Source organism: Clostridium sp. (assembly GCF_050717515.1).
GTDB lineage: Bacteria > Bacillota > Clostridia > Clostridiales > Clostridiaceae > Clostridium_AD.
Genome location: NZ_JBOITL010000034.1, coordinates 1 through 57,671, shown reverse-complemented (window position 1 = coordinate 57,671; position 57,671 = coordinate 1). Strand labels below are relative to the sequence as shown.

Below are 57,671 nucleotides of genomic sequence, written 5' to 3'. Positions count from 1 at the left end.
TAATTTTTCTTTATTTTCTTTATAGCCCTTGAAATAGTTGACTTAACCGTATTTTCAGCTACATTTACTGTTGCCGCAATTTCTCTAAATTTGAGACCACCATAAAATCTTAAATAAAGCATTTTTTTTGTTTCTTCTGGTAATCCATCAATTATTTTTTTCACTCCATTAAACTCATCTTTGATAACAATATCTTCATATCCAAAATCTTCATCCCCTCTATCTAAAAAACTTTCGATAGGGATTACTTTACTGTTTTTTCTATAAAAATCTATGATAGTATTATGAGCTATACGAAAAACCCAATTTTTGCTTGCTTCTACCTCAGTAATTTTATCTTCATTTTCAAATATTTTAGTAAATACTGTAGCGATTATATCTTCCGCGTTCCATTTATTTTTTACAGAAACAAAAATATATCTGTACACACAATCATAATACATATCATAAAGCTGTTCGAACTTACTTTGCATTAAGAAGTACCCCCATTTAATTTGTTAATTTTAATACCACTAGTTATTAAAAAAACATATCGATTAATATACGTGGCTATTTATATTTAGTTGCATATTTTACAAGTTTTTATGTAAATTATTTAGAAATATATAGAAATATTATAACATAATTTGAATAATACTAATGTTATTTCCAAAATAGAATATTTGATTTTGAAAATCAGAAGTAAAATCCACACTAAATATAAATTTTTATATTTAGTGTGGATTTTACTTTCGATATATTTAATTAACTACAAAATCTATGTTTACCAATTACTTTTATAAGCGTCCGTGACCAAATCCACTTATTAGTACTTGTTGCAGGATTAAAATAGAATACTGCTCCCCCAGAGGGATCCCATCCATTTATTGCATCCCTTGCAGCCCTTATAGAGCTTTCTTCAATTTTTGCATTTATTTGTCCGTCTACTATAGCTGTGAATGCCCCTGGTTGATAAATCACTCCTGCTATGGTAGATGGAAATCTTGCATCTCTTGTTCTGTTTAAAATTGTTGCTCCAACAGCCACTTGCCCTTCATAAGGTTCACCTCTAGCCTCACCATTTATAAGTCTAGCCATTAAATCCACATCCTTATTATTTGTTACATTTTGGCTGGAAGCTGTTTCGCTGGAAGCTTCTTTACTAGGATTTATGCCCATAGCTGCAAGTGTTTGTTTCCCTGCCACTCCATCTGCATTTAATCCATTGCTACTTTGGAACGCCTTAACAGAAAGATATGTATTATATCCATATATTCCATCAACACTATCATTATGATATCCCCATTGTTTTAGTTTAGTTTGAATTTGTTTAACTTGCTCACCACGCGCACCATATTTGTAAACCTGTGCCATAACTTTCATACTAGAAATATTAAAATAAGCTTCACTTGCAAAATATGCAATTAAAATAGTCATGACCACAGCGCTGCATCTTTTGAGTAAATGTTTATTAATCTTCAAAATATTCCTCCTTAGATTGAGTCGCATTTTAATAACTATCAAGTCAGTATGCTATTTATTTTCATGCGCCTAATATATACTCTTTATTAACAACATTAGTTTGTGCTAAATTCCAAAAAAAATACACTGTGCTACTAAAAGCGCAGTGTATTTTTATATAATTTTTTTGAGCTTTCTTTTCCATCTAGGAGACAATAGTTCTTCAATTATATCATTCATAATTACTATTCCACATAACTTTTCGTCTAAATCCACTACAGGTAGCGAAATTAAATCATATTTCAATGCCACTTCAATAGCATCCTCAATATCTTGACAATCTTTTATTTTAATAACTTTATCATCCATAATGTCTTTCAATTTTTGAACTGGAGCTGAGAGGACTAAATTCCTAAGTGAAATAAAACCTTGCAGTTTTTCATTTTCATCTACTATATAAATATAATGTATTACTTCATCTTCTGGCTTAAGTTCCCTTAAAATTTCTATAGTTTCACTTGCAGTAATATTTACATTAAAAGATATAAAGTCTTTATTCATTATACTCCCCACAACTTCATCTGGGTACTCCATAAGATTTCTAATTTCTTCTTCATCTTCTTTATTAAAGTTCATAAGGATTTTTTCTGCGTCAACTTCCTTCATTTCATCTAAAATATCGGCAATTTCATCATTAGGCATTTCATCTAAAATCTCTTGTGCCCGTAAGTTATTTATAGTACTTAAAATATCCGCTTGAATCTCTGGTTGTAGTGCTTCTAAAGTATCTGCGGCTAAATCTTTATCTAAACTCTCAAAAATCTTATTTCGCGCCTCAGTATCTAGCCCCTCTAAAATGTCAGCAAGGTCTGCTGGATGGAGCTTAGTTAATTTTCCGTAGGGCTCCGTTAGTTTTAGACTATCTGCCACCATCTCTAAAGATTGAACACTTTCCCAGGTTATACTATTCTCTCTAGGCTTTTTACCCAATATATCATATAAAAATCTAATTATTCCATCTAATTTGTATTTTCTTGTAGCTGCAATAATACCCGATTCTACAGCTACAACTCTTATTTCTCCGCCAATCTTATTCATGGTTAGATCATTAACCTTAACCACTTTCTTTCCGTTAACATCAACTATTTGTTTGTTCAATAAATGTTTAGATAAAAGGTAAGAGAATTTCCTTGGAATTATGTCTTTAACTCCCCTTGCTCTTAATATTAGCCCTTTATCCTCTTTACATATATCAATATTTCTAAACTCATAATTAAAAATTTCTCTTCCTTTTTTGATTTTATATCCTATAACCCTTGGATATCCCTGCTGCGTAGTAACATAAATATCAAACAGCTTCCCAATATTATCCTCAAATTCATCATACACATTTTGATTGAGTACTTTGCTTAAAAAAAACTCAGAAACTTTTTCCATGAATATTCCTCCTTTTTTGCAGAGAAATATTAAAACATAATTAATAACCCATTGATTTTTAATCACTATTAAAACTATATTAATTTCTAATACAAGAATTTCTCTGCATATTAATATTAAATTTTAGAATTAATTTTGACCTTCTAATCCGAGGGCCATTTTCCATTTAGTTTCACCACCTATAAAATTTATACTATTATTAAATCATCTTCTTCGAAGTTGCAATATTAACTATTTATGAAATTTCATTAAATATTAATTTAAGTACAAAAAAATACTCTATCACTATAATTATATTATAAATACTTCAAAATGCAACTATAAAAGATAAATTCAATTGAATTTATCTTTTATCTTTTATCTTTTATACTCTATTAAATAGTCCTAGTAAGTTATCTATCATAACTTCTGATTATTACTTCAAAATTCACATAATATTTTTGTTTTTTTATTTTGTAATAACACTTTAATATTTATAAGTTATTATAGTTCATATTTTTGACTTGTTATGTTAATATTATTATGTATATAAAAATAAATAACAAGTCAAAAATGAACTTATTTATTACAATGTGCCTTAAATACAGTTAACAGAAGAAAAAGAACATTAAGTTCAACGAACTTTAGTTCAAACTAATCTGTTTGGAGGATTATATGAAAGTAAACAAACAATTTTTACCTATTAGTATGGCTGATTTAAAAGAAAGAAATATCTCTCAATTAGATTTTATAATAATTACAGGGGATGCATATATTGATCATCCCTCCTTTGGAACTGCTATAATTGGAAGAACCTTAGAACGTGAGGGTTTTACTGTAGGTATTATAGCCCAACCTAATTGGGACAATGTAGATGATTTTAGAAAACTTGGAAGGCCTAAATACGGGTTTCTTGTGAATTCTGGTAATATAGATTCTATGGTTAATCATTATACTACTTCAAAGAAAAAAAGGCGTACAGATCTTTATTCTCCAGGTGGAGAAATGGGCCATAGACCCGATAGAGCTGTAATTGTGTATTGTAATAGAGCTCGAGAAGCCTTTAAAAATGTTCCAATTATTATTGGTGGTATAGAAGCAAGTCTTAGGCGATTTGCCCATTATGATTATTGGGATAATAAGGTAAGGCGTAGCCTACTAATTGATGCTAAAGCAGATTTACTAATCTATGGTATGGGAGAAAAAACTGTAGTTGAAATAGCTAATCTTTTTAGGTATGGCATGACTATAGATAAAATGACTTCTATAAGAGGGACAGTGTATGCTACAAAAGAAATTGAAAGCCTTAAAGATTTTATAGAAGTACCTTCCTTTGAAGATGTATCAGCAGATAAAAAGGATTATGCAGAAAGCTACAAATTACAGTCATTGGAACAGGATGATATAAGAGGAAAGACTGTAGTACAAAAACATAATGATAGATTTGTCGTGCAAAACCCTCCTCAAATTTCACTAACTCAAAATGAAATGGATATAACTTATGATCTGCCATACACCAGAACCTATCACCCTATATATGAGGCTAAAGGTGGTATTCCTGCAATAACTGAAGTTGAGTTTTCTATAACAAGTCATAGAGGTTGTTTTGGTAGTTGTTCATTTTGCGCATTAACCTTTCATCAAGGTAGGGTTATACAAAATAGAAGCCAAAAATCCATTATAGAGGAAGCAAAGCTTTTAACAACCTTAAAGAATTTCAAAGGATACATTCACGATATTGGCGGTCCAACAGCAAATTTTAGACATAGAGCCTGCAAAATCCAAGAAAAAGTAGGTGTCTGTAAAGATAGACAATGCATGTATCCAACACCTTGTAAGAACCTTATTATTGACCACACTGAATATTTGGATTTATTAAGAAAGGTTAGAGTACTTCCAAATATAAAGAAAGTTTTTATTCGTTCTGGAATAAGATACGATTATTTGATTTTTGATAAAAACACTAATTTTTTTGAAGAACTGTGCCAGCATCATATTAGCGGACAATTAAAAGTAGCACCTGAGCATATTAGCGATAAGGTACTAGATCAAATGGGCAAATCCAAAAGGGAAGTCTATGATCGTTTTGTAAAAAAATATTTCGAAATAGATAAGAAATTAGATAAAAATCAATTTTTGGTTCCCTATCTTATGTCAAGCCACCCTGGATCAGACCTTACGGAATCAATTAAATTATCAGAATATATAAAAGAAATGGGATACACTCCAGAACAGGTTCAAGACTTTTATCCAACACCAGGTAGTTTATCTACTACAATATATTACACTGGAATTAATCCTTTCACCAAAGAGAAGGTTTATGTTCCAAATGAGCAAAAGGAAAAAAACATGCAAAGAGCTTTGCTTCAATTTAAAAATCCAGACAACTATAACCTGGTAAAAGAGGCTCTAGTAAAAGCTCATAGAGAAGATTTAATTGGCTTTGATAAAAAATCCTTGATACCACCAAGACCCTTAAAGATAAGTGGTAACACTAAATTTTCAAGAAGCAAAAATTATAAAAAATAAAAAAAAAGCATGTATGACTAGGTATTCACTCCAGCCATATATGCTTTTTTCACACAACAATAAGCTTTACCTTTTAAACTTTATTAAACCATAATCTAGGGTTACTATCCAAGCAATATCTCCTAGAAGTATCATTGGAAAATTTGAGTTTATGGAGGTTATAAGCACCGATAACAAAGTAATACTAGAAGCTATTGTTATTAACACAGCCCCTAGCTTGTTTGCATAAATTTTATTATATAACTTTATACCTTTGATGAATAAAATTGAATTTATTATAAGTAGAACAATGTAACAATAAGCTTCTAGTTGTAATTCTATAGTATATCCACAGTTATTAGATATATCAATGTTTGCAGGGGATTTATATACAACTAGGATATAGGCTATACACAGCATAACACACATAAATAAAATCTTTTTAAGTTTTATTTTATTATTCCTCGAAAAAATAAAAACTGAAAGTATACCGCATATAGGTATGCATAATAAGTTTGCATATACCAAAGGTTTTAATAAATACAAATAGCTTTGATTTTTAATAGTAAAAAGAATTAGTAGAGCTATGTATCTAAATGTCATTAAACTCATAGTTATAACACTTACTATCTTGATTTTTTTAGGTGCATAAACCAAACTAGAAATTATACCTCCGTATAATAAAAGAACCATTACTAACAGCAGTAAAAAATATATACTCATTCATATACTCTCCCTAAAATTGCTACTGTTAATATTTATTAATTTTTCTTTGAAAATATGCCAAGGTACATCAAAATAAATAACAAGTGGTATACTTTCCTTATGAAATGTGGTTAACTATATTTTAGCTCCTAATATGGATATACCACCTTTTTCACATTCTATAAGAAGTGGAAAATCCGGCCCTCTTTCTCCATCTATATCTGTAACAATGTCTTCGAAGCATTCTATTTCTAATTTATCAGTCTTAAAGTAAATAATACCATCTACATTTTCTAAATGCTCATTTCGAAGCATTTTAATAAAAATATTTAAAATATTTTTTATAATTCCAGCCTTTATTATAATTACATCCAAAAGTCCATCATCTACTTTAGCCTTATAAGCTAATTTTAAATTTCCTGCTGTTTGTCCATTAAATACTAACATTAAGTACATATCCCCATCAAAAGAAACATCCTTGGAAGTAACCTTTATTTTCAATTTTCTAAAATTAGGCAACTGCTCTAAGCCCTTTACATAGTATGCCAGTTTTCCTATGGTGTTTTTTAAATTCACATCCATCTTTTGTGATATATCTGTAAATAGTCCTGTGCTTGCTACATTTAGAAAATATTTATGATTTATCTTTCCTATATCTATCTTTTTTACTTTGCTTGTTAATATTTGATTACAAGCCTCTTCAACATCTTGAGGCATTCCTAAATAATTAGCAAAATCATTTGCAGTGCCTGAAGGAAGAATTGCTATAGGCAAATCAATCTTTCTTTTTTTCATCTCATTAACTACATTATCGACAGTTCCATCTCCACCTGCTATTAAAACATATCTGTAACTTTCATTTATATCAGAAAAAGCACTAGATATAGGATTTTCATAGCATATTCTATGTGGCACTATTATGTGATCATATTTTTGATGAATCATTATTACTCTATCTAAATCTGAGGCTATGGTATTCTCACCAGAAAATGGATTATAAATAAATTTTACCTTATGCATTGCATTCTCTCCTATTTGACCTTAATTTTAACAATTTATTTAATTATTATAACTCTTTAAATAAAAATCCACAAGATTCACATTTCCTGTGGACCTTTATTTGGTATTGTTAAATATTAGGTGTGCAAGGAATAGAAATTTCACTTAATGCCCCTGACGCCTCTTGCCTAAGATTTGGCTCTACTGCTAAATCTCCTAGGGATACCATTCCAACTAATTCATTGCTACTTACTATTGGTAATCTCCTTATTTGCCTTTCACTCATAATCCTAGCTGCATCATCCACATTTAAATTTTCATCTCCTACCACTGGGTTTGTTGTCATAATTTCTCTAACTTTTTGCATTTTTAAATCTTTACCTTCTGCAACACATCTAATTATTATATCCCTATCCGTTACAATTCCAACTATTTTATCATTTGTACTTACTGGAATGGATCCTATATTATGTTCCTTCATAAGTCCTGCTGCATGCTCTACTGTATCATCTACGGATAAACTTATAACGTCTTTCGTCATTATTTCAGAAATTTTCATTTTATAATCCTCCTTATTGAATTTCTAAGGTATATAATATTTATTATTCTTTTTATTTTAACCATAAAGAAAAATTAATATTAATATATTTTATTATATATAATAGTTTTTTTATGTATATAATACTTTCCATAAAATATATGTTTTGCATACTTAAATATTGTTAATAAATGATGTATAATTAAAAAGATGGTTTTTATAAAAGATATATTAACATACAATCTAAATTTATAGTCCAATTTTATTATTTTAGGAGTGATGCACAGTGAAGAAAAGTTCTATCCCAAATATTCTAACCTTTGGGAATTTGATTTTTGGTTTATTATCCTTACTTACGACTTTTCAAGCTAATTACATGTTATCTGTGATTTTCATACTACTCGCTGCCCTTATGGATAGATATGATGGCCAAGTAGCACGTTTATTAAAAGTATCTAGCGAACTAGGAAAAGAATTAGATTCATTAGCAGATCTAGTATCTTTTGGCGTTGCGCCTTCAATGCTTATATTTAATTTATATAATTTCATATCCCTTGGCTATTTGGCTTATATCTGCTTTTTAGTTTTCCCTGTAGCTGGTGCATATAGGCTAGCACGATATAACAGTTCTACATTTGATAATGTCTATACAGGAATTCCTATTACCATGGCTGGAATGCTTGTAGCACTCTACGCATTATTAACTTTAAACGCTCCTGATAATCTCCCACTTACTATCATAATAATGTTTACCCTATCTTATCTTATGATAAGTAAATTTAAAATAAAAAAAGTGTGAGAAATTTCTCACACTTTTTTAGTTGATTTACCCTAATCTTTTAACTTTAAATCCTCAGCAATCTCTGTTTCTATATACTCTATTTGAAGTTTGCATTTCATAACTTCTGTTTTCATTTTGCAGTAAGACATATAACTAAAACTAGCTTCATCCAATACCTTTATTGCTTCATCTATAATGTCTCCCAAATCGTCTGCTCTTTTAAGCGCATCCTTAACCTCGCTTTTTTTAGACAATGCAATTTTATTTAATTCATCTGCTCCACCTATTAATACCCTATAAGAACTGACTAGTTTAGTTAAGATTTCTGCTAAATTATTTATATCATTGTAGTAATTTTGAATTACTCTTCTATGTGCCAAATAATCACCTTTTAGTTTTGATATTCATTAATTATATTATTGTAAAAATTAAATTATGCACATACCCATGAAAATAAATAACAAATAAAAGATGCCACAGGTATTTATTTGAATTCCCTATACAATATAATAATATGCTAAAGTAATTATCATATAGGAAGTAATTAAAATACTACCTTCTAACCAATAGGTTTTTCCATCTTGAAACACTAAAAAGGACATTCCTACTGCGATGCCACACATTATTATGTGAAAAACCGGAAATAAAAGTGTCATATTAAGACCCATAAAGCAAGAAAATATGACAAGCACAGGGGTAACAAAAAGCGAAATTTGGATGCTGGACCCTATAGCCGTTTCTAAGCTCATATCTACTTTGTTTTTCATTGCACTCATTATAGTAGATACATTTTCACCTATATTACCCAAAAACGGAATTAGGATAATGCCTATAAACTCTTGGGATATATTATAGTGTTTTATAAAATCTCTAATATTATAAATTAGCTTATCACTTACAAAATAGAGTAATACAGATATACATATTAAAGTTATTGCACTTTCAATAACTTTCTTATTTACAGTAATTTTTTTCTTTTTTATAGTAATTTTTTCATCTTCATTATGCTCACTAACTACAAATAGATTGTTATGGGTATATAAGGAAAATACTAGTCCTAGAATATAAATGCCTATGAGTAAAAAAGCAACTTTCACACTTATGGATATAAGAACCGAATCCATAACTACAGAGTATCTATTTAATGTTGCTATAACAACCATAGAAGACATGGCTAGTAGTAGCATATTGAAATTCGTTCGTGCTATTATACTATTAAATTTCTGCTCCTTAAACTTAAAGCCTCCAAATACTACTGCAATTCCAAGACCTAAAAGCATATTATTTATAATTGAACCAATTAAAGAGGCTTGAACCAAAGGTACCATACCATACTTTATTGACCATATCCCCATCATAAGCTCTGGGACATTACCCACTGTAGCTGCTAGAAGGCCTCCTTTTTTTTGTCCTATATAATCTGATATTCTAGTAGTTTGATCTCCAAGTAAAATAGCGAGTGGGACTATGGCTAATGAATATATTATTGTATTTACTAAACTTGATGAAGTGCTTATAAACATTAAGACAATTACAATAAATACAACAATATAGGTTTTTTTCATTCAAAACACCAAGCTTTCATTATTTTGTACTTTCATTTACGTAAGCGTCGTCAGCCTCTCCAAAAATATCTTCATCTATATTTCTGTATGTGTTATGCACTTCATTTTCTTCATTGTTAAAGCGATATCCATACTCATCATTGTATCCCGCGCGGTATTCATCGCTATAACCTTCGCGGTACTCATCCTCGTCTATTGATATTACAGGTATTACTGGTACTAAATAGTAGGTGGGGTAATAAATTATCATATTCGCTCCTCCTATTTGTAGTCTTCGCAGTATATTTTAAAGTAAGCTCTTGGGAACTTACATAGAGGGCAAAAAGGTGGTGCTTCTTTTCCTATATGAATATATCCACAATTCATACACTGCCATTTTACTTCGTTGTTTCGTTTAAACATCATACCTGCCACAAGATTTTCATATATTTTCATAAATCTCATTTCATGACTTTCTTCTACTTCCTGCAATTCTTTATAAAAATCTGCAATTTCTATAAAGCCTTCTTCTCTGGCCTCTTTTTCAAACTGTTTATATAATTTGCTGGTTTCAAACGCTTCTCCTTTTGCAGCATCCATCAAGTTTTCTGCTGTATTTTTATTCATCTTAAGAAACCTATTAAAAACTTCTCTTGCATGAGCCTTTTCATTGTTTGCAGTAGCTTCGAAAATAGAGGCTACATACTCATACCCCTCCTTCTCCGCTTTTTCAGCATAAAATGTATATTTATTTCTAGCTCTTGACTCTCCTGCAAAAGTTTTAAGAAGATTTCTTTCTGTTTTGCTACCATTTAATTGCATTTCTACTCCTCCATTTAATTAATTATCTTCTTTATTATTCTATTCATTACATTTTTAAAGGTTCCTTGAAAAAAGAGGGACATCCATTTAGGATATCCCTCTTTCAATTTCCATTATTTTTTTTATTTCCCTAATATTTCTTTTGAAAGTCTAAGGCCTGTAGGTGTAGTTGCAAGACCACCCATAGCAGTCTCTCTAAGTTCACAAGGCAATTGCTTGCCTACCTTATACATAGCAATTACTGTATCATCAAAAGGTATTCTGCTAGTTACACCACTCATAACCAAATCTGCAGTGGTTAAGGCACTTACCGCTCCGGCTATATTTCGTTTAGCACAAGGCACCTCAACCAGGCCTGCAACAGGGTCGCAAACTAGTCCCAATATGTTTTTTATCACAATAGCAGCTGCATCCATTGCCATGTCAGGAGTACCACCCATCATTTCCACTACGGCCGCTGCTCCCATAGCCGCAGCCGCTCCACATTCAGCCTGACATCCACCTTCTGCCCCTGATAATGTAGCATTTTTAGCTATTATAATTCCTATGCCTGAAGCAGTAAATAAGGCATTAATTAAATCATCTTCAGTCTTATTTAACTTCTCTCCAGCTGTAATAATCACTGCTGGAAGTATTCCACAAGATCCTGCTGTAGGTGCCGCAACTATTTTACCCATAGCTGCATTCACTTCTGAGCAAGATAGAGCTCTAGCCATTGCTTTTACCATAAATTCGCCTGTCAATGTGTTCTTAGAACTGGCATACCTATTTAGTTTTATTGCATCCCCACCTATTAAACCACTTATTGACCTAGTTTCATTTGTAAGTCCATATTCTGCAGCTTCCCTCATTATATTTAGATTTTTTCTCATCTTTTCAATAATTTCCAGGCGTGAAACTCCACTGTCCTCTTCTTCACACCTTATTGTATATTCCCAAATTGGTATATTCTTTTGCTTGCATATATTAAAAAGTTCTATTCCTTTGTTTACAAACACAATTATTGCCTCCTTGCAGTTTCTTTGGTAGATAACAATTATTATTACTGTTTTATTGGTGATATTTCTCTTATATTGTAAATATATCCCAAGTCTTTGATTTTATCTAGTACATTTTTAGGCACTATAGTATCTGTTTCAAATACCATAGCTGCTTTTAGCCCTCTGCTATTTCTATACACATTCATAAAAGCTATGTTAACATTTTCATTAAATAATATGGTGCTTACTTTTGAAATCATCCCTGGAATATCTTTATGACTAATTATAATTGTTGGATAATTACCTGTAAATTCAACTGGTTCACCATCAACTTCAAAGATTAAAATATTTCCTCCTCCTACAGATGAACCAATGATTTCAACTTTTCTCTTACTTTTTTTTGTTATAATAAACTTTACTGTATTAGGATGAACATCTCCCAAATCCCCCTCAATAAACTCTACGCCAAGCCCTTGTTCACTAGCTATGCTAAGGGAGTCTTTAAGTCTATCATCCCAGGGATCCATTCCTAAAATTCCTGCCACTAATGCTCTATCCGATCCGTGACCTTTGTAAGTTTTAGCAAACGAACCATGTAAAACAAATTTTACAGATGCAATATTTTTTCCTGCAATTATAGACGCAATTTTAGCAAGCCTTGCCGCACCAGCTGTATGAGAACTTGATGGACCTACCATAATTGGACCTAATATATCAAAAACACTATAGTTTTTCATGTTATCCTCCTTGTCCGTCTCTGCACAATACAAAATAATCATAATTATTTTGTCACACATTAACATATCTTATTCTTTTGTTACTCTATAGTAAATATATAGTGAATTTTATAAACTCTTAGTTACTATTATCAACTGTTTAGCATCCTAGATAACGCCACTTCAGTGTTTACTAAAATATAAGATGAACGATAAGTATGAAATTTCTCCGAAGTGACTTGCAAACGAGACGATAAAACTATTGAAATTGCATTTAGAAATTCTTCTTTTGCAAATATAAAATTCTCGTGAGACTGCACAGGAAGTGCAGTCTAGTGAACCCGAGGCAGGACGCCGAGTGTGAGCGTCAGAGAATTTTATATTTGCAAAAGATTAGAATTTGTTAATGGAATTTCAAGTTTTAAGTTCGTTTGCAAGGCACTCAGGAGAAATTTCATACTTTTTCTGTCTTAATATTGATAAAAACAACTTCCACCGGTGAACTCTCTGATTATTGAATTATCTGGTACTAACTCTTTGTCTACATCTACAAAAAAATTTAAAAAGCTTCTTAATCTGCTTGCTTCATAATATACTGGACTTCCCTCTCCAATTTTATTAAGCTCAGATAATGCAATTTTTTTAAGTACACAAAGCTCGTAGACTACATTAGAGTTAAACATTGCATCTGCTTGTTCTTGAAAAACAAAAATATTTTTTTCCTCTCCACGTTTTACAGAAGGCCACATTTTTAGTGTATCTTCAACGCCGTACCCTCTAGATAAATAATCTCTAACTATTCTTCTTGTCATTCTTACATCTGTTGTAGAAATTCTGTTGTGGTCGTCCAAATTAAGTTGTGTTAGTGGACTTATATATATTTTAAATTTACTATCCGTAGCTATGGAAGCAGTTAAAATTTCATTTAATCCATGTATTCCTTCTACAATCAAAACTCCATTTTCAGGCATTTTAATCTTATTCCCGTGCCACTCCCTTTTTCCTGTCTTAAAATTAAAACTTGGTATATCGGCCTCAGAGCCTTCTAGTAATAATTTTAAATCTTCGTTGAAGAGCTCTAAATCTAAAGCATATATAGATTCAAAATCATATTCACCATTTTCATCCCTTGGAGTGACTTCTCTATCAATAAAATAATCATCTAAAGAAATAAATATTGGTATTAAGCCATTTACTCTTAATTGAATACCTAACCTCTTTGAAAAAGTGGTTTTCCCTGAAGAGGATGGTCCTGCTATAAGCACTAATTTTACCTTTGCTCTTTGATGAATCATATCCGCAATGTAAGCTATTTGCTTTTCATGAAGAGCCTCTGCTACTCTAATTAAATTAACAATACCACCATTTGCTACTTCATCATTTAATGCACCAACACTTCCAACACCTAATATTTCTCCACATTGCTCAGCTTCATAAAATATTTTAGCTAGTTTTTCATGTTTTTGAAATTTAGGAATTCTATCTGGAGCATCAGACGTGGGATACCTTAATATAAACCCTGGCTCATAATATATTAAATCAAATGTTTTTAATACTCCTGTTGAATAAGCCATTGGTCCATAAAAATAGTCATATCTCCCATCCAATTCATAAAGCTTTACTTCTTCTGAGTTAACGTATTTTAAAAGCTTAACTTTATCTTGCATATTATATGACTTAAAAATTTCTATTGCTTTGGCTTTTGAAAGTGTTATCTTTCTTATAGGAATATCCAATTTTATTATTTCTCTCATTTTGTTTTTTATATCATATATATCATCAACGTCTAGTGCAATAGTCTTATGGATTTCTCCAAATAACCCTTTGCTTAATGAATGCTCGATAGAAATTTTAGCTGTAGGAAACAATTCGAAAACTGCCTTTATTAATACGAACTGAAGGGTTCTAACATATGTCATCATTCCAATTTTACTTTTAATATCCACGGTGTCAAAATTACCATCCTGCGTTATAGTTTCTCCTAGCTCATAAAGTTTATTATTAACCTTACCTAAAACTACTGGTATGTCATTTAATAAACTATTATCTTTAATAATATCATTTAATATAGTTCCCTGCTTTACTAAAACATGTCTACCATCTTTAAGGCCTATATTGAAACTTTCCATACAATCATCCCCTATTTTTTAGTGGCTACTACTATTATACTTTAGTTTTCAAAAAATGTATCATGTACCCCTTATAATTTTTGTATTTAAACAGAAAATATACTCATATAGGATGAGGTGATATTACGTTTATTTTAATAATTAGAACTTGTTTGTTATACTTTGCAGTAATTTTTATTATGAGGATGATGGGTAAAAAACAAATAGGTGAGCTCGAGCCTTTTGAACTGGTTATTGCATTAATGATTTCTGAACTTGCTACTTTTCCCATGCAAGATATAAGAATTCCAATTTTACATGCCATTATACCAATAATTACTTTGCTATTTCTTCAAGTTGCTACTTCTTTTATTGAACTCAAAAGTGAGAAAGCTAGAAAAATTTTAACAGGCACTCCAAGTATACTTATAAAAAACGGAAAAATTGATATCGCTGAGCTTAGATATCAACGATTTAATATTAATGATTTATTAGAAGAGCTTAGATTAAAAGGATATTTTAATTTATCCGATATTCAATATGCTATTTTAGAGACTAGTGGCGAGCTTTCCATATTGCCAAAAACTGAAAAGTCCAATGTAACTAAGGAGGATTTGAATCTAACCGTAACTCAAGAATCTTTGCCTATACCTTTAATTATGGATGGCAATATAAATTACAAAAATTTAAAAATTTTATCCAAAGACGAAATTTGGTTAAATAGTATACTAAATGAAAATAATATTTTATCTGCAAAAAATGTTTTCATAGGAATATTAGATTCTAAAAATAAGTTCTATTATCAACTTAAGGAAGGGGCAGATATGAATAAATGAAGAATGTTTATATAGCCTTTATCATATTTATTCTAATGATTATAGGAATATTTATATCTACAAATATTATAAATCGTAGTTGCCATCATCTTCAAAATTTGAATTGTACCCTAGAAAGTTATATACTTAAAGAGAATTATAAAGATGCACATAGTCTATCCCTAGATTATATAGCTCAGTGGAAAAGGGATTCTAAATTTTTAACCATTTATATACATCATGAGGACTTAGATCATGTAGACAATGAAGTTTTAAAATTAACTCAGTATATAAAAACTCGCGATAAGTCAGAAGCCTTAGCCACTGTGCATATTATGAAATATCTTATAGACCATATAATATCTCATGAAAAAGTTTCTATAAGCAATATTTTTTAATTATTTTCATTTGTTGAAATCATTTATAATAAAAGGGTAGAAAATAGTCCGTTTATAGCTTATAATTATAGTATACAATAAAAAGTCCCACAGGGACAATATATGTCCCTGTTACAAAATCTGAAAGGTGGAATTAATATGGCTTTAGTTACTACTACTAAAATGTTTGAAAAGGCTTTAGAAGGAAATTACGCAATTGGTGCTTTCAACATCAATAATATGGAAATAATTCAAGGAGTTGTCGATGCTTGTGCAACTCATAAGTCAGCTGTTATACTTCAAGTATCAGGCGGAGCAATGAAATATGCTAGACCTACTTACCTTAGAAAAATGGTAGAGGCAGCTGTAGAAGACACTGGTCTTGATATTGCACTTCACTTAGATCACGGTTCAGATTTAGCACAATGTAAACTTGCTATAGCTTCTGGATTTACTTCTGTAATGTATGATGGTTCTCATCTTGATTATGAAGAAAATGTAAGAACAACTAAAGAAGTAGTTGATTTTGCTCATTCTAAAGGTGTTGTAGTTGAAGCTGAGCTTGGTAAACTTGCTGGAGTTGAAGATGCTGTTTCAGTATCAGCTGCTGATGCAACTTATACTGATCCAGAACAAGCAGTGGATTATGTAACAAGAACTGGTATTGATTCTTTAGCTGTAGCTATAGGAACAAGCCATGGTGCTTACAAATTCAAAGGCGAAGCTAAACTTGATTTTGAAAGATTAACTTTAATCACAAAAAAATTAGAAGAAGCAGGCCTTCATAATTTCCCAATAGTTCTTCATGGTGCATCTGCTGTGGATCAAGATTATGTTACTATGATCAATGAATTTGGCGGAGAAATGAAAGGTGCAAAAGGAATCCCACTAGAAATGCTTAGAAAAGCGGCTTCTATGGCTGTTTGTAAAATAAACATGGATACTGATTTAAGACTTGCTATGACAGGTTCAATAAGAAAAGTTTTAACTAAAAATCTTGGCGAAATAGATCCAAGAAAATATCTTGGAGAAGCAAGAACTAACATAACTAAATTAGTTGAAGGTAAAATCACTAATGTTTTAGGTTCTGCTAATTCATCTAAATAATTTAAAACTAAGAGACCCACAGTATTTATACTGTGGGTCTTTTAGTTTTAATTTTTTATTAGTCAATAAATATTCTGTTCCCAAATATTTTCATCGTTGGTTGTAGGTGTGTGCCTATGAGTGATTATATCGGAAACTATAATGTTTTCATGCGCAAAAAAAGTATATATTACGTATAATGCATTTGAATAAGCTTTAGAACTACTTATTATATTTTGAATTAAGCTGCGTTAAGAAAAACATATGTTTGAGCGCTAGCGAGTTTATATTTTTTAGCAGCACAATTTAAAATAAAATTAGCAGTTCTTAGCGAAATGAAATGCATTAGTCGTATTGCAATACGCGTAATATATACTTTTTTATCTATTTTTGGACATAATTACTTACATGTTTAATAACCATATTAATTGTTCCATCACCATTTCTTTGTATTTCAAATCGACTATTATCATGATAGGTTTCCTCATCTACATATAAATCTATATCCTTATCAATTTTAAGTCTTACTCTTTTTAGTTTTTTATCTATCCATTCTTTATCCAGACTAATATTTTCTGAGATACCTCGCTCTGTAATAAACTCAACAAATTTTTCCTTAGTATCCTGGTTTTCAGAAAACATTTCTTCAGATAATTCTCTAACATCAATATTATCTTCTTCTTTAAGTTTTCTTTTTATAGTACTTCTAACAGCTTCTGCTTTATCTGCGTTTTCTGGGAAGGTATTTTGGGTAAATTTTTCAGCTGCCTTGACAAAATTTTTAGTGATGTCTCTTTTGTTATCAAATGTTGTGCAACCTAAATAATTTTCTATAAAGTAGTTCGAACTGTTTTCTTCATTTTCTTTACTCTTGCTTTTTTTATCAATAACCATTAAATCAAAATTATTTTCTTTCCTAATAGGCTTTAAAAAAGCACATTTTTGTATTCTTTGAGAGAAGCCAGGAAGACCAGTAAACTGTGGTACTATATCAATGCCTAACTTGTTATCCACAAACTCTATAGTGTGAACATAATTCTTAATATAATCCATTTTGAATATACCAAGGATTGGTCCAAATTCTGTAGTAAAAGATACTACTATTAAATCACAGGAGGGAATGCTCCCCTTAGATCTCATCAAAATAAACATCTGTCTTGCTAGTTCCTTAGATACAACCAGTAGGTTATTTTCACCATTTAAATATTCCTGAGATAACTCTTTTACTATATTTCGCTCAGAATTAAAGACCCCATATTTTAAATCTTCATCTTTTAAACACTTCTGAATATGTTTCAATAAAAAATTATATTTTTCTTCATCTAAATCTAAGGCATATTCATTCAATATAGGTTCATCTGCATTGTTATCTAAAACATGAATAATAGCCTCATTTATATTAACTTCTTTTATGTATTCCAAAAAAACACCACCTTGTTATTTATCTAAGGCACATTAGAATAAATATGAAGTTATTTATTCTAATGTGCCTAATTATTATACTATTTATATTTACTTATAACAAAGTAATATATTGCTATATACTTTGTTATAAATATATCTTTATTGCTTCTAGTTATGTCATTGTACTGATATTAGCAATTTTAATCAATTATTAATGTTAGTTTATTTAAATTATGATATAATCACAATTAGTGAGCACGCAAACAATTATAATTGTTATCTGCCCCAAAGAAAGGCTAGGAGAATAATATGAAAGAAATAGAAACTAGAATTATAGATATTGATGTAGAAGAAATTCGCAGAAAATTATTGAATATAAATGCCCCAAAAGTAAAACAAGAAAATCAAATAAATAATATTTATGATTTTTCGGATAAAAGGCTAATTAAGAGCAAAGGCTATGCAAGAATACGCACCATCCACGATGAGTTAACAAATTCTACTCTGCACTATATCACCACAAAAAAACTTATAAGCCAGGAAAAATATAAGATCATGGATGAGCACGAGTCAGAGATTAAAGACGAAGCTGCAGCTATTGGAATTTTTGAAGCCTTAGGTCTTGAGCTTATACAATCCATTAAAAAATATAGGGAAAGCTATAAGTATAAAAATACGCTTATAGAAATAGACATAAATGAGAAGGAATTCTGTCCTTTTCCTTATATAGAAATTGAAAGTTCAGATGAAGATGAACTTTGCGAAGTCGTAACCTTGCTAGGTTATAGCCTCTCGGACACTACCTCTGAAACTATTTATGAAATACTAAAATCAAAAAAAATAGTAGTAAAGGAGCTATAATGTTTGGATATGTAACTCCATGTAAAATGGAAATGAAAATAAAAGACTATGAAAAATTTAAAGCTTATTATTGTGGTCTATGTAGCTCCATTAAAAGTAACTATGGGCAGCTTCCAAGGCTTACTTTAAATTATGATATGACTTTTTTAGCAGTTCTTCTAGATTCACTTGATGATAATAAATGCAACTTCACTAAATTTAGTTGTGCAATTCATCCACTAAAAAAAAGCATTATGATTAACAATAATATGGCCTTAAATTATGCAGCTTTTTGTAATACTACTTTGGCATATTATAAATTAATGGATGATGTTCAAGATAATAAAACAATGAAAAGCAAAGTTTTTTCAAAGTTTTTAAAGAAATATTTGTCAAATGTTCCAATGGAATATAATGATGTAATGAAGTATACTAAGGAAAAGCTTTTATTACTAAATACTTTAGAAACAAATCCTGTGAATATATCCATAGATGAACATCTATCCATAGATAAGTTATCTCATGTTTTTGCTGATCTTACAGGCTTTATAATATCTTTTTATTATAAAGATGCATCCTTTAAGGAGGATTTATATTGGCTTGGCTATAATTTAGGTAAATGGATATACATTATAGATGCTTATGATGATTTAGAAAAAGATATAAAAAGCAATTCTTTCAATGCTATAAGTTCATTGCTTAATAATGATAATTTGGATTATAAAAGTTTTTCCACATTGGTTAAGCCAAGAATTGATTATATATTGACTACTTGTGCCCAGCAATGTTTAAAATTTTTAAATTCATTGCCATTAATCAAAAATGAGGATATATTATATAATATATTAGAACTGGGACTCATGGAAAAAATGCATAAGGTTTTTAATGAAAAATTAGATATTGATCATTTAAAAGGAGTGGAATATAAAAATGGCAAATCCCTATGAAATACTTGGTGTACGAGAAGGCTCGTCAAAAGAAGATATTAAAAAAGCTTATAGAGAGCAGGCAAAAAAATATCACCCTGACCAGTATGGTGATAATCCCTTAAAAGATTTAGCAGAAGAAAAAATGCAGGAACTAAATGAAGCTTATGATTCACTTATGAAAAACACTAGTTCTTCTAATAGCTACCAGTCTTCAAATACTTATAATTCTTCTTCAAATAATGACTACACTAATGGAGACATATATCAATCTATTAGAATGGATTTAAATAGTGGAAACCTTTCTTCAGCTGAGCAGAAATTGGGTTCCATGGATACAAAAACTGCTGAATGGAATTATTTAATGGGAATGGTTCATTTGAAAAAAAGTTGGCATGATAGTGCCTATAATTTCATTAGTAAAGCCTGTTCCCTTGCGCCTAATAATGTTGAATATAGACGAAGCTTTAATGAAATAAACACTAGAAACACAAATTACAGAGGTAACTATTATGGCAAGCGAAACAAAGATTCTGATATGGGTAATATGTGCATTAACTTATGGTGTGCAGATAGTATTTGTGAATGTTTAGGCGGAGATCTTATTTCCTGTTGCTAAGCATATTAATTTAGGAGATGGTTTTTATGAAATCTAATAATATTGCTAAGGGTGGTATATTCGCAGCACTTAGTCTGATATTACTATATCTTTCTTCTGTTTTTCCTACAAATAGATTGTTTATATTAGGTATAGCTTCTTGCATTATACCTCTTTCCATTTTACTTACTGGAGTAAAAAACACGGTTATAGTATATAGTGCTGTTTGTTTGCTTAGTTTATTTATTATACCTTCAAAGCTTATAAGCATTTCCTATATAATGATCTTTGGCTCCTATGGTTTTGTGAAGTATTTTGTAGAAAAATTAAGGAGTATTCCTCTAGAGTTTGTACTTAAGTTATTATATTTTAATATAAGCTCTGCTATAATTATATTTATATATAAATTACTATTATTTAAAATTCCTAATATAAATATATATTTACTAATACTCTTTATGGAGTTTGGCTTCCTAGTATATGACTATGCACTTACCATTTTTATCGCCTACGCAAATAAAAATCTTATTAAAAAATTTAGTTAAATCATCACCTGCGGTGCTGCAATATTAACGACTTCAGAAGAAGATTTATTCAATGTGTCCAATCCATGTTCTTGACAGAAAATTCTATTTAAATTATAATAGATAATAATCCTTTAATAAACAAAGTATAATATGATAAATTGCTTAGATTAGGAGTAGTAATATTTGTAGCATTTTAAGAGAGCTGTTGCTTTGGTGCGAAACAGTAATGGTATAATACGAACTTGCCTATGATCTTACTTTAAAGTAAGAGCTTACTTGTTAAAACAAGTACGGTTAAAACCGTTATATTCGTAAGTGAGGTGTAATGCCTAATTAGAGTGGTACCGCGGAATTTTACTTTCGTCTCTTTGTTGAGATGAAGGTTTTTTTTATTTTCTAGCAAAATCTAAAGGAGGAATATTAATGGCAAAATACAATACTACCATCGATGAAAAATGGCAACAAAAATGGGAACAAACTGATCTATACAAATTTGATGAGAATAAACCTGGTAAGAAGCTATATGTGCTTGAAATGTTCTCTTACCCATCTGGGAGCCAATTACATGCTGGGCATTGGTTCAACTATGCACCTGTAGATACTTGGGCTAGAATGAAGAAAATGCAGGGTTATAATGTATTTCAACCAATGGGCTTTGATGCTTTTGGATTACCCGCTGAAAACTATGCAATAAAAACAGGTGTACATCCAAAAGATTCTACAGAGCAAAACATTGTAACTATGGAAAGACAACTAAAGGCTATGGGAGCAATGTTTAATTGGGACCATGAAGTTGTAACTTGCCATCCTGATTATTATAAATGGACTCAATGGTTATTCTTAAAACTTTTTGAAAAAGGCCTTGCTTACAGAAAAAAAGCACCTGTAAATTGGTGCCCTAGCTGTAATACAGTACTCGCAAATGAACAAGTGTTAGATGGCGCATGCGAGCGATGTGGAACTGAGGTTACTAAAAAGAATTTAACCCAATGGTTTTTAAAAATCACTGACTATGCTGATGAACTATTAGAAAAACTTGATACCTTGGATTGGCCTGAGAAAACTAAATCAATGCAAAAGCATTGGATTGGAAAATCTACTGGTGCTGAGGTTACATTTAAAGTAGCAGATTCGGATATAGACTTTAGTGTATTCACTACTAGAGTAGACACTCTATATGGTGTTACCTATGTGGTATTTGCCCCTGAAAATGAACTTGTTGATATTCTCACTAAAGATGAATATAAAGACGCTGTGGTGACTTATAGAGATGATGCTAATAAACAGTCTGATATAGAAAGACAATCTATTACAAGAGAAAAAACTGGTGTATTTACCGGTTCATATGCTATTAATCCTATTAACGGAAGAAAAATTCCTATTTGGGTTGCTGATTATGTTTTAAATACCTATGGAACTGGCGCAGTAATGGCTGTTCCCGCTCATGATGATAGAGATTTTGCCTTTGCTACTAAATACAATTTACCTATCGAAAGAGTAATCGCTAGTGCTAAAAGCATAATTTCTGGTGCAGAAACCCAAATAGCTTCAGCGGAAAATCTTCCTTATACTGAACATGGAAAAATGGTAAATAGTGAAGAATTTAACGGTTTATCTACTATAGATGGAAAAATTGCTGTAGTAAAAAAATTAGAAGCTCAAAACTTAGGAACAGGCAAAGTAAACTTTAGACTTCGTGATTGGTTAGTTTCAAGACAAAGATATTGGGGCGCTCCTATTCCAATAATTCACTGCGACACCTGTGGCGCTGTGCCAGTACCAGAGAATCAGCTCCCTGTAGAGCTACCTTATGACGTAGAATTTGCACCAGATGGAGAATCACCTCTGGCTAAATGTTCAGATTTTATTAATGTACCTTGCCCTGTTTGTGGTAGTCCTGCGCATCGTGAGGCTGATACCTTGGATACCTTCGTTTGTTCTTCTTTCTACTATTTAAGATATGTAGATAACAAAAATAATGAAAGTGCTTTTGATACAGACTTAATAAACAAAATGCTTCCTGTAGACAAATATGTAGGCGGACCCGAACATGCATGTATGCACTTACTATATGCAAGATTTATCACCAAGGCTCTTCGTGATATGGGATATTTAAACTTTGATGAACCCTTCTTATCTCTTACTCACCAAGGTTTGATTTTAGGAGCAGACGGATTAAAAATGAGCAAATCCAAAGGAAACACTATTTCACCGGACCAGTATATAAAAGAGTTTGGCTCAGATGTGTTTAGAATGTACCTAATGTTTGGCTTTGGTTATACTGATGGTGGTGCTTGGAGTGATGATGGCATAAAGGCTATTGGAAGATTCGTTGATAGAATTGAGCGAGCTATAGACACTGGAATTTCTGAAATGTTAAAAGAAAGTAATAACGATGCCCCTATCCATAATGCAGAAAAAGAATTAAACTACTGGAGACATTTTGCAATAAAGGGAGTTACTGAAGACGCTGAAAAGCTTCAATTTAATACGGCTATTGCAAGACTTATGGAACTTACAAATGCGCTATCAAAATATGTTAATGAAGAAACCGTAAATAGCAATTTCTTAAAGGATGTGCTTGTGGATTATCTTTTGCTTTTAGCCCCATTTGCTCCTCACTTTTCAGAAGAAAAGTGGGAAACCTTAGGTATGGATTATTCTATATTTAATCAAAGCTGGCCTAAATTTGATGAAGAAGCTCTAATCAAAGATGAAATAGAGATAGCTATTCAAGTAAATGGCAAAATTAAATCCAGAATAATTATAGCGCAAGATTTAGATGAAGAAGCTATAAAAAAAGCCGCTCTTGAGGATGAAACACTAATTGCTTCCTTAGAAGGTAAAACTGTAAGGAAGATAATTATAATAAAAGGAAGATTAGTTAATATAGTAGCTTCTTAGTAAAGGCTGCATAGGTTTTTAAATTAATTTTTATTCAAAAATGAGAGTAGAGTGTCTTTATTTAGACACTCTACTCTCATTTATTTTCAACTATTAAATCATCTTCTGCGAAGCTGCAATATTAACGACTTCCTTCTGAAATGTCGTTAAACTCCATATACATCTAAGGTTTTTTGAGTTGATTTAAGAAGACTACTAAGCTCAAAGACTTCTCCTTCTTCCAGCAGCTTATTTAATTGTTCTCTATACCTAGTTGCATCCATTAATTTTCCAAGGGAAGAAATCATAAGAATGTTATTCATTATATCCGATACCAAATTAGATTTAACCTCAAAGAGTTTTTGTGCATCTTTAATCTCGTCTTTAATTTCTAGCATCTGCTCATCTAACTGAAAAGCAGCATCTGCAGCATTTTTAAGTTTTTCTCTTATATACTCTGGTATATCATGCTTATATTTATAATTTAGAGAATGCTCTACTGTAGCCCAAAAATTCATTGCCAAGGTTCTAATTTGAAATTCCGCTAGTATTTCGGTTTGACCATCAGATAAGTTCACAGGATACTTTATAATCATATGATAGCTTCTATATCCACTCTCTTTTACATTGGCAACATAATCTTTTTCGTAAACTATTTTCATATCAAGTCTTTCACGAATTAAATTTACCACCTTATCAATGTCATCAACGAATTGACACATTACTCTTATTCCCGCAATATCCTCCATTTCAAATTCAATTCTATCTAGAGGTATACAGAATTTATTAGCTTTTTCAAGAATACTAGATATTTCTTTAACCCTACCTGTAACAAACTCCACAGGTGAATAATCATTTTTACGCCTATATTCTCGCCTAATGCTTTTGAATTTTACTTTTAACTCTTCTACCGCCTGTTCATAAGGGATTAAGAATTTTTTCCACTCTCTTATTGCCATATACTCAGTCCTTTACATAAAATTTCATGTTTACAATTAAATCATCATCTGCGATGCTGCAATATTAACATATAGAAATTTTTGGATGGTGTCTTATATTAATATTATATTTTTATTAATTTTCTGTTATAATTAATTTACTACTAAATTAGCATAAAAGCAATTATTTGAGGAAAATATACCAAATTTATAACTAATAATACTACATAATTTTTATTTTGGGGTGATGGAATGGATAAAAAAATATTTTCTGGTCTAGAAAATATGGGCTTTGATAATATTGAAGATATTAAAATCTATAATAAAGGGACTGAAACCGTGAAAGAGAAAAAAGAAGAGAACACGGAAAAGTCTCTTCTATATTGTAAAGAGATTACCTGCCCAGTATGTAATCATGTGTTTAAAGCTAGGGCAGTAAAATCCTCAGCTTACAGAATGATAAAAAAAGATAGTGATTTTTTTATTAGGTATTCACTAATTAATCCTTATTTCTATGATGTTTGGGTTTGTAATTCTTGCGGGTATTCAGCTATGAAAGCAGATTTCTACACTATAAGAAGTATAGACATAGAAAAAGTTCAAAAGTCTATATCGCCTAAGTGGAAGGGGAGAATGTATCCTGAAATTTATGATGTACATGTTGCTATCGAAAGATACAAGCTATCGCTTTTAAATTATATAATAACCAATTCAAAATCAAGTAAGAAGGCAATCAATTGTATCAAACTAGCCTGGATGCACAGGCTACTCAAAACTGAAGCGGCCCAGGAGATGGAATTAATATTTTTAAAACAAGCACTAGAAGGGCTTAGTGACGCATATTACTCAGAGGCATTCCCCATATACGGTATGGATAAATATAGTGCTATGTATCTTATTGGAGAACTAAATAGGCGTATTGGTAATACAGAAAATTCACTAGTTTGGTTTAGTAATGTTATAACAACTCCTAATGTAAAGCAAAGTTTGAAAGAACTTGCGCGAGATATGAAGGACCTTATAAAAGAAGAAGAAGCTACATTATTAGCTGCTACTGATAATCTAAATGAAGCTTCTACAGAGAACTTTGAGCCAATAGAAAACAATAAGAAATCAGGTTTTTTTTCTAAAATGTTTAAATAATAATTTAAATACTTAAAAACAAATAACAAGTCAATATGCTATAATCTTTGACTTGTTATTTGTTTTTAAATTACTATGATTATTAGATTTATTATCCACATAAAAAAATTCAACAGTCATACTTATCCACAAAAACTTAACTTTTCGTGCTATTCTAATATTTTTAAAGGATCAAAGTCCAAATAATCACAAGAAGTTACTATATATTCTACACCCTCTATATTTCCCTCATATAACCTATTTAAAGATGGTCCATGTAAATGTCCATATATTACCTTTGCCACATTATATTCTTTTACTATACTTATAAGTTTAGTTTCTTCGAACTTATCATTAGTCGGTGGATAATGAAGCATTACAATAAACTTACTGTATCCATTTTTCACCGCTTCATCTAATGATATTCGAAGCCTTATTAACTCTCTATTATATATTTTCTGGTCATGCTCTGTAAATCTTGTAGATCCCGGACAATTCCATCCCCGGGTACCGCATATAGCAAAATCTTTATAGTTAAAAAAATTATTTTGAATAAAATTCATATCTTCATAAAGAGAATTAAGCTTTGTAATGCTACTCCACCAATAGTCATGATTTCCTTTAATAAGTATTTTTTTACCTGGGAGTTTATGAATCCACTCCAAATCCTCAAAACCCTCTGAAATATTCATTGACCATGAAATATCCCCTGCAATTAATACAGTATCCTCAGTAGAAACTTTACTAAGCCAGTTTTCTTTTATTTTTTCATGATGTTTTTCCCATTTATCTCCAAATATATCCATGGGTTTATCTGAATTTAAAGCTAAATGAAGATCAGATATTGCCCACAACGCCATAATATACCTCCTTTTTAATCTTTTTTCATTAATGAATCAATATCCATTACATAAGCAATAACCTTTGCTATTGCATCATATAATTCGAAGGGTATTTCTGATCCTATATCCACATTTAAAAGTAAATTAGCCAATTCCTCGTTTTGCACTATGGCCACCTTACTCTCTTCAGCCTTCACCAAAATTTTATCTGCAATATAACCCATTCCAGCTGCTGTTACTATAGGCACATCATATCCTTGTTCATATTTTATAGCAGCAGCTTTTTTTACTTTTTTCATTTTAACACCCCTCATTAGTGTTCGATAGTTATATTTTAAATTATATTAAATATAATACTCCAGCCTATTAACTATTGTTTTTTAATGCTCTATTATATTATACCTTTATATTGAGGGTATTAAAACTTCTATCATCAAAAAATTCTCCACAACTTACTAGTGTAAATTCTTTAGCTTTGTTATTAACCTCAATATTAACTCTATAATTTAGATTAGATAAATCCTTTATTAATTTTTCTTTGCCTAATTTTAAAACTTTAACCCAGAATTTATCACATTTAATATCAATATCCATATTATTATTATTAATTTTAATATATGCATCTACAGTTCCCATATTTATTGTTTTGACACTAGTGGCAATTTTAACATTCTTACTGTCAATCTTTTTACCTTTTTTCCTATCATCTTTAATAATTAATTTAAATTGATATTCATCATCTTTAACGTTTATAGGCAAATCCAAATAGTAATATTGTTCTGAAATAGAATTAAACATTTTTAAATCATTAATTTTTTCATGAAATAAACTCATAACCTTTTCATAGGTCTCTGGCTTTAAGTTAATCTTATTTTCAATAATGTCTTTAACTATATTTTTAATCTCTTCAGTTTTCAATTTAATTTGTTCTTTAATGAGAAATTCTGTAGTTATCTTTTCGATGTCTTTTTCTACATTATTTATAATTCCCTTTTCAACCTCTGAAATATTCAATTCTTTTTTTATCATATTTATTATTTCATTAAGTGAATTGTTTTTTTCATATCCATTTGTTTTAGTATTGATAGCACTTTTACTACTTAGTTCCACTTCGCTGGTTTTATCCTTTTGTAATGTATCTGTATTTAAAGGCACTTCTTTATTGGGAACCATATTCTCTAGTTTCACACTACTAGGCTCGGTCTTTGTTATGTTCAATTTCACCTCTAAATTTTCTATTAATTTAATATAGCTATCTGGACTTAAAGATATTTGCTCTGCCTTGAAAATTTTATCAACCATTGCTTTTATTGTGCCACTATTAAACTTAATATTTTCAAGTTTTATATTTTTATCTATTCCAAGTCCTATATTAAGATCTAATTTTTTATCTAGCTCTGAAGTTTTACCAATCTTTTTATCTTCATTTACTCCCGAGCCTGTATTAAATTCTAAATTTTTATCTAGTCCTAAAGTTTTATCTAGTCCTAAAGTTTTAATAGTAGAATTTAATACTCTATAATTAACATTTAAATCCTTTAACTCTTTATTTATTAAATTAACTAATTCTTTTAAGTTATTATTAGGTCTAACGTTATCTAAATTTTGAGTTTTATCTACTATTTTTCCATTACTATTTGATAGCTCCACCGGCTTTGTTTCTTTACTATTATTTTTAAATTCCAATTTTGTAAGCCCTTCACTACTTTCATCTAAATCCATAAAACTATTTAGGCTTACACTTACTTCGGAATCCTGTATATTCTTTAACGCATTTTTATTTGTATCACTATTTAAAAAATAGTTGTTAATGTCTTTTAAATTATTATATATCGCTGACTCTCCTTTAAATAGTTTTATAAAGCTATTCAAATTTCCTTTAGTAAGTTCTATATTATTTTCTTTAAATAATAAAATCTCGTCAATATCTAAATTCTTTAATGCCTCAAAAAAGTTTTTTAAAATTTTAATTGTTTCATTTCCCTTTTCACTGTGGGGGTCAATATTTCTACTTTCAAGATACCTAGCAATAAAAATTTCTTCTTTATTAGGATTTAAGGATATCTTTTCCCTAAAATCAACTAAATTTTTTATATCAATTATATTATCTTTAGTTAACGACATATCATGTTTTATCATTTTAGAAAAAAGCAATGCATCTGCTTTTTCAGTTCCTGGTGTATCCACCTTAATGAATGCTTCTAAGCCTTCATTATCAATAGTTTTACCTTCTTTATCTTCATATATTAATTTTATTTTAAGCTTATCATTTTCAAAACCTTCTACTTGAAATTTAAGCACTTTACCTTCTGGAGCCTGCTGCAGTGGCTTATCAAGCTTTGCGGAAAATTGCCATCCATCTAATAATTTTAAATTAACTTCTCCCTTTTCCTGATCTGTGCTTACTATTCTTGCATTAAAGGTTTCCCCAGCTTCAAAAGATATTTTACTAAAAGCTTTCTTGGCTTGTGGATTCTGTTGTATTGCAATATTGCTAATTATAGACATAAGCCACCTCCCATTTTTTGGCATAATAACATTGTCAAAAGTTATCAATACTTAATTATCGTATGAAACATTTTTTTTTAAAGGGGACAGTTAATAATTATCTATGTATTTGTACACTTGTACACTTTTTAAGCAATGTTTCGAATAATTCAAATAGTTGTTAACTGTCCCCGGTCTTTCGATGAGTGAATCTCCGCAGAAAAAAATAACAAAGCCAAAATATTAACTTCAGCTTTGTTATTTAAAAATTTAATTATTCTATGATTAAAGAGTAATATTTTTTCTTTCCTTTTTTTATAAGTATACTACCATCTTTAAAATCAGAGTCTATTAGTGTTGCATTTTTATCTTCAATTTTTCTGAGGTTAATAGTTAATCCACCCTGCTCAATAAGCCTTCTAGCTTCAGCTTTTGATGGTACCACTTTAGTGTACACTAATATATCCATGAGTCCCCCATTCTTCATATCTAAGGGTATAGATACTGTAGGAACGTTGCTCATATTAGTTCCACCACCAAATAGTGCTTCTGCTGCGGTCTGAGCCTTGATAGCTTCTTCTTCTCCATGAATAAGTTTTGTGACCTCAAAAGCTAAAACTTTTTTAGCTTCATTGATCTTTTCATCTTTTAAAGCACTTAATCGTCTAACTTCATCCATTGGTATAAATGTAAGTAAGGATAAGCATTGCTCTACATCCGAGTCTTCTATATTTCTCCAGTATTGATAAAAATCATAAGGAGATGTTTTATTTGCATCAAGCCATAGTGCACCATTTTCCGTTTTACCCATCTTCTTACCTTCACTATTAGTAAGTAATGCACAGGTCATTCCATATGAAGCTTTACTTTCTTTTCTTCTTATTAGTTCCATACCAGCAATTATGTTAGACCATTGATCATCTCCGCCAAGTTGCATAGTACATCCATATTTTTCATTTAACACTAAAAAATCATATCCTTGCATAAGCATATAGTTAAACTCAAAAAATGATAAGCCTTTTTCTAATCTCTGTTTAAAGCACTCAGCAGTTAACATCCTGTTTACTGAAAAATGTACTCCTATATCTCTTATAAAGTCTACATAGTTTAAGTCCAAAAGCCAGTTTGCATTATTTTCTAGTATAGCTTTGCCATCACTAAAGTCTATAAGTTTTGAAAGTTGCAATTTAATACAAGATATATTATAATCAATTTCTTCTTTTGTAAGCATTTTTCTCATATCTGTTTTTCCCGACGGATCACCTATCATTGCAGTTCCACCACCAACTAAGGCTATGGGCCGATGACCTGCCCTTTGCATATGTGCCATAAACATCATAGCAATAAAATGGCCAATATGCAGACTATCAGCTGTTGGGTCAAATCCTATATAAAAGGTTACCTTCTCCGTATCTAGTATTTTCTTAATTTCATCCTCATGAGTAAGTTGTTTGATGTATCCTCGCTGGCATAGTGTATCATATACATTTGACATTAATTATTCCTCCTTATTTTTATCTTGTATTATTTTTGGGAAATAAAAAAACGCCCCTGTGAAAGGGACGAAATAATTCCGTGGTACCACCCAAATTGATTTAACAATCCGCTCATTCCTTATAACGTAAGGTCAACCCGTCTTAGCTTAATCTAAAAATAACTTTATTTCAGCTTAAAGCTCCAGAATGTATTTCACTATATTCATTAACTAGTTCACACCTACCACTAGCTCTCTTAATAATTCCTATAGGTACTTTTTTCCTTCACAGCCTCTTAAATATAAACTTTCATGCTATCAATTGTATAGGTGTATTTAAAGTATATCAAGTTTGTTAATTGACCATTTAATCTATTTACATTTGTTTATTCGCCATATGCGCCGATTTTCGCCTATTTACTCTATTTGTAATAAATGCAGGATTAAATCATCTCCTGGGTCGCTTCAATGTTTATGCTATATACTCCTTTAAAAATTCTGGTGGAGTTTTGCATTCACACCCAACATTTACATAAAATTCCACATTATATTTTTTAGCTAAAGAATCCATTTTAGAAAACAATTGTGCCGTATGCTCCAATTTATCATCAACAATATTAAATACACCATCAACAAAAATGGTATCAATATCGTAATCTTTTGAAAGCATACCGCACAAAAAACCATAAAAATCATTATTACTTTTTAGATTAAACTCATTTGTAGCTACAAATCTCATTTTGCTGTTTAATTGTAGTACTGCTTTAGTATCATCATCAATATACACTATGTTCCCCTTAACTTCATGGACCTTCTCGTTGGCTAATTTAATCAAAGCTTTAGTTTTACCTGAACCTTTTCTACCGCAAAATACATGAATCATGTTAACCGCCTCCTATTTTATCTAACATAACCAGATAATTATTAAACAGGTCTACACTGTACGCAATATAGTTACATTCATTATATATTATTCAGAATATTTTTGCAATATTATACTTATTAAATAAAATTTTTAATTCCTGGAAAAATAACCTTAAAACTATTATCATCTTTTGAATCCACAAATATTACTTTACCATATTTTATAAAAGATTTCTTCATTCTTGCAAAGCCTTTTCCAGATTTTATGAATCTTTTTCTATCATCTAAGGCTATTAACTTATCGTATATCCACATATTTCTTTTTGAATAATTATGAGTATTAATTTTAGTTGAATGTAATAAATTACCAGGACTAATTACGTTAACGCTATTATAGTTTATTGCTATTTCTATTTCCTTATAAAACATAGTGTAATCCCTATAAAGTATTGCATTTTTTACAGCTTCATGTACAGAAGCTATAGGATAATTTAAAGGGAATATTTTTTTAAACAATTCTTCTACCTTATCTAACATATCGAGTAGATTTCCTTGCACAATAATAACCTCATCAAGGTTATTATTTACCTTGTTTACTATCTTAATCATATTATGAGGTAGATAAATACTATTGATTCCAGAAAATACCAATAAGCCTCCCAGTGTCACTACTCTTTTGTTATAATCTCTTTCAATAAAGGTTATTCCTGTATTGTCCATAAATCCTAATATGTTTTGGTCATTTACTACAATTCCCTTGTTTAAAAAGTATTTATTGATTATATCAAAATCCAAACTATTAATATCACTATTTATAATAGGCATAGTTTCAATATTTAGACCTAGATTTTCTTGTAAACAGGAGATCAATTCATCTTTTCTCATGGTATCTGTTGTGGAACCACGTCTAATGTAAAATGCGCCATTTTCCCTTAATTGATAAGGCTTCTGACCACCATCATATATAGTTATAATTGCCAAATTTTTACTTTCATATATCACAAAATCTATGGAAATCGGAATAGGTGGTTCACATCTTGAACTAATAATTTGTTGAAACTGCTCTTCTTTAAAATCGTCAATATTTATACCTATAACTCGTTTTGTCTTATCTTCCACTCCAATAACAATATATCCTCTTCCTCCACGGGAATTTGCTATAGCACATATATCTTTAGCTAATTCTTTTTTACCACTTTCTATTAATATATCTATTTTCAACTTAAAGTCTAGTTTTGTATCTTCATCCCTCTTTAGCAATATCTTAATTTTTCTGGTATCCATATATTTCACTCCAAGCGCGCTATAATAATATAATATGTTTATTGATATACAATGTTTCTAAGATAATTTTTCTAATTATAGCTTAGTCACATTCCACAAAAGACCATGGAATATCATGGCCTTTTGTGGAATGTATTATAAATCCATTATCCTATAATTAGTATACAACTAAATTTCATAACTTTCTATGATTTTTTATTGAAAGTTATTAACGTCCCCTGTATTCATTATTTTGACTTCTGCTTCTACTTTTAACTCAGTTCTGTCAATAATGTCTTCAATTTTTATCTTTGGATATTTCCTGTGAAACTCTTCAGTTATGTCAAATATATCTATGCCCATACCCTTGTATTTTTGGAAAACATTATTACAGGCTTTCACAATATTTTCTTCTGATTTCTCCTCAATTTTACCTATATTTTCTTTTGTAAATAAAATACTTTTCTGAGCCTCTCCAAAATTCACCTTAACTTTAACTTTCTTTTTTAAATGAATAACATTATCATAATAGCTGATTTCTGTCTTAGTTTTACTTTTTTTAATTTCTAGAGTTACAAATTTATTAATATCACAGGGATTCGTTATTTCTAAAGTACCACCTAAAATAGTATTCATTAAAAAGTTGAAGCCTTGCCCTTCCTCACTGGATAATATGCTAACCATTTTATCATCTTTAATCACCGCTCCACCATTCACTTGTAATTTTGGTTCTAAACTATCTTTTGTGATATCTATTATGGTTACTACATTGCTTCTATCTCCAATATTCCTTTGATTGTAAAACTGGTTTAAACTTAGTTTTACAGCTCTTGAAGAAGCTCCAATATTTTCTATTAGTTGCACTACAAATAATCCAATGTATTTATCTTGAACAATGTTTAGCTTTATAAGTTTCTCCGCGTCCCCTAGGTATACTGCAATATAAGGTCTTATAAGAAATTCTTGATCACGATCTAAAATATCTATAAAATTATCAAGGCCAAACTCTGCAGCCTTTTGAGTAAATAATATGGCCTTATTTTGTGTATAATTCAATTTATAACTGGAAGTAGTATTCATATTTCTAACAGCTTCAAACATTGTTTTTCCTGTTGCTTTAAATAAGATTCTCTCGTCTGCACCTAGAGGTGTTGCCCCTCTTATTCCCTTAAAAGCTTCACTATATATTATCGGATTACCCATATTATCTACATCTATTATTAAGGCAGTAATAAATAAAACTTTATTAATATCCCTATAACTAAAACATGATGTCATAGTAAAGCAATTCATTATTATTAAGCTTATAACCAATATCTTTTTATACTTATTCATCGCAATCACCCTTATCAAAAATGCTATTGGATATCTGGCTAAGATCTTTTCTATATAATAAATCCTTGAATTTAAAGTTTTCTAGTGTACCTAAAGGAAATAAATATGGATATCCGCAACTTTCAAGTCCCGCCATATGCGAGATAAAAATAAATAAACTAATATAAAATCCTGGAAGCCCAAGCACTGAAGAAAACAGAATAATAACTATATTCCATATTGTTAGAGCACCATAAAGTTTAGGCACTAAAAAAGAAGAAATAGACGAAAGTGCCACAATTACTACAGTACTTTGAGATGCCAAGCCTACTCCCACTGCAGCATCTCCTAAAATTAAAGCACCAACAATGCTCATTGACTGACCTATGGACTGTGGCAATCTTATTCCTGCCTCTCTAAGTAATTGAAAGAAAAAAGTCATTACTAATAACTCTATAACTGTAGGGAGAGGTACACCTGCTCTAGAAATTGTGAACTTCAGAGCAAATACAGTAGGAATAAGCGAAAAGTGAAAACAAGCAATAGCCAAATATAACCCTGACAACAAGCTCGCTGTGAAAAAGCTAAATACCCTGGTAAGCCTGGATAAATTAGCAAAATACTTATTAGAATAATAGTCGTCTGGCGCTTGAAAATTATCCACAAAAAAATATGGAGCGGTAATTACAAAAGGGGTTCCATCTACTATTATTGCTATTTTTCCTTCTAAAAGCTTTGATGCTGCCACATCAGGTTTTTCCGTAGTGCCTATTGTATCAAAGGCTGTGTGCTTGTTTTTTAATTGCTCTTCAATATAATTTGTGTCTAATATAAACTCTAATTTTATTGAAGATACTTTTTTTCTTATATAATCTACAAGTTTCCTGGGAGCCACACCTTCTATGTAACATATGACAACTACTGTGTTAGATTTAGCACCTAATATTATAGTTTCAAATTTCAGTTCAGGATTTTTTATTTTACGTCGTATTAGCGATACATTATCTACAAAAGCCTCCGTAAATCCTTCTCGCGGGCCTTTAATTACATTTTCTGTAAGAGGAATTCCAACACTCCTCCTCACATACCCCTTTGCCTCACAATAAATTGCACTATTTGCAAAAGAAAATATAAGCACCACGTCTCCAGATAAAATGTGATATATAGCTTCATCATTACTATTAATATCCCCAATGCTACTGGCTGTTAATACTTCTTTTTTTATATACTCTAGATCTACAGCTGCAGCACTGCTTTGTATTAGTGGGTCAAATATATATTCACTAATAAATTTAGAATCACACAAATCATCAATAAACACCCCAAATATTATTCCGAGAGTGCATTCTATTTCTCGATATTTTACATCATAACTATTTTTAAATTTATCTTTAATATAATCTATATTTAGATTTTCCATTTTAATCACCCTGTTTATTATTTGTAATAGTTAAGATTAATATTCTGATTTTGGGATATACTTCTAAATATATAGCAAGTTTTATTTTAAAGCACTTTAGGATTAAAACAATGCAAATATCAGGAGGAAAAATGGATAAGCTAAATACAAAACATTTAATGTTCATAATTTGGGGAACTTCCATTGTAGCAATGAAAACTTACCCCAATATATTCATTGTAAATGGAGGTAGAAATTCCTGGATTTCCGTTATTATTGCCTCTATTCTTTTATTTTCATATTTTATTTATATAATTTTTGTTTGCAAAAAAACTAATTGCTACAACATGAATGAAATATACCATAGAGCTTTAGGTAAAACTTTAGGTGACATTTTTTTGATACTGTTTATCATAACTCTAATTGTCAGTTTGATAGAAAGTTCTTCAGTGGAAGCAAATGCATTGCATATAAATATGCTTTCAGATACACCTCCTTGGTTTTTTCTTTTATTTATATTAATACCCGCCATTTATATTATAAAAAAAGGTACTAGGGCAATAATTATAATTACTATTATTGGTATATGCCTTATTATGGTGGCAGGAATAAACCTAGCAATTCTTACATCTAAATATAAAAAACTTAGTTATCTACTTCCTATAATGGCAGATGGCGTAACCCCCTCTTTTATTTTATCTATAATAAAAGCACTTGGGTGCTATGGCGGTATAGCAATTTGCATTCCATTTTTATCCAGTGTGACAAATAAGTCAAAAATCACAAAGCACTGTATTATTGCTCTATTAATTGTAATACAAATGGAAGTCGTTGCAAATATTGGTGTCTTAAGTACCTTCGGCATAGCTAGAATCCTTAGCATTAACTATCCCAAGCTCATACAAACTCAGTTAGTTAGTTACTTCAATTTTTTAGAGGGTGGGGAGTTTTTTGTAATGCTTCAGATGGTAGGTGGGTGGTTTATAAAATATGTATTAACGCTAAATGCTGTCTTAATTCTATTAAAAAAGCTTTCTTTCTTTAATAAATATACCATATACATTATTACTGTATTTGTATTTATAATTTCCTATTTTGTTTCGGCAAAAGTATTATTTCTATATAAATTTTTAAATCTTTATGTGTATTTGTCTGTAGTGTCCTTTATATTAATACCAACAATAATTTTCAGTGTATTTTATATTAAGAATAGAAAAAGCAATAAAAATAACTACGTAACTAAAATATAAAAAAGAGCCCTAGGGCTCTTTTCTTAAAATAATTTTTTTTAATTTTTAACTAATGGTACTTGATAATAATTATCTTATCTATTAATTTTTGTTTTTAAAGCTGTTATCAAAGGTAGTGCTAAAACCATACCGCCTACTACTTGGAGAATGTTAGTAGGTATATCTTTCAAGGCAATAATTAATGCTTTTTGAAGAGGGAATTCTTTAGAAATAAATGTTAGTATAATTGCTCCACCTAGATAGTATGCCGCAATCATCCAAATTCCTGCTACAGCGAAAGCAAATACATTATTTGAAAAGTTATTTCCACTATACTTCTTTCTATAAGCAATGGTCCCAGCAATATAGCCCATAACACCTTTGATTACAAAAGTGAATGGTGCCCACATTGTATATCCAGTCATTAAATCAAATAAACACATACCAATAGCAGATGATATGGCTGCTTTTTTTCTCCCAAATAATATAGCTGCTAAAAAAATCATGCTATCACCTAAATGAAGTACACCCATAAAAGTGGGTATATGTATAACGGAAGTAGCTATAAATGTAATAGCCGCCATTAGACTAATTTGTACTATATCAATTGTTTTAATTGATGATATTCTACTTTCCATAATTATCCCCCCATGATTTAATATGTTCGTAAGCGTTTTCTACTATTATTATATACAATAATAATCATTTTTTCAAATGTATGCATACGCTTTTAGAATGTTTCCATATATTTTTTGCATATACATTGCTAAAGTAATACATACTATATTTAGTATTGATATACATAAGTCACTATAGTGGATAAATACACTGTAATAACTTACTCTAGTAAATTTTCATTACACTTTATCTTTCTATTAATGGAGGTACACATATGCCTTTTTTACGTTGGTTAGGCGGCTTTGTAGTATTATTTGTGTTAATGGGCGTACTTTTCAGCATCGGTGGGAATTTAATTAATATCCTACTAATAGTTGCTACAATTGTGTTTATAATTGATGCTCTATCTAGCAGAAGAAAAAGCATGTAAAAAAATAAAAGAAAAAATCTCTTGAAATTATTTCAAGAGATTTTTTTCTTTATTATTGAATTAGTCGTCATTTTTACTAACGTCTGATAAAATCAAACCTTTATTATGATCTATTGCCCAACTAATTGACCAATCACTTTGAAACAGTAATAGGTCTCTTTCCTTTAGGTCTTTAACTATTCTAGTATCACTAGTCAAGTTAAGTTCTTCTTTGTCTATATTACTATTTTCAATCCATCTTATATATTTAAAGGCCAATCTATCCATCTTAATATCTACATTATATTCATTTTTAAGTCTGAATTCTAATACTTCAAACTGAAGCACTCCTACAACCCCAACTATAATTTGTTCAATACCTATATGAAGTTCCTTAAACACTTGGATTGCACCTTCTTCAGCTATTTGTGTTACACCCTTTATAAATTGCTTTCTCTTCATGGTATCAACAGTTCTAACGGCTGCGAAATGTTCTGGTGCAAAAGTTGGTATTCCTTCGAACTTAAATTTATTTGATGAAGCACATATTGTATCTCCTATGCTAAATATACCTGGATCAAAAACTCCAATAATATCTCCTGCATAAGCCTCCTCAACTATTTCTCTCTCTTGTGCTAAAAATTGTTGTGGCTGCGCTAATTTTATTTTATTACCACCTTGCACATGATAAACGTCCATTCCTTTTTCAAACTGTCCCGAACAAATTCTCATAAAAGCCATTCTATCTCTGTGAGCTTTATTCATATTAGCTTGAATTTTAAATACAAAAGCAGAGAAATCTTTGCTGAAAACATCTATTTTACCTATGCTTGAATTTCTTGGTAATGGAGATGATGTTAATCGTAAAAAGTTATCTAAAAAGGGTTCAACTCCAAAATTAGTTGAAGCACTTCCAAAAAATACTGGGGTAAGCTCTCCAGTAGCTACTTTCGCTAAATCAAAATCATCACCTGCTACATCTAAAAGCTCCATATCTTCCATAAGCTTTTCATATAGTACATCTCCAATAAGTTCAATTGCCTTTTCATCGGAAGCATTAATTTTTGTCTCTTTAGCTGCTATTTGTCCATGCTTTCCATCATCAAAAACAATAATTTCCTTTGTTCGTCTATCGTAAACACCTTTAAAATCTACCCCACAACCTATAGGCCAATTCATTGGGTAAGATTTAATCCCAAATTCATTTTCTATCTCTTCCATAAGTTCAAATATATCCCTAGTTTCTCTATCCATCTTGTTAATAAAGGTAAAAATAGGTATTTCTCTAATACTACATACATGGAATAACTTTCTTGTTTGTTCCTCTACTCCTTTTGCACCATCAATAATCATTACGGCACTATCTGCAGCCATAAGTGTTCTATAAGTATCTTCACTAAAATCTTGGTGACCTGGTGTATCAAGTATGTTTATGCAAAAATCCTTATAATTAAACTGCATAACTGAAGATGTAACAGAAATACCTCTTTGTTTTTCTATTTCCATCCAATCAGAAACTGCATGTTTAGAGGCTTTTCTAGCTTTAACTGAACCTGCAAGCCTTATTGCTCCTCCATATAATAATAACTTTTCTGTAAGTGTAGTTTTACCAGCATCCGGATGAGAAATTATAGCAAATGTTCTTCTTTTTTGAATCTCTTTTATGTAATCCAGCAAGGTTATCATACTCCTTTTTTAAGTATTTTAATATGTACTATGAATATATATTCCTACAACCACTTTCTGCATTTCTAGTGATTCTAAAATTTTTTATTTTAAATTCTCTACCTATTGATTTTAGCTTTTATGAACATTTCTGTCAACTACGCTTGTACCACGCGTGTGATAGATACTCTATAATTAGTTTCACAGACCCTTAGTTTACTAAATTACAAAGTTCTGTAATCAGCTTTATAATCACCCCAAGGACTATTTATAACAGTAGATTAATAGTAAGTATGAAATTTCTACGTAGTGACTTGCAATAAGAAGCGCAGAAACCATTGAAATTCCATTTAGAAATTCTTCTTTTGCGAATATAAAATTCTCGTAAGCCTGCCATGACGGCAGGCTAGCGAACCCGAGCCAGGACGGCGAGTGTGAGCGTTAGAGAATATTATATTCGCAAAAGATTAGAATTTCTAAATGGAATTTCAGGTTTCAAGCTCTTTTGCAAGGCACGCAGTAGAATTTTTATACTTCATTACCTAGGTATAAATCCTATTTTCTTTTGCATTTTTCTTAATGTCTTATTAGCAACATAGTTAGCTTTCTCAGAACCTTTTTTATAAATTTCCTCTAAATAAGCTTTGTTACTTGTATATTCCGCAATCTTCTTTTGTATAGGTTCAAGTTCAGAAACTATTGCTTCTGCTACATCTTTTTTAAATTGAGCATAGCCTAAGCCTTCATATTTTTCTTCAATTTCTTTTATAGACATACCAGTTAAAGTCATTAGTATAGTCATTAAGTTCTTAACACCTAATTGCTCATCATTATACTTAACTTCTCCTAAGCTATCTGTAACAGCCCTATTTACTTTCTTTCTTATAACTTCTGGTGGATCCATTATTAAAATATATCCATTAATATTTTCTTCTGATTTAGACATTTTTTTAGTTGGATCTTGCATATCCATTATCTTAGCCCCTGATTTGGGTACATATGCTTCCGGAATTACAAAGGTGTCGCTATATATCCTATTGAATCTTTCCCCTATATCCCTTGCAATTTCAAGATGTTGAAGTTGATCCTTTCCTACAGGAACTAAACCAGTTTGATATAATAATATATCTGCTGCCATCAGGACCGGATAGTTAAATAAACCTGCTGATATACTTTCTCCACTATTTTTAGATTTATCTTTATATTGAGTCATTCTACTTAACTCCCCCATGTAAGTGGAACAAGTTAACATCCAACCAGCTTCACTATGAGCTGGGACATGTGACTGAATAAATATGGTATTTTTCTCAGGATCAATTCCTGAAGCTAAATAAATAGCTAATAGTTCTAAGGATCTCCTTCTCAAATCTTTTGGTTCTTGTTTTACTGTAATGGCATGCAAATCCATCACACAAAAATAGCATTCATATTCTTCTTGTAATTTAACCCAGTTTTTTATAGCTCCTAAATAATTACCTAAAGTTAAGTCACCTGAAGGTTTAATTCCACTAAATATTACTTTTTTATTACCTTCCAAAATAATCATCTCCTTAAATTAAAAAAAGCCCTATGGATAAATCCATAGGGCGCATATACACGGTACCACCTAATACTTAGAAGCTATATTAATGCTTCTACTCAAACAGATACACTATACGATATCCTACCTTTATAACGTAAGGCTTACGTCAAGGACTACTGCAATTCATCCCGAGTCTTAGAGACCCATTCAATTTAAACATAATTATCGTAATCACACTATCTACGACTCTCTGAAAACCTGTTTTTAAATTTACTTGCTTCTCATCAAAGACTATAACGTTATAAAATTTTAAATGTCTTTAAACTATAGTATTCCTCTTTACTTAAATTGTCAATATAAATTTAAAATATTATGCTTTCCAAAGACCATGTAAATTGCAGTATTCACGTACAAATAACACTTCTTCATCTAATTTAAATTCTGCTACTGGTTTTTCACCTGGTTTTAAATATTTTCTGTACACTTTATTTTCTGTATGCACTTCAATAAATTCAATATGATGTTCCTCTGTCATTGGATGCTCAACTGCTCCAACCATAACTCTAATTCCGCCTTCTATTTTTTCTACTACTGGAACATGTTTTTCAACTGCTGCATCCTGAGTATTTTCACCCTTAAGCGTCATAGGTTTTCCACAACAGACTAAAGTTCCTCCAGCATTATGAACCACTTCAACTATATTACCACATATTTCACATTTGTAAATTTGTCTTAATTCAGTCATTATTATTCCTCCTTTAAATTTAGAACCTTATAAATCTGATTATAATCCTTTTAATCTATAATAGTTATTTATTGATAACTACTATAACTATATATATTCTACACTTTTCTATTGTTTCCTCTTTTAAATTGTGAATTTTTAGTTACTTATATATTTTAAGTTAAACCAATTGGTTATATGCACTAATAATATTTTTATTATTGCATATAACGCCTTCTAATATCTCTATTATTTTAGATCTAAGATTGTAAAAGTTTATTTGGGTGATGATTTAACTAATATTACCGTCATTTTTTTTCCCTTGTGTGGAACACTATATTATATAAATATAAAGGGAGGTATAAAAATGAGCAAAAAAGAAATGAAAATGTATGCGCCTCACCAAAGAGATTTTTATGATGTAGAACCCAGCGAAATTAGATCTTATTCCGAAAAAGATTATACTATACTACCCGACCCAGTAACTGACCCTATTGTTGCTATGAATATTTCTAATATGGAATTTGACTACACCTATTATGGTGGTGAAGAACTTTTAGATATAGAAGAAGATTAACTCTTCATATGCACATAAAAACGGATAACTTCTTTTTAGAAGTTATCCGTTTTTTTAAATTATAACCTCTACTTTATGCACTCCATCAATAAATGGCACCAACGCATCCTCGCATAAATTTCCATCGAGCCAAATACCTTTTTTGCCTTGGCGTTTAACCTGTATCACATACTCAAATTTGTCTTTTTTATAAATAATCTCATAGTGTGACCATTCCTCTGGAACACAAGGTTCAATAGTAAATCCTTTTCCCTCTTTTAGTTTAAACCCTAAAATAGCTTCTATTCCCGTTGTATACATCCATCCTGAAGTTCCAGTATACCAACTCCACCCTCCGCGTCCTACATGAGGTTCTTTTCCATAAACATCTGCAGTCATTACATAAGGCTCAGTTTTGTATCTCTCACAATCAGTCAAGGTTTTTGTATGATTAATAGGGTTTATCATATTATACAACTCCGTTGCTTTATTACCACTTCCAAGTTTAGCAAAGGCAAGAATTACCCAAGTAGCCGCATGTGTATATTGACCTCCATTTTCTCTAACTCCAGGTACATAGCCTTTGATATACCCTGGCTCCAAAGTAGATTTATTAAAAGGTGGAGTTAAAAGTAAGATCATTCCCTTATCTTTTTTTATTAAATACTGTTCTAAGGACTTCATAGCTATCCCCGCTCTTTCACTATTGGCAGCCCCAGATATAACTGCCCAGGATTGAGCTAGAGAATCTATCTTACACTCTTCATTTTCAGATGCACCTAGCGCTGTGCCATCATCAAAATATGCTCTCCTATACCAATTGCCATCCCAGGCATTATCCTCTATATTTATCCGTATATAATCTTGCATCTCCTTATATCTCTTAAGTCTGGCCTCATCCTTTTTATAACTGCAAGCCTGAGCGAACTCCTCTAATATATTATATAAAAACCAACCTAGCCATACACTTTCACCCTTTCCTTTGTTTCCTACAGTACTCATTCCATCATTCCAATCTCCACTGCCCATTAATGGAATGTTATGAGGACCAAATTTAAGAGCTTTGTCTATTGCTTTAGTACAGTGCTCATATATACTACCTGTAAAATCTGACTTTCCTGAAATGTTATATCTTTCATCTTCCCCATCGGCTAGTGGCGTATCCATTAAATACTGCGCACTTTCCTCAAGGATATCAAAATCCCCTGTGTTTTTTATATATTCCATAGTTACAAAAGGTAACCATAATAAATCATCAGAGAATCTTGTTCTTATTCCACTATCTACAACTGGATGCCACCAATGTTGCACATCACCTTCAACAAATTGCCTTGAAGCACTAAGTAAAATTTGTTTTTTAGTCATATTAGGTTCTAAGAGACTCACTGACATAACATCCTGAAGCTGATCTCTAAAACCATAGGCTCCACCGGATTGGTAAAATGCAGTTCTTGCCCAAAGTCTACATACTATTGTTTGATACATTAGCCATCCATTAAGCATTAAATCCATACTCTTATCCGGAGTCTTAACTTGTAGCGTATGAAGTAATTTCCCCCAATAATCCTTCACCTTTTGTAACTGCGTATTAACACTTTCAATATTTTCGAATTCCATAATAGCATTAGAAATACTATCTAAATCCTCATTTTCACCCAACATAGCTACCAGTTCTATCTCCATATTAGGTTCTAGATGAATTTTTGACGTAACCGCTAAGCACGGGTCTATTCCAGCTCCTACAGTGTTTGAAAGTCTTACTCTCTTTAGTGCATCTGGGCTTTCTACGCTACCTCCCCTACCTAGGAACTCGCCTCGATCGCCAGTAAAGCTTCCATTCTCACCTCCAACTAATTTTAAAAAGGCATTTAATTTACCAAAATTCTGACTATAAGTATTTGTAGCATATATATATTTCTTTTCTTCGTTGTAATAAGTAACAATATGCTCAGCAGTATGTTCCCGTGCAACACCCATTACAAGTTCTGCATAATAGGTTATACTTAGTTCACGAGCTACATCACTATTATTCACAAGTTTTATTTTGCATAGCTTAAGGTTATGTTCCATGGGGGCAAACATGATTACTTCACCCATAATTCCATAAGCCTCATGTTTGAAATTTGAATATCCAAAGCCATGCTGGATTAAGTATTCTCCACCATCCCTTATAGGTTTGGGTGTAATTGACCACACATTCCCGAAAGTATCATCTCTCAAATATATAGCTTCTGAAGGTTCATCACTTACCCAATCATTTGACCAAGTGGTAATTTTATTCTCTCGACTATTGCCCTGCCAAGTATAAGCTGCTCCGCATTCTGATACATGGAATCCAAAATCGCCATTGGAAATTACATTTATCCACGGTGCTGGTGTATTATTATAATCTTTAAGTAAGATAGTGTAATTTTCATTTTCTACATCAAAGCCTCCTAAGTCATTGAAGTACTCTAATGGTTTAATATCGAACTTGTGAGGTTTAAAAGCGAATTTATTTTCTGCTTTTATCAAAAGTGGTTGTTTTTCTATTTTCTCATTGTTATTCCTAATTTGAGTTACTAGCATTCCATTACTGGAATCTATGACTATTCTAGCTATAGCTATAAACAGATCTATATCTTCCTCCAAGATAGTTGCCTTATTAAGTATAAATATCCCACCTGGTTTATTTTCTTTATCTCTTAAGTGACTACTGCCTATTAAATTTTTAATATCAGTTTGCAGCGGCTGATCGTATGAAGTTTTTTGAAGATTTATTATTACCAAATCAACTCTTAGCCCTTTAAGACTTAGGTATTCATGCGCATTTACAAGTTGCCTGGCTAAGTCTCTGTCTTTGCTCTCCCTTGCTATGAGGAGCATTATAGGTAAGTCTCCTGAAATACCATATCCCCAAAGTGTAGATTGCCCCTTGTTTACCTTTTTTATAAATTCTCCTCTTTCTTTAAACGTAGAATTTAAAAACAAAATTTTAGAAGCTATTACTTGATATAAGTTTGCTTGGGTAGATTTTATGCCTAAATATTTCATATTTACCTGAGTTTGGCTCCATGCTAAATCAAATACCCTATCTACATTATGAAATTCACTATATTTTTTAGCTAAACTTATTACTTCCGCTTTACTATTAGCTATTGAAGTAGTGAAGGCTATAATGCAAGTTTCACCAGGTTTTATCTTAACCCTTCTTCTTAAACTTATTATAGGGTCCAGGACCGCTCCCACAGTATTAGTTAAAAGTGAGTCTCGCTTCATTGCTATAGGGTGTATTATATTTTCACCACGCCCTATAAAATTTGCTCTGCTAGTTTCATATTGAACAGTTCCCAGGGTAATCCCTGAAGTTGCAACAGTTTGCATAAGCCAAGGCTGCAACTTCCCCTTAGCTCTAGGTCTTCTAGTTGCCAGGATGCAGCTAGGATTATCTAAATACTCTGTTTTTACAAATAGATTACCAAAAGCTGGATGCACAATATCAGCATCATAATGAGCCAGTGTTACTTCTAAATAACTAGTTATTTCTAAATTTTTACTCTTGGTACCATGATTTGTAATGGTTAATCTTCTTACTTCTGAGTCATCTTCTGTAGATACAGTGATTTCCATACGAGTAGTAATATTGTTATCACCCCTTGTAAATTCAGCTTTGTCTAAGGCGAAGGTTACTTCATAACTATCCCCTTCACTTTTACAAGGTTCATAAGCCGCACTGAAGTATTCATTTTCATTAACATCTTTGATATATACAAACATGCCTGTATTGTCTTTAGTAACATCTTCCTTCCATCTGTAAATCATAGTCCTATTCCTTGAAGCGTACCCCGCCCCACTATTAGAAATCATTAGAGAATAACTTCCATTGGAAATTAAATGTGTTTCTGGCGATTCTGTGTTTGCAGTAGTATATTTTCTAACTATAATCTTTTGTTTTCCTATAGTAGTCCCTGATACATTAAATTTATGCTCTCTATCATATACTACTCTTTTAGATATTTTTTCTTGAAGCAATAACTCTGTAGCTTTAACCTTTGGCAAGCTATGAAATCTTTTTTGGAGAATATTGTTTGATAATACATTGTCTATTGCCATTAAGCTCATTCCTTCATGGTGAATCATAAAACACTTAATAATAGCTTTAGATTCCTCACTAGGTATCCTATTTTTAGTATAATCTGCAGCTTCATAAAAACCATAAATCCCCTCTAATCCTTCACTAGCAAGTCTGCGAAGATTATCGTAAGACCCTCTAAAATCAGTTTGCAATGCCATCACCGTAGAATAGGGTGAAATAACCAATTCATTTGCTAAGCCTCGTTTTAAGCCTACTCCAGCTATTCCGAATGCCTTATATTGATAATTTAAATTCACATCAAAATTGTAATATGCAGATTCAGAGATTCCAAAAGGCACTTCTTTTTCAGTACAATATTTCTTTTGCGCCTGAATTACAGCTTTATAAGTTTCATCCAGCATTGTACCCTTGTAATTTTTCATTATAAGTAGGGGCATCAGGTATTCAAACATAGTTCCACTCCAAGAAACAAGGCCCTTACTTTTTCCCATAATAGTCATGGATCTGCCAAGCACAAACCAATGTTTTTTAGGAACATCGCCTTTTGCTATGGCAACAAAGCTAGCCTGCCTTGATTCAGAGGCTAATAAATCATAATAGCTCTTACCTAAATTATCATTCTCTACGTCATATCCAATACTAAACAATTCCCTGTCTTTGTCATATACCATTTTAAAATCTGTAGCTTCCGCCATAGAGTTTAGTCTTTGTTTCAAGTTCTCAATACTACTAATAATCATTTGAGATTTTTCTTTTGTGTTTTGTAATGATATTTTTAATTTTTTTAAATATTCATCACTATGAGGCTTATTATTTAACATATTTAATATTTTACTTATTTTTATTGGAATAGCCTTTAAAGCTGTGTTTTCTATTAAGTTCCTTAAAGAATCACTAATATCTAAATCAATGTTTTCTTCGAAGGCAATATTAAACCAAGGGAAAAATTCATTTATTTCCTCTAAAAACCCTTCCACATCACCTTTGAGTTTTTTGTTCCAATATAGTTCTTTCTCTATTTCAATTTTTTCCACTTCTTCAATTTTAATAGCTAATTCTACAAGCATAGTTTCCCAGGATTTAAAATCTATTTTATCATTGTTTATAGCTCCTATGACGACCTGATATAATTCCTTTGCTCCTGTTACTCCTTCTATTTCGTCACTAGCCAGCCTTATGGTGTCTTGTAGCCCTCTAGCTTGCATAGAGTTGAATATTGGCATACCCAAATAATCCTCAAGTGCTTGTGAAACTAACCACAGGTAACCAACTAAATTCCCACTATCCACAGTGGACACATATCTTGGATAAAGTGGTGTTTTAGTTTTAGTATCATACCAATTATAAAAATGGCCTTTGTAAGTAGCCATGTCTTCCATTGAAGTCATAATCTTCCCTATCCTACTTACAGTATCTATGATTCCTATATATCCTAAATCATAGGCAACTACATTTGAGGTCAAATCCATACCTAAATCCGTTGGTGAAGTTCTATGTGCTACTCCATTAGGTGGATCTTCCTGGTAATTATCAGGTCCAAGCCAATTATTTTCATCATTAATAAAATCTTCAAAATAAGCCCAAGTTTTTCTGCTTATTTTCCTTAAGAAAAGCACTTCTTGTTCATTCATTTCAAGTGTTTCTAAACCTCTATCGCGACTTATAAAATAGGCAACTAAAGGGCTTAAAAGCCATATAGCGCAGGAAGGTATACTAAGAATTCCAATGCTTGCAGCACTATTAAATGCTAGAAATAAAATCAACAGTGAAATTGCACTACCCATCCACATAAAAGCTATAAAATTTTTAAGTCTTTTTCCTAGTTTCACCTCCACATCTGCTGCAGTCTGCCACTCTAATAAATTTTTCTTGCTAATAATCAATCTGTATAAGGTTCTAATTATGGCATCTAGCATAAGGTATGCTTGGAAAGGTATAAAGCAAAAAATCAAAAATACCTGTTCTATAGCCATCTTACTATTTTGAATTTTACCTGATAAACTTATACCTATAGCCGGAGAGACTACAGCTTCTGTTACGTCAAAAAGTATAGGGGCTATTATCGCAACAAAGGCTGTAATAAACCATTTATCCGTGCCATCAGGCAATATCCCACCTAAAGTAAGTATAAGGAGTATTGTAATGCTAGGAGCTAATAAACTTCTTCTCAAATTATCTAATATTTTCCATTTAGACATTTTGTTTAAAGGTGAAGTACTTTTAAGCCAAGGTAATAATTGCCAATCCCCTCTAGTCCACCTATGTAGTCTCATACAACTAGAATTGTAATAAGCTGGGTATCCATCTATAAACTCCACATCCGTAACTAATGCAGTCCTAACATACGCCCCCTCTAACAAATCGTGGCTTAAAACAGTATTTTCAGGTATCTCATCTTTTAGCATATAATTAAAAACATCTACATCGTAAATCCCTTTTCCAGTAAAAATTCCTTCTCCAAATAAATCCTGATATACATCAGATACAGCCGTAGTATACATATCTATGCCTGTTTCACCAGAAAATATCTTTGAAAATAGAGTTTTATGCGCACTAAGTATTGATACACCTATCCTTGGTTGCATTAACCCATATCCTCTATCCACAGTTTTTTTACCATAGTTTATAACTGCATTATTTAGGGGATGCGCCATGGCACCTATTAATTTTTTAGCAGAGTCCCTTGGAAGCTTTGTATCTGCATCTAAGGTAATAACATATTTAACCGATCTCAATATCTGTGCATTGCTACTTATTACATTATAACTGGTATTTTCACTACCTCGAAGAAACTCATTAAACTCCATAAGCTTTCCACGTTTTCTTTCCCATCCTATCCACTTATCTTCACTTTTATTGTACTTCCTTACTCTGTTTAAGAAGAAAAATATTTCTTTCCCATTAGTACAATACTTTTTATTTAGTGATTCTATGGCTAAAAGCCCTTGGCTTACTACTGCTTTATCGCCTTCTTCTTCCCTTGTGTCACTATCCTTAAAATCTCCAAGTAAAGCAAAATACAAATTTTTTTGGGCATTTGCTAAATAGTATATTTCTAAGTCACCTATTAACTCTTCTACCCTAGAAGGATTATTGAGTAAGGTTGGAATTACTACAACTGTACTAAATTTCTCTGGTATTACTTCTTTAAACTCCATTTTAGGAATAAAAGATGGAGAAATTAAAACACTTACACTCCAGTTTAAAATCGATATTGCTATTTCACTACAAGGCACTAATATAACAATTATAGCTACAATATATCTCCATAATACTTTATCATTATCATATAATAGACTAAACACAATAAACAGAGACATTATTAGCATTGTGAACACAATAATAGTACCTATATATAATTTTTCTCTATTCTTTTTTGTGATATTTGTAAGCCAGCTTATACCTGTATTTTTGTATCCTATTTTTTCCTTCAATTGTTGGATTCCTTCATCTATCAAATAATACCCAACATGTTGTTTATAAACATTGCTTTCTGATGCCTCACTTTCCTTGCAACATTCAATAATTTTTTTTGCTATATAGGATTCTGGAAGTTCTGTATGTTTGTATATCTTTTCTATTTCATGCCTATAATTATCTCTTGACTTAAAATCCATTTCTCCGTAAATGCAAGCTGGGTCATCCCTCAATATACACTCTACAGAACTTAGTTTTTCAAAATAATTTTTCCAATTTAAACCTTCAATGACTCTTATACTATTAATAGAATTACCCATAGCTATTTCAAAATTAGCTTCTGCTTGATGCTCTAAAATTATAATTTTTTCTGAACTTGTTTCAAGCGCTTGAAGTTTTTCATCTATATAATCATAAACATCTTTAGAATCAATACCATTATCCCTGAGTAATTTCAATAATCTCTCTGTAAAATGAGAATTAAATGTGAGCTTTTCACTATTTAGTATTGATACTGCAGTGTGGATTTTACCTTCATTGAAACTATTAATTAATCGCTCTGCAACAAGTTCTGCTTCTTTTTTATCCTGCTCTGCATTAACAATTTTCTCAGTTATCTTACTAATATTTTGTATTAATGCTATTCGTAGCATTATAGGCATAGCCCATAGTTCCCCGGAGGTTAGTAAAGTATTCTTTTGGTAAGCCCTAATAAAGTTTGCAATAACACTTTCATCAATTCTACCATCCGTGTGGGATACTATTTCAATAGCAATATGATAAACCCTGGGATATCCTTTCATAACTCCTTTGTATATAACTGGTAGGTCATTATAATATGTTTTTGGCATATTATGTTTTATACTCTTATACTCCTTCTCTACCAAGTAAAGATTATCCAAAAGCCATTCTGCGGCAGGTACTACCTCTCTTTTATTTTTTCCTTGCTTATATACGTCCTCATAGCCTTTTAATATCTTTTCATAGCTTCTATCTAAATTACTAATAAGTTTCTTCTTGCAATTAGTATTCCTGATATCAGAGTAATGACGTGCTATTTCAGAGGCATGTTTTTCTAAATCCTCTCTATTCACATTTATAGTTGGAATATCTTTCAGTAAATTTTCTTCTTGGTAGTAATTTAGGTTTTTCCTTATCACGAGGTAAATTAAAACACTTATTACCACTATTGCCCCTAATGTAATTTGCAGCACTATAACCACCCTTTCAACGCTTTTTTGTTAATTATGTTTATGAAGATTTAGGACTAACTTAAATTATTATCTCCAACTAACCATTTAATTATTAGTAAAAATAATAAAAAGTATATATTACTACAACTGCATCTCACTGCGCTAAGTAATTCTAAGCTTGTTCGAATGCAGTTTACGTAATATATACTTTTTTTAGCGTACTAAAAGAAAAAAGAAGGGGATGTGATTAACATCCCCTTCTTTTCATTATATTTCTACTAAATTTTATAAAATTCTTCAAAGGTTTTTGTAACATAAGTATGGTCTAAAACTCCGCCTAGCTCTCTTATAGAATGCATAGCCAAGGTCGGGCTTCCCATATCCACTGAGCGTATATTTAAGTGCGCCGATGATATTGGTCCTATAGTTGACCCCCCCTTGGCATCAGAACGATTTACAAATTTTTGAACTGGAACCCCTGCTTTTTCGCAAACTAATTCATAAACTGCATCAGAATTACTATCAGTAGTGTAGCTTTGACTAGCGCTAATTTTTATAACCGGTCCTCTATTAATATAAGGCTTATTTGTTGGGTCATTCTTTTCAGGACTATTAGGATGAACAGCATGAGCATTATCTGCAGATATTATAAAGGATTTAGAAATAGCTCTTAAAAAATCCTCTCGGTTTTTACCCTGTGATATTGTAATGCGTTCTAAAATATCAACTAACATATTTGAGTCAGCACCCTGCTTAGTTGAACTTCCTACTTCTTCGTTATCAAAGCAAACCATTACATTTGTTGCCTCTACTGGGTTGGTTTTAGCTAGTGCTCTTATCCCTGCATGTACCATGGCGAGATCATCTAATCTTGAGCTTGAAATAAATTCATTATTCAAACCTATAATTGATCCCTTTTCGTATTCATAAAGGAATAAATCAAAGTCTATAATCTGTTTGTTTTCTACAGATAATTCACTTGCAATGGCATTCATAAGATAATTGTTTTTTTCTAATTCTCCGCTTACCATTGAAAGTAGTGGTAATGTATCTTTTTGTTTATTTAATTCAACCCCAGTATTTATATCCCTATTCATATGAATAGCTAAATTAGGAATTATCATTATAGGCTTATTAATATTCACTAGCCTGGTTTCTGGATATAAAATATTTTCACTTCTTAAAGTTACCCTTCCAGCTATAGCTAGTGGTCTATCCAACCAAGTATTTAATATTGGTTTACCATAAACCTCCGTGTTTAATCTTACATATGTATTGTCTACTATCATTTCTGGTGCTGGTTTAATCCTAAAACTAGGTGAATCTGTATGGGCTCCAATAATTTTAAAGCCTGTTTCTTCGATTTCTCCCTTTCCAACTACAAAAGCAGTTAGAGCAGAGTCATTTTTAGTCACAAAATACTTTCCGCCTTTTACAATGTTCCACTTTTCTTCTTCTTTAATTTCCACAAACCCTTCACTGCGTAAATCCTCTTTAGCATTTGCTACAGCATGGAACGCTGTTGGACTATCATAAATATAATCAATAAGCTCTTTGGCAAATTCTAATTCCTTGTTCATATATATTCCTCCAATGCATATTAATTTAAATAAGCATTTTGCTTATCCAATCATTAGTATAACAAATTATTTGATAATATTTCTATAAAATCTAAATAAATGCTATAATAAATTGTAGAATATATGTTTAAAAATTAATAGTTTAAATTATACTATTATTCAGAGGTGAAAATATGTTATCAAAATTTTTAATTTCAAAATTCATAAAAAATCCTGAAGACACTAGTAATAAAAAAGTAAGAGTGGCCTATGGTTACCTAGGTGGTTTAGTTGGAATTATAGTAAACTTAATTCTTTTTGCTACAAAACTAATTATAGGAATACTATTAAATAGTATAGCAGTTACTGCAGATGCCTTTAATAATCTTTCAGATGTAGCTTCTTCAATTATTACAATTTTAGGTTTTAAGCTAGCTAGTAAACCTGCAGATAAGGAGCATCCTTTTGGTCATGGAAGGCTTGAATATATTTCGGGACTTATAGTTTCTTTCTTAGTAATACTAGTAGGTTTTGAGTTTATTAAAACCTCCTATAGTAGAATAGTTAATCCCTCAAAAGTAATCTTCAACCTTATACCCTTTATGTTAATATTAGTTTCTATAATCTTTAAAATTTGGATAAGTAGGTTTAATAAAACCCTAGGCAAGGCTATAAATTCTTCTGCCCTTGAGGCTTCTTCCTTTGATGCATTGAGCGATGTAGTTAGTTCAAGTTGCGTTGCGCTATCACTGCTTCTTTCTATTTGGATTGACTTTCCTATAGATGGATACATAGGAATGCTGGTCTCATTTTTTATAATCTATGCTGGATATTCACTTATAAAAGACACAATGAATCCCTTGCTTGGTGAAGCTCCTGATGTGGACCTTGTGAAAGGTATCCAATTAAAGCTACTATCCTATGACCATATTACTGGCGCCCACGATTTAGTTATCCATAACTATGGACCCGGTAGATGCATGGGGTCTGTTCACGCAGAAGTTCCCTGCGATATTTCTATAGTTGCGATTCATGAAATTATAGACAAAGCTGAAAAAGAAATTTCTGATGAATTTGACATACATATAGTTATTCACATGGACCCTATAAATACAGATGATAAAGAGGTTAATGATTGTCGAATAGAGCTTTTAAATGTATTATCAAATTTTCCCATAATAAAATCAATTCATGATTTTAGAATTGTAGGTAGTGGCGAATATAAAAATTTAATTTTTGATGCTGTAATTGATTTTAACCGAAGTTTCACTTCAGATGATGAATCCAAACTAGGATATGAAATTAATAATGAACTTAAAAAGTGCTGCCCTCAGTATAATGCCTTGATGACACTGGATAGAGATTATTTAGGGGTACAATAGATTGCAATTTAAAATTTAAAATTGAGAATTGAGAATTCAGAATATAACAATTTCAAATTTTGTTTATATCTGGATTCTTCAATCAAATTCTTTTTATTAATACCATACAAAGTTTAAAAACATAGCATTTGTTTATTTATGAATAGCTAAGAAATGAACGTATTAATAAAATATATAATCATTTACATTAGCAGATATAATTTTTTTATTCTTGAAAACCAATTAATTTTCTGTTATATTAAATAAAGTAATCTCATTGAGTTAAAGAACGGATCAAAAATAGCTATTACTGATACAATTGTAGGCTCATCTTTAAGTACTATAATAGCTACTGATTATATTATTTATAATAGGAATATGGGACAAGCTGTCACTAGAGATCAACATAGATACTATCTTTTAAACCGTTAGTAAAGAATTACAAAAGGAGAATTTAAATGTTTTGTGCCAATTGCGGAAAAGAAATTAATAGTAATGCAGTATTATGTGTGTATTGTGGTGTACCCACTAATAATACTTTAAAATGTAGACCAGATAACCCCTCTCACTTAGCAGGAATATGCTCTTGTTGCTGTCCTATAATTGGATTAATACTATACTTTTGTTGGAGGGATGAAAAACCAAATAGCGCTAAGTTAATTTGTAAGTGGATGCTATCTGTAATTGGTACTTTGATTCTTATTCCCGTAGTATCTTTAGCCATAGTATTTGTTCGTACATTTATTAGTACAGTATTTAGTGCATGATAATGTTATTTTAAAATATCTTTTTTTCTGTCATAGACTTCCTGAAAGATCTTTTTTTTATAAAGGAAAACAATTCCCAATATGTGCCAGATGTACAGGTATTTTACTAGGATATATTATAGGTATCACATATATAATATTTTTTGACGGATTTAAAACTGCTTGGGGACTTTTATTAATAATTCCTTTGGTGATTGATGGCGGAGTACAATATTTAGGTTGGTTTAAAAGTACAAATACGAGAAGATTAATTACAGGTATTTTAGCTGGAATAGGAACTATATGTTTATTTAAGCTAGAAATTTTTTTAAGTTTAAATATAGCAAAAATAATATCAAATTATATTTTGGGGTAGTATAAGTGGGTGTTCACTTCATTCCATCGCGATGTGGTACTTTATATGGAAAAATGCAGGAAGAGAGAGGTACCCTCTCTTCCTGCATTTTCTATTAATAATTATAGGTTGTTCCTGATTTTGTCTTCAGATATTGGAGATCTGCTCCCTGCATTTTTACACTTGAAGCCGAGAATGTGAACTTCCATGTGATAAATTGTTTTGTACCTATTGTAGCTCCCTGCATTACCCCGAAGCCATCACTGGCAATTACTCCTTGATCATTTGATACGGTGATATTTTTTACATTTACATTATATATATTACTGTTTATCCCATTTGTAACATAAGCAATGATAACAAATTTATTACCCTCATAATATGCTTGTTCCGGATTAATGTTTACACAGTTATCTAAAAACCGCGGATTATTATAGTCCTCAAACTTAGTAACCTTTTTCGTTGTAGTTGTAGTTGGTTTAGGATTTGACTTTGCTACTACCTGCGGTGTCTTCTGATCTACTTTTGCCTTTACCTTCTGTTTTGCTTCTTCTTCGGCTTTTTTCTTTGCTTGATTATCTGGCTTTGCAGCTGCCTGCGGTGTCTTCTGATCTGCTTCTGCTTTTGCCTTCAGTTTTGCTTCCTCTTCGACTTTTTTCTTTGTTTGATCATCTGGCTTTTGCTGTGTTACTACCCCTAATTCATTTTTAGTAGGTGAAACTTCTTTCTTATCGCAGCCTACTATGCTAAGTGATAATATTGCTAACATGATTGTTGCTATATACCTTTTCTTCATTTGTATTCCTCCGTCTCGTGTTTTTGTGCACCTAAATATATAGGTTCATTTGACTCACAGATAAATAACTACATCAAAATAGCTTAGTTTATCTCATTTCCATTTAGAATTATACTGTTTTTTTCATTTATAAGCAAACTTCGTTAACAATAATATCTTTGTAGGTTTGTCTTTTACATATAAGTTTATGCCTACCTACACTTACTAAAACTACAGGTGCCTTCGGTATTTTATTATAATTACTACTCATTGAATATCCATAAGCCCCCGTTGAAAGTATAGCCATAAGGTCCCCAGTATCAACCACTGGTAATTTTACACTTTCCAGTAAGATATCTCCACTTTCACAGCACTTACCAGCTATTGTAACTACCTCCGTACAAGGCTCACTTGCCTTATTTGCTAATACACATTGATACTCTGCATTGTATAATGCCGGTCTTATATTATCTGTCATGCCACCATCTACTGCCACATATTTTCTTACATTTGGTATATCCTTTATAGCACCTACAGTATACAAGGTAATTCCAGCATTAGCTACAATAGACCTGCCCGGCTCTATTACAAGAGTTGGACAATTTATTCCATACTCTATACACTTAATTTTAGCTTCCTCAATTATTACTGCGCAAAAGTCCTCTATTTCCTTTGGCTCATCACCTTCGTTATAATAAACACCAAATCCTCCCCCTAGATCTAATTCTTCTATATCATAACTGAATTTTTCTTTAATATCTTTAATGAAAGACAACATTATTCCCACAGCATCTCTGTAAGGTTGTAACTCGAAAATTTGAGACCCTATATGACAGTGTAGTCCTGCCAGCTTTATATTTGAAAAGCTTAGCGCAGTTTTTATAACTCCCTCCAGTTCGTTATTTAATGCAGTAAACCCAAACTTTGAATCAATTTGCCCAGTTTTTATGTACTCATGAGTATGGGCTTCTATGCCTGGAGTTACGCGAAGAAGAACCCGTTGCATAATGCCTTTTCCCATTGCCTTTTTATGTATAATCTCCATTTCATGAAGATTATCTACCACAAAAGTTCCTACCCCTAGTTCTATTGCCATTTCAATTTCATCCAATGTTTTATTATTACCATGAAAATATACCTTTCTTAATGGAAAATCAGCCTTATAGGCAGTATATAATTCACCCCCTGAAACTACATCCAAATATAGTCCTTCGCTTTTTACAATTTCACACATAGCTATAGTTAAAAAAGCTTTTCCCGCATATGCTACCTTATTACCACCTTCACTACCTTTAAACACTTTACAAAATCTTTTGCAATTATCTCGTATAAGCTGTTCATCCATTACATAAAGAGGGGTGCCGTATTCCTTAGCTAAAACCTGTGCACTAACGCCTGCAATATTCAATTTATTATTTTCAGCCACTATATTACCAAAAAATCTCACATGAATCCCTCCTTCTATCCCTTATTTACATATTAAATTCCTTTGCAATAACCTGTATAGCCTTTAATTTATCTTCTGTTTTAATAGCACAAGTAATTCTTATTTCTGAAGTAGTAATCATTTTAATTTCGATATCGTTTTTGCTAAAAACCCTAAACATCCTAGCCGCTACTCCAGAAGTAAGTAAACCAAGGGAACTTCACCCTTAGTTTCTCTCAGAACCGTACGTGAACCTCTCAGCTCATACGGCTCCCATCATTCGGCTGTTGGTAATATTCCCATTTTCCAGTGTGCAAACAAATTT

Annotated in this window: 48 protein-coding genes, 1 pseudogene and 2 other annotated features (1 of these 51 running past the window's edge); of the genes and pseudogenes, 17 read left to right on the top strand and 32 right to left on the bottom strand. The window is 31.2% G+C overall.

The features are described 5' to 3' along the window. The 3 genes from ACREV6_RS18810 to ACREV6_RS18800 all read right to left on the bottom strand — a co-directional run. Positions 1-473, bottom strand: the 5' portion of a protein-coding gene (locus ACREV6_RS18810; protein ID WP_431579579.1) for an RNA polymerase sigma factor. 34 nt of this gene lie to the left of the window's left edge; 473 of the gene's 507 nt are visible here — the first part of the coding sequence; it begins with the start codon at positions 471-473; the stop codon falls past the left edge of the window. A 271-nt stretch (positions 474-744) separates the two neighbouring features. Continuing rightward, on the bottom strand, positions 745-1,488 hold the full coding sequence (gene sleB / locus ACREV6_RS18805) for a spore cortex-lytic enzyme (protein ID WP_431579619.1): 744 nt from the start codon (positions 1,486-1,488) through the stop codon (positions 745-747). Positions 1,489-1,614: 126 nt separating this feature from the next. Further along, entirely contained in the window at positions 1,615-2,877 is a 1,263-nt protein-coding gene (locus ACREV6_RS18800) for a magnesium transporter (protein ID WP_431579578.1), read from the bottom strand. A gap of 654 nt (positions 2,878-3,531) precedes the next feature. Here ACREV6_RS18800 and ACREV6_RS18795 point away from each other — a divergent pair. Then, entirely contained in the window at positions 3,532-5,385 is a 1,854-nt protein-coding gene (locus ACREV6_RS18795; RefSeq protein WP_431579577.1) for a YgiQ family radical SAM protein, read from the top strand. A gap of 66 nt (positions 5,386-5,451) precedes the next feature. Here ACREV6_RS18795 and ACREV6_RS18790 read toward each other — a convergent pair whose 3' ends face one another. The 3 genes from ACREV6_RS18790 to ACREV6_RS18780 form a co-directional block, all read right to left on the bottom strand. Further along, a complete protein-coding gene (locus ACREV6_RS18790) occupies positions 5,452-6,087 on the bottom strand; it encodes a hypothetical protein (RefSeq protein ID WP_431579576.1) in 636 nt (211 codons plus the stop codon). A 117-nt stretch (positions 6,088-6,204) separates the two neighbouring features. Beyond that, positions 6,205-7,089, bottom strand: coding sequence for a YegS/Rv2252/BmrU family lipid kinase (locus tag ACREV6_RS18785; protein ID WP_431579575.1), 885 nt, complete (start codon positions 7,087-7,089; stop codon positions 6,205-6,207). A 109-nt stretch (positions 7,090-7,198) separates the two neighbouring features. After that, positions 7,199-7,627, bottom strand: a complete 429-nt coding sequence (locus ACREV6_RS18780; RefSeq protein WP_431579574.1) for a CBS domain-containing protein — start codon at positions 7,625-7,627, stop codon at positions 7,199-7,201. Between the two features lie 265 nt (positions 7,628-7,892). On the opposite strand from ACREV6_RS18780, the gene pssA reads away from it, so the two are divergent. After that, entirely contained in the window at positions 7,893-8,405 is a 513-nt protein-coding gene (pssA, locus tag ACREV6_RS18775; protein WP_431579573.1) for a CDP-diacylglycerol--serine O-phosphatidyltransferase, read from the top strand. Between the two features lie 32 nt (positions 8,406-8,437). Here pssA and ACREV6_RS18770 read toward each other — a convergent pair whose 3' ends face one another. The 7 genes from ACREV6_RS18770 to ACREV6_RS18740 all read right to left on the bottom strand — a co-directional run bounded on the left by ACREV6_RS18770 (position 8,438) and on the right by ACREV6_RS18740 (position 14,578). Next, positions 8,438-8,767 carry a hypothetical protein gene (locus tag ACREV6_RS18770; RefSeq protein WP_431579572.1) on the bottom strand — a complete coding sequence of 110 codons (330 nt, stop codon included), beginning with the start codon at positions 8,765-8,767 and terminating at the stop codon, positions 8,438-8,440. 117 nt (positions 8,768-8,884) lie between these two features. Beyond that, a complete protein-coding gene (gene cax, locus ACREV6_RS18765) occupies positions 8,885-9,952 on the bottom strand; it encodes a calcium/proton exchanger (protein ID WP_431579571.1) in 1,068 nt (355 codons plus the stop codon). A 19-nt stretch (positions 9,953-9,971) separates the two neighbouring features. Next, entirely contained in the window at positions 9,972-10,202 is a 231-nt protein-coding gene (locus ACREV6_RS18760; RefSeq protein WP_431579570.1) for a hypothetical protein, read from the bottom strand. Positions 10,203-10,213: 11 nt separating this feature from the next. Continuing rightward, positions 10,214-10,753 carry a rubrerythrin gene (gene rbr / locus ACREV6_RS18755; RefSeq protein WP_431579569.1) on the bottom strand — a complete coding sequence of 180 codons (540 nt, stop codon included), beginning with the start codon at positions 10,751-10,753 and terminating at the stop codon, positions 10,214-10,216. Between the two features lie 122 nt (positions 10,754-10,875). Continuing rightward, positions 10,876-11,751, bottom strand: a complete 876-nt coding sequence (gene sdaAA, locus ACREV6_RS18750; RefSeq protein WP_431579568.1) for an L-serine ammonia-lyase, iron-sulfur-dependent, subunit alpha — start codon at positions 11,749-11,751, stop codon at positions 10,876-10,878. Between the two features lie 44 nt (positions 11,752-11,795). After that, complete coding sequence (gene sdaAB, locus ACREV6_RS18745) at positions 11,796-12,470, bottom strand: L-serine ammonia-lyase, iron-sulfur-dependent subunit beta (RefSeq protein ID WP_431579567.1); 675 nt, start codon at positions 12,468-12,470, stop codon at positions 11,796-11,798. A 449-nt stretch (positions 12,471-12,919) separates the two neighbouring features. After that, positions 12,920-14,578 carry a nucleoside kinase gene (locus tag ACREV6_RS18740; protein WP_431579566.1) on the bottom strand — a complete coding sequence of 553 codons (1,659 nt, stop codon included), beginning with the start codon at positions 14,576-14,578 and terminating at the stop codon, positions 12,920-12,922. A gap of 179 nt (positions 14,579-14,757) precedes the next feature. On the opposite strand from ACREV6_RS18740, the gene ACREV6_RS18735 reads away from it, so the two are divergent. The 3 genes from ACREV6_RS18735 to ACREV6_RS18725 all read left to right on the top strand — a co-directional run bounded on the left by ACREV6_RS18735 (position 14,758) and on the right by ACREV6_RS18725 (position 16,856). Continuing rightward, the gene (locus ACREV6_RS18735) at positions 14,758-15,393 is read left to right on the top strand and encodes a DUF421 domain-containing protein (protein WP_431579618.1); all 636 of its coding nucleotides are present in this window, start codon (positions 14,758-14,760) and stop codon (positions 15,391-15,393) included. Beyond that, entirely contained in the window at positions 15,390-15,770 is a 381-nt protein-coding gene (locus ACREV6_RS18730; protein WP_431579565.1) for a DUF4363 family protein, read from the top strand. The genes ACREV6_RS18735 and ACREV6_RS18730 overlap by 4 nt, the downstream gene beginning before the upstream one ends. A gap of 138 nt (positions 15,771-15,908) precedes the next feature. Beyond that, positions 15,909-16,856, top strand: coding sequence for a ketose-bisphosphate aldolase (locus ACREV6_RS18725; RefSeq protein ID WP_431579564.1), 948 nt, complete (start codon positions 15,909-15,911; stop codon positions 16,854-16,856). A gap of 363 nt (positions 16,857-17,219) precedes the next feature. Here ACREV6_RS18725 and ACREV6_RS18720 read toward each other — a convergent pair whose 3' ends face one another. Further along, the gene (locus ACREV6_RS18720; RefSeq protein ID WP_431579563.1) at positions 17,220-18,257 is read right to left on the bottom strand and encodes a nucleoid-associated protein; all 1,038 of its coding nucleotides are present in this window, start codon (positions 18,255-18,257) and stop codon (positions 17,220-17,222) included. A gap of 291 nt (positions 18,258-18,548) precedes the next feature. On the opposite strand from ACREV6_RS18720, the gene ACREV6_RS18715 reads away from it, so the two are divergent. From ACREV6_RS18715 to leuS, 5 genes are all read left to right on the top strand, one after another. Further along, complete coding sequence (locus ACREV6_RS18715; protein ID WP_431579562.1) at positions 18,549-19,100, top strand: class IV adenylate cyclase; 552 nt, start codon at positions 18,549-18,551, stop codon at positions 19,098-19,100. Then, entirely contained in the window at positions 19,100-20,026 is a 927-nt protein-coding gene (locus ACREV6_RS18710; protein WP_431579561.1) for a DUF5685 family protein, read from the top strand. The genes ACREV6_RS18715 and ACREV6_RS18710 overlap by 1 nt, the downstream gene beginning before the upstream one ends. Further along, positions 20,010-20,624, top strand: a complete 615-nt coding sequence (locus ACREV6_RS18705) for a J domain-containing protein (RefSeq protein WP_431579560.1) — start codon at positions 20,010-20,012, stop codon at positions 20,622-20,624. Before ACREV6_RS18710 ends, ACREV6_RS18705 begins: the two co-directional genes overlap by 17 nt. Before the next feature lie 26 nt (positions 20,625-20,650). Beyond that, complete coding sequence (locus ACREV6_RS18700; RefSeq protein ID WP_431579559.1) at positions 20,651-21,148, top strand: hypothetical protein; 498 nt, start codon at positions 20,651-20,653, stop codon at positions 21,146-21,148. A gap of 136 nt (positions 21,149-21,284) precedes the next feature. Continuing rightward, positions 21,285-21,501 (top strand) — a binding site (T-box leader). A gap of 52 nt (positions 21,502-21,553) precedes the next feature. Further along, positions 21,554-24,034, top strand: coding sequence for a leucine--tRNA ligase (gene leuS / locus ACREV6_RS18695; RefSeq protein WP_431579558.1), 2,481 nt, complete (start codon positions 21,554-21,556; stop codon positions 24,032-24,034). 146 nt (positions 24,035-24,180) lie between these two features. On the opposite strand, the gene yjbM is transcribed toward leuS, so the two are convergent. Beyond that, positions 24,181-24,972, bottom strand: coding sequence for a GTP diphosphokinase (yjbM, locus tag ACREV6_RS18690; protein WP_431579557.1), 792 nt, complete (start codon positions 24,970-24,972; stop codon positions 24,181-24,183). Between the two features lie 231 nt (positions 24,973-25,203). On the opposite strand from yjbM, the gene ACREV6_RS18685 reads away from it, so the two are divergent. Continuing rightward, positions 25,204-26,094, top strand: coding sequence for a DUF2225 domain-containing protein (locus tag ACREV6_RS18685; protein ID WP_431579556.1), 891 nt, complete (start codon positions 25,204-25,206; stop codon positions 26,092-26,094). A 149-nt stretch (positions 26,095-26,243) separates the two neighbouring features. Here ACREV6_RS18685 and ACREV6_RS18680 read toward each other — a convergent pair whose 3' ends face one another. The 8 genes from ACREV6_RS18680 to ACREV6_RS18645 form a co-directional block, all read right to left on the bottom strand. Beyond that, entirely contained in the window at positions 26,244-26,933 is a 690-nt protein-coding gene (locus tag ACREV6_RS18680; RefSeq protein WP_431579555.1) for a metallophosphoesterase, read from the bottom strand. 14 nt (positions 26,934-26,947) lie between these two features. Beyond that, positions 26,948-27,214, bottom strand: a complete 267-nt coding sequence (locus ACREV6_RS18675) for an EscU/YscU/HrcU family type III secretion system export apparatus switch protein (protein WP_164944077.1) — start codon at positions 27,212-27,214, stop codon at positions 26,948-26,950. Positions 27,215-27,311: 97 nt separating this feature from the next. Continuing rightward, positions 27,312-29,423 carry a ring-infected erythrocyte surface antigen domain-containing protein gene (locus tag ACREV6_RS18670; protein ID WP_431579554.1) on the bottom strand — a complete coding sequence of 704 codons (2,112 nt, stop codon included), beginning with the start codon at positions 29,421-29,423 and terminating at the stop codon, positions 27,312-27,314. A 253-nt stretch (positions 29,424-29,676) separates the two neighbouring features. After that, positions 29,677-30,897 carry a tyrosine--tRNA ligase gene (tyrS, locus tag ACREV6_RS18665; RefSeq protein WP_431579553.1) on the bottom strand — a complete coding sequence of 407 codons (1,221 nt, stop codon included), beginning with the start codon at positions 30,895-30,897 and terminating at the stop codon, positions 29,677-29,679. A 60-nt stretch (positions 30,898-30,957) separates the two neighbouring features. Next, positions 30,958-31,175, bottom strand: a binding site (T-box leader). 173 nt (positions 31,176-31,348) lie between these two features. After that, a complete protein-coding gene (locus tag ACREV6_RS18660; RefSeq protein WP_431579552.1) occupies positions 31,349-31,759 on the bottom strand; it encodes a hypothetical protein in 411 nt (136 codons plus the stop codon). 119 nt (positions 31,760-31,878) lie between these two features. Continuing rightward, on the bottom strand, positions 31,879-33,024 hold the full coding sequence (locus ACREV6_RS18655) for an AlbA family DNA-binding domain-containing protein (RefSeq protein WP_431579551.1): 1,146 nt from the start codon (positions 33,022-33,024) through the stop codon (positions 31,879-31,881). Between the two features lie 195 nt (positions 33,025-33,219). Next, positions 33,220-34,338 carry a Ger(x)C family spore germination protein gene (locus tag ACREV6_RS18650; protein ID WP_431579550.1) on the bottom strand — a complete coding sequence of 373 codons (1,119 nt, stop codon included), beginning with the start codon at positions 34,336-34,338 and terminating at the stop codon, positions 33,220-33,222. Then, entirely contained in the window at positions 34,331-35,737 is a 1,407-nt protein-coding gene (locus ACREV6_RS18645; protein WP_431579549.1) for a spore germination protein, read from the bottom strand. Before ACREV6_RS18645 ends, ACREV6_RS18650 begins: the two co-directional genes overlap by 8 nt. A 131-nt stretch (positions 35,738-35,868) precedes the next feature. Between ACREV6_RS18645 and ACREV6_RS18640 the strand changes: the two genes are divergently transcribed. Next, the gene (locus ACREV6_RS18640) at positions 35,869-36,966 is read left to right on the top strand and encodes a GerAB/ArcD/ProY family transporter (RefSeq protein WP_431579548.1); all 1,098 of its coding nucleotides are present in this window, start codon (positions 35,869-35,871) and stop codon (positions 36,964-36,966) included. 74 nt (positions 36,967-37,040) lie between these two features. Here the strand turns inward: ACREV6_RS18640 and ACREV6_RS18635 are convergent, their stop codons facing one another. Further along, positions 37,041-37,583, bottom strand: coding sequence for an ECF transporter S component (locus ACREV6_RS18635; RefSeq protein ID WP_431579547.1), 543 nt, complete (start codon positions 37,581-37,583; stop codon positions 37,041-37,043). Between the two features lie 254 nt (positions 37,584-37,837). Between ACREV6_RS18635 and ACREV6_RS18630 the strand changes: the two genes are divergently transcribed. Beyond that, positions 37,838-37,993: a hypothetical protein gene (locus tag ACREV6_RS18630; protein WP_431579546.1), complete on the top strand. Its 156-nt coding sequence runs from the start codon at positions 37,838-37,840 to the stop codon at positions 37,991-37,993. 60 nt (positions 37,994-38,053) lie between these two features. Here the strand turns inward: ACREV6_RS18630 and ACREV6_RS18625 are convergent, their stop codons facing one another. The 3 genes from ACREV6_RS18625 to ACREV6_RS18615 all read right to left on the bottom strand — a co-directional run bounded on the left by ACREV6_RS18625 (position 38,054) and on the right by ACREV6_RS18615 (position 41,904). Then, complete coding sequence (locus tag ACREV6_RS18625; RefSeq protein ID WP_431579545.1) at positions 38,054-39,649, bottom strand: peptide chain release factor 3; 1,596 nt, start codon at positions 39,647-39,649, stop codon at positions 38,054-38,056. A 526-nt stretch (positions 39,650-40,175) separates the two neighbouring features. Then, a complete protein-coding gene (trpS, locus tag ACREV6_RS18620) occupies positions 40,176-41,174 on the bottom strand; it encodes a tryptophan--tRNA ligase (RefSeq protein ID WP_431579544.1) in 999 nt (332 codons plus the stop codon). 355 nt (positions 41,175-41,529) lie between these two features. Then, positions 41,530-41,904: a desulfoferrodoxin gene (locus tag ACREV6_RS18615; RefSeq protein WP_431579543.1), complete on the bottom strand. Its 375-nt coding sequence runs from the start codon at positions 41,902-41,904 to the stop codon at positions 41,530-41,532. Between the two features lie 346 nt (positions 41,905-42,250). On the opposite strand from ACREV6_RS18615, the gene ACREV6_RS18610 reads away from it, so the two are divergent. Continuing rightward, positions 42,251-42,460: a hypothetical protein gene (locus ACREV6_RS18610; protein WP_431579542.1), complete on the top strand. Its 210-nt coding sequence runs from the start codon at positions 42,251-42,253 to the stop codon at positions 42,458-42,460. A 54-nt stretch (positions 42,461-42,514) separates the two neighbouring features. Here the strand turns inward: ACREV6_RS18610 and ACREV6_RS18605 are convergent, their stop codons facing one another. Further along, entirely contained in the window at positions 42,515-51,145 is an 8,631-nt protein-coding gene (locus ACREV6_RS18605; RefSeq protein WP_431579541.1) for a glycoside hydrolase family 94 protein, read from the bottom strand. A 257-nt stretch (positions 51,146-51,402) separates the two neighbouring features. Further along, positions 51,403-52,704, bottom strand: a complete 1,302-nt coding sequence (locus tag ACREV6_RS18600) for a M18 family aminopeptidase (protein ID WP_431579540.1) — start codon at positions 52,702-52,704, stop codon at positions 51,403-51,405. A gap of 173 nt (positions 52,705-52,877) precedes the next feature. Here ACREV6_RS18600 and ACREV6_RS18595 point away from each other — a divergent pair, with 173 nt between their 5' ends. The 3 genes from ACREV6_RS18595 (at position 52,878) to ACREV6_RS18585 (ending at position 55,166) form a co-directional block, all read left to right on the top strand. After that, on the top strand, positions 52,878-54,065 hold the full coding sequence (locus ACREV6_RS18595; protein ID WP_431579539.1) for a cation diffusion facilitator family transporter: 1,188 nt from the start codon (positions 52,878-52,880) through the stop codon (positions 54,063-54,065). A 437-nt stretch (positions 54,066-54,502) separates the two neighbouring features. Further along, entirely contained in the window at positions 54,503-54,811 is a 309-nt protein-coding gene (locus ACREV6_RS18590; protein WP_431579538.1) for a zinc ribbon domain-containing protein, read from the top strand. Further along, entirely contained in the window at positions 54,804-55,166 is a 363-nt protein-coding gene (locus tag ACREV6_RS18585; RefSeq protein WP_431579537.1) for a DUF2085 domain-containing protein, read from the top strand. The genes ACREV6_RS18590 and ACREV6_RS18585 overlap by 8 nt, the downstream gene beginning before the upstream one ends. 94 nt (positions 55,167-55,260) lie before the next feature. Here the strand turns inward: ACREV6_RS18585 and ACREV6_RS18580 are convergent, their stop codons facing one another. From ACREV6_RS18580 to ACREV6_RS18570, 3 genes and pseudogenes are all read right to left on the bottom strand, one after another. Continuing rightward, complete coding sequence (locus ACREV6_RS18580; RefSeq protein ID WP_431579536.1) at positions 55,261-55,941, bottom strand: SLAP domain-containing protein; 681 nt, start codon at positions 55,939-55,941, stop codon at positions 55,261-55,263. Positions 55,942-56,068: 127 nt separating this feature from the next. After that, on the bottom strand, positions 56,069-57,367 hold the full coding sequence (gene lysA / locus ACREV6_RS18575; RefSeq protein WP_431579535.1) for a diaminopimelate decarboxylase: 1,299 nt from the start codon (positions 57,365-57,367) through the stop codon (positions 56,069-56,071). A 25-nt stretch (positions 57,368-57,392) separates the two neighbouring features. After that, positions 57,393-57,548 (bottom strand): annotated as a pseudogene (locus ACREV6_RS18570) (ACT domain-containing protein); the annotation flags it as partial. Between the last annotated feature and the right edge of the window lie 123 nt (positions 57,549-57,671).

Coding starts and splice junctions, on each gene's coding strand:
- ACREV6_RS18740 (WP_431579566.1), bottom strand. CDS start 14,578: ATGGAAAGTTTCAATATAGGCCTTAAAGATGGTAGACATGTTTTAGTA.
- ACREV6_RS18790 (WP_431579576.1), bottom strand. CDS start 6,087: ATGAGTATATATTTTTTACTGCTGTTAGTAATGGTTCTTTTATTATAC.
- ACREV6_RS18590 (WP_431579538.1), top strand. CDS start 54,503: ATGTTTTGTGCCAATTGCGGAAAAGAAATTAATAGTAATGCAGTATTA.
- ACREV6_RS18640 (WP_431579548.1), top strand. CDS start 35,869: ATGGATAAGCTAAATACAAAACATTTAATGTTCATAATTTGGGGAACT.
- ACREV6_RS18760 (WP_431579570.1), bottom strand. CDS start 10,202: ATGATAATTTATTACCCCACCTACTATTTAGTACCAGTAATACCTGTA.
- yjbM (WP_431579557.1), bottom strand. CDS start 24,972: ATGGCAATAAGAGAGTGGAAAAAATTCTTAATCCCTTATGAACAGGCG.
- ACREV6_RS18595 (WP_431579539.1), top strand. CDS start 52,878: ATGTTATCAAAATTTTTAATTTCAAAATTCATAAAAAATCCTGAAGAC.
- ACREV6_RS18705 (WP_431579560.1), top strand. CDS start 20,010: ATGGCAAATCCCTATGAAATACTTGGTGTACGAGAAGGCTCGTCAAAA.
- cax (WP_431579571.1), bottom strand. CDS start 9,952: ATGAAAAAAACCTATATTGTTGTATTTATTGTAATTGTCTTAATGTTT.
- ACREV6_RS18630 (WP_431579546.1), top strand. CDS start 37,838: ATGCCTTTTTTACGTTGGTTAGGCGGCTTTGTAGTATTATTTGTGTTA.
- ACREV6_RS18610 (WP_431579542.1), top strand. CDS start 42,251: ATGAGCAAAAAAGAAATGAAAATGTATGCGCCTCACCAAAGAGATTTT.
- ACREV6_RS18685 (WP_431579556.1), top strand. CDS start 25,204: ATGGATAAAAAAATATTTTCTGGTCTAGAAAATATGGGCTTTGATAAT.
- ACREV6_RS18795 (WP_431579577.1), top strand. CDS start 3,532: ATGAAAGTAAACAAACAATTTTTACCTATTAGTATGGCTGATTTAAAA.
- ACREV6_RS18800 (WP_431579578.1), bottom strand. CDS start 2,877: ATGGAAAAAGTTTCTGAGTTTTTTTTAAGCAAAGTACTCAATCAAAAT.
- tyrS (WP_431579553.1), bottom strand. CDS start 30,897: ATGTCAAATGTATATGATACACTATGCCAGCGAGGATACATCAAACAA.
- sdaAB (WP_431579567.1), bottom strand. CDS start 12,470: ATGAAAAACTATAGTGTTTTTGATATATTAGGTCCAATTATGGTAGGT.
- ACREV6_RS18600 (WP_431579540.1), bottom strand. CDS start 52,704: ATGAACAAGGAATTAGAATTTGCCAAAGAGCTTATTGATTATATTTAT.
- ACREV6_RS18725 (WP_431579564.1), top strand. CDS start 15,909: ATGGCTTTAGTTACTACTACTAAAATGTTTGAAAAGGCTTTAGAAGGA.
- ACREV6_RS18785 (WP_431579575.1), bottom strand. CDS start 7,089: ATGCATAAGGTAAAATTTATTTATAATCCATTTTCTGGTGAGAATACC.
- ACREV6_RS18580 (WP_431579536.1), bottom strand. CDS start 55,941: ATGAAGAAAAGGTATATAGCAACAATCATGTTAGCAATATTATCACTT.
- ACREV6_RS18675 (WP_164944077.1), bottom strand. CDS start 27,214: ATGAAAAAAGTAAAAAAAGCTGCTGCTATAAAATATGAACAAGGATAT.
- ACREV6_RS18710 (WP_431579561.1), top strand. CDS start 19,100: ATGTTTGGATATGTAACTCCATGTAAAATGGAAATGAAAATAAAAGAC.
- ACREV6_RS18615 (WP_431579543.1), bottom strand. CDS start 41,904: ATGACTGAATTAAGACAAATTTACAAATGTGAAATATGTGGTAATATA.
- ACREV6_RS18660 (WP_431579552.1), bottom strand. CDS start 31,759: ATGATTCATGTATTTTGCGGTAGAAAAGGTTCAGGTAAAACTAAAGCT.
- ACREV6_RS18700 (WP_431579559.1), top strand. CDS start 20,651: ATGAAATCTAATAATATTGCTAAGGGTGGTATATTCGCAGCACTTAGT.
- leuS (WP_431579558.1), top strand. CDS start 21,554: ATGGCAAAATACAATACTACCATCGATGAAAAATGGCAACAAAAATGG.
- ACREV6_RS18680 (WP_431579555.1), bottom strand. CDS start 26,933: ATGGCGTTGTGGGCAATATCTGATCTTCATTTAGCTTTAAATTCAGAT.
- ACREV6_RS18730 (WP_431579565.1), top strand. CDS start 15,390: ATGAAGAATGTTTATATAGCCTTTATCATATTTATTCTAATGATTATA.
- sleB (WP_431579619.1), bottom strand. CDS start 1,488: ATGCGACTCAATCTAAGGAGGAATATTTTGAAGATTAATAAACATTTA.
- ACREV6_RS18635 (WP_431579547.1), bottom strand. CDS start 37,583: ATGGAAAGTAGAATATCATCAATTAAAACAATTGATATAGTACAAATT.
- ACREV6_RS18735 (WP_431579618.1), top strand. CDS start 14,758: ATGAGGATGATGGGTAAAAAACAAATAGGTGAGCTCGAGCCTTTTGAA.
- ACREV6_RS18645 (WP_431579549.1), bottom strand. CDS start 35,737: ATGGAAAATCTAAATATAGATTATATTAAAGATAAATTTAAAAATAGT.
- ACREV6_RS18655 (WP_431579551.1), bottom strand. CDS start 33,024: ATGGATACCAGAAAAATTAAGATATTGCTAAAGAGGGATGAAGATACA.
- ACREV6_RS18780 (WP_431579574.1), bottom strand. CDS start 7,627: ATGAAAATTTCTGAAATAATGACGAAAGACGTTATAAGTTTATCCGTA.
- ACREV6_RS18670 (WP_431579554.1), bottom strand. CDS start 29,423: ATGTCTATAATTAGCAATATTGCAATACAACAGAATCCACAAGCCAAG.
- rbr (WP_431579569.1), bottom strand. CDS start 10,753: ATGCAATTAAATGGTAGCAAAACAGAAAGAAATCTTCTTAAAACTTTT.
- ACREV6_RS18715 (WP_431579562.1), top strand. CDS start 18,549: ATGAAAGAAATAGAAACTAGAATTATAGATATTGATGTAGAAGAAATT.
- ACREV6_RS18650 (WP_431579550.1), bottom strand. CDS start 34,338: ATGAATAAGTATAAAAAGATATTGGTTATAAGCTTAATAATAATGAAT.